This window comes from Bacteroidota bacterium, assembly GCA_016721765.1.
Lineage (GTDB): Bacteria > Bacteroidota > Bacteroidia > UBA4408 > UBA4408 > UBA4408.
The window spans coordinates 346029-403699 of the sequence record JADKHO010000001.1 but is presented as its reverse complement, the minus strand read 5'-3'; the positions used below and the strand labels follow the sequence as shown (position 1 = coordinate 403699).

Here is a 57671-nt window from a genome sequence, read left to right as displayed (position 1 = left end):
TTAAATGATTTTTCAAATGCTTTGGAGTATATGCAAAAATGTCTTCAATTAAGTATTAAATATTCTTACAATTCACATATCCCAACTCAGATAGCTAATATTGGATTGGTATATGATAAATTAGGGAAACATTCTATTGCATTAAAATATCATAGAAGGGCACTGAAGCAACAAATTGAATTGGAAAATAAAGAAGGGATTTCAGTAGCTTGTGCTAATATTGGAAATTCATTTTCTTATCTACAGGAATATGATTCTGCTGCTGTTTTTTTGAAAAAGGGACTTTATTTTGACTCTCTGCTGGAAAATAATATTAACGTTATAGACGATTACATTGCACTTGGTAGCATTAATATTAAGAGGGCCGATTTTGCCACTGCTAGTAAATATAGTGAAAAGGCGCAAAGATATTTAATTGAAAATCCATCTTTAAACCAATCCCGGGACCTCGCCGAACTCCAAAGCCAACTCTTCGAAAAGCAAGGCAATTACAAAGCTTCTCTTACAGCATATAAGCAATTTATAAGCCTTCGTGATTCCGCCATAAATCAAAATAAAAAAGTAGCCGTCGCACTCAAAGAAGCGAAGTATGAATTTGATAAAAAAGCTTTGGCGGATAGCTTAAAAAACAATGAGGCTCAAAAGGCAAAAGACCTGCAAATAAAATTTAAAGACTCCGAATTGCAAAAGCACAAACTCAAGCAAAATGCTATGCTGGCTGGAATTGTAGTGCTGTTTGTATTGGGATGGCTGTTATACAGTCGCTACAAAGCTGTATCGCTGCAACAAGTATCGGAGCGCAAATTAATGCTGCTTGAAAAGGAGCAAGCGCTGGTGGAAGAGCGCACGCGTATTGCCGACGAAATGCACGATGATGTGGGTGCTGATCTGAGTAATTTACTACTCAAAATTAGGATGAACGAACACCTGCAAACACAAAGTGCAAGCCCAGCCGTTGATTTGGGTGGTTTAAAAAACTCCACCAATGGCATCATTCATAAAATTGATGAAATTATTTGGTCTTTAAATTCGCATCGAGATACCTTACAAGAGCTAGTGAATTTTATTGTAAAATATTACGACTCCATTTTGAAAGAAAACAATTTAAGTGGAAAAGCTGATGTGCAAGAAACACTACCGGCAATACAAATGGCAGCCAAACAAAGACGGAATATTTATTTAACGGTAAAAGAAATCCTGAACAATGTTTTAAAGCATGCTCAAGCCAACAGCATACAACTCAAAGTTGGCTTTGAAAACAATATTCTTGCAATAAAAGTATGTGATGATGGAAATGGTTTTGATACAGAGAAAACGTATCAAGGCAATGGCTTAAGGAATATTAGTAAGCGTTTGGAGATGATGGGTGGGAAGTTGGAAATTGAATCAATGCAGAATGTCGGCAGTACTTTTTTGTTGCATATTCCTGTGGTTTAAAAAATCACCCTTTTTGATGATAGTGCTTAAGCAATTAACAGACTAAATTTGAAGAAAAAAATTATGGAAGAAAATAAGATTTCAATCGCCTTAGTGGAGGATCATTATGAATTTAGAGAGAGTATGGCGTCCTTAATTAACTTGAGTAAGCAATACAGCTGCATGAAATTTTCAAATTCAATTGATTTTTTAAACTTCATCAAGAAAAAAAAGAAGTGCCACGAAATAATTTTGATGGATATTAATTTGCCCGATATTGATGGGATTGAATGCACCAGACAAGTAAAAGAAATTTTCCCTGAAAGTCTGATTATGATGTGTACAGTATATGAAGACGACGAAAAAATTTTTAATGCACTAAAAGCCGGTGCAAGCGGTTATATGTTAAAGCGTGCAGCAATCGAAGAAATATTTGCATCTTTAGAAGACTTACTTGCCGGCGGATCGCCCATGAGCAGCGTAATTGCGCGCAAGGTGGTAGCATCCTTCGCAAAGCGCGATATGATGTACAGAAATGATTACAACCTTTCTGTCCGCGAAAGCGAAATATTGGGCTTACTTGCAAAAGGTTTGCGTTTAAAGGAAATAGCCGATGAGCTGTTTATCACCATCAACACCGTACGCACCCATATCCGCCATATTTACGAAAAACTTCAAGTGCAATCGCGCATTGAGGCATTAAATAAAACACGTCACAATTTTTTGTAAAAACCTTGTAATGGAGTACTTGCGGTGAGTAAAAAAAAGAATAGGCAAATTATCAAAAAACTATTGATACGCCGGGCAAATTTCGCGGGGTTTATCTCTTCCCTCGGCCGATTTGCAAAACTTAAAGTGAATCATCACTTCGTGAGTATTTTTGCTGGCTATTTTTATTTTTGAAGTGGTGTAATCGTAACCATAACTGATGTAAATAAATTTACCGGTTTTAATTTTAAACATCGCAGCAACTCCATCCACAAAACGATACGAAATACCAAGGTCAAATTTATTTAAGTAATCGTACATCAAATTCACATCAATTCCCGGTGTTCCGTAAGGAGCAAACTTTAGCATTACCGAGGGGATTATTGAAAAGGATTTGTCTTGAGCCAACCAGCGGTAACCGGCATTTAAATAATAGTGGCGGGCGAGGCGGCTGTTAATACCATACACTTTTTTCAAGGAATTGCCCACCGCATTCTTAATAGAAAGTCCGACATAAAAATTTTCGTTGTGCAACCAAATTGCAGGGTTTATGTCAGGATAAATAAATTTTACTTTGGTTTCACCAATCGCATTATCAAATGCATTTGCAGTGATAGCAGCGTTACGGTCGAAAACATATTGCAAAGCACCAGCAAATAGACCAACCGATAAAAAAGTTTCCTTAACCATAGTGCGGTGGTAGGCATAATTTAAATAATATCCGGTGTATCTTGTAACTCCTGTTTGGTCATTTTCGATGTATAAACCGGTACTTGAATACCCTTTATAAAAATTTCGGTTTCGATGAGGAATTGGTACTTGAAGACTGAGAAATTGGGTAATAGGATTACCGTCAAAACCTACCCATTGATTTCGGTAACCAATTTTTGCAGCTACACATTTTTGTTCTCCCGGGGCAGCCGGATTAATACCAAAGTGATTAAAGGAATACATAGTATATTGTGCCAATTGTTGCCCCTTTAGAGTTACAATGGGTAAAATAAAAAACAAACTAAGTATGAATTTCTTTAGCACGGTATTATTTTACAATATTTATAGCGCCCGCATATCTTTTGGGTTTGCTTTCGGTATCCTTTTTCTTAATGTCAATCACATAATAATAGGTTGCAGCCGGAAGGGGTAATCCATGATTGGTCCCATTCCATTCTTCACCTTTCTCATATCCATTTTGGTGAAAAACACGTTCGCCCCAACGGGTGTAAATCCAAATTTCACAATCGTCGAACCTTTCTAAATTTCCTATTTCCCAAACATCGTTTGTATTGTCGCCATTGGGAGTAAAGGTATTTGGAATTTGAAGTTCGGGTATTACAGTAATCACAACCTCATCGGTGCATTTTGTGCAGGTAGCCGGATTGTAGGATGTCATCTGAAATGTATTTATCCCAATGGGTGGGGTAACAAAAGTACTTGCAGCAAAGGGATCGCTCATAAAATCGTCGGGCGTCCATGAAATATTTCCTTCGCCTACCCCCGAAATAAAAGCACTTTCACCTTCAAAAATAGTTGCGTCATCACCTGCATTGCAACCACCGCCGCTGCTAACAATGTTGCTTACATACACGTTGTTTATTTCGAGTTTACAAGACTTGCTGGGGCCATAAAAAATGGTAACTAAATAACTACCTGACGCTAAACCTGTAAACAAATTGCTAGTTTGCTGCGGGCCATTATTTAAGCTAAAGGCAAAGGGTCCGGCACTCGCTGGATTGGGGTTTGCCGCAATTATGCTTCCATTGGTTGAGTTACAAATGATTGGAGCCGGTGATACGGTTTGGTTGATGAAAGTTATGTTTGATGCATCCATAACGGATACATTCATGCTGTCGATACAACCGTTTGCATCGACTGCTTTCAAAACATAAACGCCGGGTGCTAAATTGGCTAAGCTATCGCTACTTAATATTTGACCATTTACTAAAAAAGTATAAGGGGGATTTCCTGTTAATTTATTGGTTCTAATCTTAAAGCTTCCATCTGTAGCATTACAAACAGTCGCATTTTTAACTGTAACATCTGTAGTAGGTGCAGAAAAAATAACGGTGCAATTCACTTGTGAAAAAACAGCTGTCCGTACTGAAAAAATAAGAAGTAATAAAGCAACCCTCATAAGCACTTTTTCGGTTTTAAATTGCTTGGTTTAACACAATAATACTAATAATGGTCTAAAGATAAGTTATTTTTTTTCGAATGTTTTGGAAGCATTAAAATTTCCGTTGCTTAAAGTAACAGTGTAGCTTCCTTTTCTGAATTTGGAAAGGTTAATGTATCCCTTCTCACCTATGTGCTTTTGGGCATACAATCGACCCGATTCATTTTTCACTACAACTAAAGACCGACCGGTTAAACCATTGGTTTTAATATTTAAGGTGGACTTGTTATCGCTTAACTCCATATCAAAATCTTGTGTTAAATCGCTTTTTGAGGGTAATACTACAATTCCATTTTTCGCCTCCTCGAAGAGCCAGGAATAGCATGCTGCAAATTCGCGCTTCCAAAACCATTCGCTATGCGTGCCATCATTTTTTATTTCGCAACGCACTTCCGAAGGGCTGAATCCGTATTTCAGTAATGTGTCTCTCATGTTATACGTTTCTTGTGCTTGCGTTGAACTTTCTAAAATTCCGCTCATCAAGTAAATTTTTGAAGCATATTTATGACAGGTAATTTTGGGCATCCTATAAATTGAATCCGAAAGCCAAAGGGATGGAGAGAAAACACCAAATTTTGAAAAAATTGCTTCGTATTTAAAAGCAGCATATAGCGCAACTAAAGCGCCCAGACTACTTCCCATAATGCCGGTATGCAAGCGATCCGGCTTTGTGCGGTAGAGCAGATCGATGCTAGGTTTTAGGGTATACGAAATAAAATCCAAGTATTCATTTCCTTTACCTCCCCCATATTCAGCGTTTTTCCAGGGTGAATATTCTTCAATGCGTTCGGAACCACCATTGTCAATTGCTACCACAATTACCCCAAAATCACCTTTTTTTTCGAGCTCCGAAAGTGTTTCATCTACTTCCCATTCACCATTAGCTGCGGTTGATGCAGAAAATATATTTTGACCATCCTGCATATATAAAACGGGATATCTTTTATTGGGAGAAGCAGCATAGTCACTTGGTAAATAAACCCAAACCCTTCGCGTTTTATTTTGCTTATTCATTGGAAAATTATCACTGAATACAAACGCTTGGGGTACATTAAAGAGACCTGCATCCGAACCCAACGATTTCCAATTCTCAATGGTGAAACTTACCGCAGTATCTTTACCCCCGAATAGCTTTCGGTTGGAAATATCGCCTCCACCTGCAGTCATTTCTGTACTGTTCCAGGAACCAAGCGTAAACTTAAACTCATAGTTTTCGGGCTTTGTAGGAAGGTCAATAAAATACTGTCCTTTGTAGTTTTGGGTCAATCGAAATGCAGAATCATTTGGGGACCAGTTATTAAAATTTCCGGCAACAAAAATTACCGCATTCTCGGGAGTGTTTTTAGGTACCGAAACAATTTTAAGTGTAACCTGTGCAAATGAGGCTGTAGAAAGCAACAATATTAAAAGTAAAACTTTCTTGGGCATATACGAATGTAAATTAGTGAATTCGGGTAGATGAAAAAGTTTTACCAACTTACCTTAGTTTTTCCATTTTTATTTTTGAATACGATTGTCTTACCATCTGTTGCATCTTTTCTTCCGGCACTACCAATGGGGTCGAATTTAGAAATGGGATTTAAAAAACTAAATGATTCATTTTTTAAGGAGTTTGCAACACCATCCACATTTACAGCCGAACCCAGCGCTGTGAATCCATGAAAAATTAGTTTTACATTTTTAAATTTGGTAGCATGGCTTCCTTGCACATCGTCTAACAGAAATTCTTTTTTTGTTGCATCATAATTCAGTGCCCGTTTATAAAACTGCCCTTTTTCAAAAGCATACGAATCCCCGTCATCTTCATAATACACTATTGAATTATTGTTTGCGCCATAATACAAATGAATGTACAAGGTGTCGAATGGTACATCTTTAAAACTTTGTACCGGACTTTGCATCGTAATAATGCTACCACCCTTAACAAAAACAGGCAAACGGTTTACAGGTGTTTCTACCACCATTTCTTGGTTTCCATTAAATGTTTTATCGTTGTAAAAGTCATACCAATTTCCTTGCGGGAGATATACTTTTCCTAGAGATACGGTGCTTGAAAACGGAGCAACAAGAATTCCGTTTCCGAAAAAATACTGGTTGTAATAAGTGCTTTCGTAAATTTTTGCATCGCCCGGATATTCAATCGCGAGTGAACGCGCCACCGGCATACCGGTTTGTGTGGATTCATAAAAGGAACTGTACAAATGAGGCATCAAATTATAGCGCAACTGAATGTAGTTTTTTGCAATTTCTTCCACTTCCTCTCCATAACTCCAAGGTTGAGATTCTTTGGCATTAATCATTTTGTGGCTGCGGAAAAATGGACTGAAAGCACCCAGTGAAATCCATCGTGCAAAAAGTGCAGGGCTGGCATCACCTGCAAATCCACCTACATCGTATCCTGCATTTGCAACTCCACTCAACCCTAAACTATTTACCAAGCGCACGCCAAGCAACATGTGGTCGTCGTAAGGAGAATTATCGCCTGTCCAAACTGCTGAGTAACGTTGTATGCCCGAGTAGCCTGCTCGCGTTAAAATGAAGGGACGCTTTCCATTCATCAATTTTTTTGTGCCTTCGTAAGTGGAACGAGCCATTTGCATTCCAAAAACATTGCGGCTTTGCATGGTTGTGCTTTTGTGTCCGTCGTAATCAAATTCAACAAGAGCCGGAAATTTTTGTCCCCAAGTGGCAGGCTCATTCATATCGTTCCAAAAACCTTCAATTCCATCTCCTACATAACCTGCAAAAGATTTACCCCACCATTCGCGTCCTTTGGGATTTGTGAAATCCGGAAAATGACACCAGCCGGGCCATACTTCACCGGTGTAATTGGTGTTATCCGGATACTTAATAAAAATATCTTGTTTCAAACCGTCCTCATAACTTTTGTATCCTTTTTCAACTTTAATTCCGGGGTCAACTATTACGGTTGTTTTGATGCCTAAGCTTTTTAATTCATCCAACATTTTCTTTGGTTCCGGAAAGCGTGTAGGATGCCAAGTAAAAATTTTATAAGCATCCATATAATGGATATCCAAGTAAATTACATCCAATGGAATTTTCTTTTCACGAAATGTATGGGCAATATTCAAAACTTCCTTATCGGGATAATAACTGTAGCGGCATTGTTGAAACCCAATACTCCATTGCGAAGGCATAGGGGTGCGACCTGTGAGCCAGGTATAATCTTCAATAATTCCGGCAACTTTGCTGCGGTAAATAAAATAATAATTCATATCGCCATATTCGGCAGTAAAACTCGAAAAGCGATTATTACTTGCCCCAAAATTGAAATGACTTTTGGCGGAATTGTCCATGAATATTCCATAATTTAATCCACTGTGAATTCCAATGTAAAAGGGAATGGAAACATAAATGGGATCCGCATCGGTTCCATAGCCAAAAAAATCGGTATTCCAATTGGTATAGCCACTTCCGCGTCTATCCAAACCTCCGGTTTTTTCTCCCAAGCCAATAAAGCGCTCCCCATTTTGCATTTTTTTATAGGTGGTGATTTCATCGCTAATCCAAGAAGTTCCAAATGCAGCCTCATCTTCGTTAATTATTTTTCCATCCAAGGTTGAAAAAATAAAGCGCATTGGTTTTTTGGTGATGGTTAGTTTTAATGAGTCGGTGGTTAGCACCAAAGCATTGTCGCTTGAGGTACTTGTAAATTTGCAGGTGTTGGGCTGAGCAACTAATGCATAAGAAAAATCAGCATTAAATTTATTTTTATTAATGCGAATGCGGAACACGCTTGGGGAGTATACCGTGAGTTGAACATTGGCATTGGTACTTGTAATATCTAACTGCTGTCCGTTTGTTTTTACTTCTTTAAAATCACCCAAGCTAGTATTTAAAGCATTTTGAGCAAAGCCAAGAAAGGAAGCACAGGATAAAATTAAAAGTATTCCAAGGGTAGCAAGTTGATTTTTATAGTTGCGTTGCATAGCTATTTTTAGTTTTTGGTAAAAATATCGAAAAAAATGATTGTACATCATGACCTTTGAATGCTTAGTATCTAATTGTTTTTACATTAATCAGAAAAGTGCTTCATTATTCGCTTTTAGGGATATTTGGCATAGCTGATTATTAGCGTACTAAAGAAGGTAGAGCAGAGAAGTATAGTCAGTAGGTGAATTAAAATCACCCTTTTTGACTATTGACTTGAGGTATTGGTTATGTGTAGGTTTGTCATCGAAAATTGTTAGACCCAATTGTTAGATTGAAAAAGTGATGGATTAACACAGTTTAATATCATAATACAAGACAAATTTAAACTGCAAACAATGCAGCTTAACTAAATAAAGAAATTTTAAAAAAATTCAAACATGAAAAATTTCATTCTCTTATTAATTCTTCCGCTTTCTATAGGACTTGGCGGATGCAAAAAATCGCCACGAAAAATTAATGTGAGTGGACATGCCATAGATGCTACCACCTCGCAACCCATCGAAAACGCACATTTAGTACTTGCAAATTATACGGCAACCGGCACTGGTTATACAGTGGATGTGCTAGATGAGGTGTACACCGATGCGGATGGAAATTATAAATTTGAATTTAAGAATGCAGCTGGAAGCGAGTACCATATTGTAGGTAATGCGGATAAGTATTATGAAACTGATAAATATCAAAACATAGTTCCAGAAATAAAGGAGACTAACGATTTCAATATCAATTTTACACCTAAAGCCTGGCTAAAACTGAAATTTGTGAAGGAAACTAACAGCTTCACAGGAATTCAAATATTAATTTCAGAAAAAATTAGCCCGGATCAATATGTATTTGTGGGAGATATTAAGCCGGATAGTGCTTCGGTAGTGGTGGAGACCTTGGGGAATCAAAATAACAGTGTCGACTATTATGTTTCCAACTATGTTAACGCAACCGTTGTGTCCTCGTTTTGGGAGAATCGCTCAATTTATTGTGTAGCAAACGATACAACCTTTTATACGATTAAGTATTAGTAACGTGTTTTTTACTTTACGAATATAGATTAACAATATTTTAAAAGAATATTGGATTGAATAATACCATTACATATTTTCTGATTGGATAGTAGGATATAGTTCGGACGCAGCGTACACAGGTACATCAGAAAAATATTGCCCTCCTTTTAATGTGTTTCGCTCGAAACTTTAAGGATGTGCGCAACAAATAAACCAAGACATATAGGGGTGTTGTAAAACCGGTTATAGCACCAGTTTCCCAAATTATCGCAATCCGGTTAATTGCGGTAATTGGGTAAGCAAAAAACATTGCGCGAAAGGCGTTAAGTGATTTGGCATGCCACATTTAACCCTCCGTGAAAGACAAATATTTTTTAATCACACTTAAAAACCAAAAACAATGAAAAAATTACTTTTAATAGCAGGGCTACTGCTTTTGACGATAGTCAGAGCGCAAGCCCAATGCATGATCTCCAATTTAAGAAATGCAAATGGGGCATACGTACCCTTAAATTATGAATGCCCTGCTTCAGGGTTTAATGTTACTGGAGTTTACAATGGCACAGTTTATTCGGGCGATGCCTGGTTAAAACCGGCCCCTGGAAATTCAATTTCGCAATTGCGCAAGCCGCTTATTTTTGTAGAAGGCTTGGATTTAGATACGCAGAACCATGATGTGCACCGACATGGATCACGCGGATGGCCTAATTTTATTAGCGGTGTAGCTAGTGAAATTGATGCTGGTGAAACCATTTTTGATCAATTGCCCATTTTATTATCGGAGTTGAACGCAAGAGGATATGATGTTTTTTACCTCGATTTTTATGACGGTACCTCTTACATGCAAGGAAATTCAATGGTTTTAGTAGATTTAATTCAAAAAATCCAAGCAAATTTTGCCGGCCAAGGCAGCCATTCAATTGTTGTAGCAGGTGCAAGCATGGGTGGACAAATTGCCAAGTATGCCTTAGCCTACATGGAAAACCACAACATGAAGCATTGTGTTAGTGATTACATTTCCATTGACTCCCCGCATCAAGGTGCGAATATGCCCATGGGCGTTTTGCAAATGGTAGAACAAATTTCTCCCTTAAGTGCCACCATCGGAAAGTTTAAAGATTATTTGTATACACCCGCACCAATGCAGTTGCTGCTTAGTCATTCTTATCCGGGTGCTGCAGCTTACCGTCAAGCTTGGTTAAGCGATTTAGCAGCGGTTGGTAATTATCCTCAATTTTGCCGAAAGGTAGCCATATCAAACGGTAGCAAAACCGCCGATGCGCTTTTTCCGGCCGGAAATATACTTGCTGATTTTAAACTTTCATCCATTAGCCCGTGCAATAGCCACGAATTTATTCATTGTGGTATTAAATCAAACAGTGGTAATTCAAGTCCATCTCTAGTTTATCTTGGAAAATTTTTAAAAGGGCCGGATTTGGTTCAAATGCTCGCAAATGTTTATGGCTGCGAAAGCAATTGCCTTCCTTGTCAAACAGCCCCATCACTTTTTTATGATTTCAAAAGCTATGTTACGCCACCCAATACGCCGCCGTATGATAATGCACCGGGAGGTAAACGAAATACGGTGTTTCAAATTGGACAGCAGTTTGACAAGGCAATAGGCGCGATGATACAAAATAACATTGGCTTAAACTGGAGTTCAAATATGTATACGAGTTCTGTAATGGAAACCTACCACAGTTTTATTCCTACTGTTAGTGCATTGGATATTAATACTGCAGATTTGTTTTATAATGTGAATGCAAATTTGCCGAATCCCAATATTCCTAATCCATCCATTTATCCTTTTGATGGATTTTATGCTCCATCCGGAAATAATGAATTTCATGTGGAGATAACCGGCGATCTTACACACGGAAATATTAAATGGACACTTGATGAATTATCCAAAGTTGAAACGCGACTTGGTAACACCTTAGATGCAACATCATTAAACAACGGCACCTATAATTTTAAACGCACTGAAAACAGATACTTTAGTAATTTACTTGTTGGAAGTGGTGGAAATTTGTACGTAAACGGAAATGTTCCCAGCGATTTTGGAGCTGCTACAAGCCCCGCACTTCCTGCCAGTGCAACCATTTTGCCTTCGGGCTCTTCATTAACTGTTGAATCCTGTTATTGTCCAAACTCACAAATTGAGGTAGCTGCTAATGGTAGTATTACTTTGGGCGATAACTCAGCGGGAAATAAAGGAAACCTAATCTTTCATCCCGGTACAAAGTTAATTCTACGAACCGGCAGTACTGTAACCATTAATGAAGGCTCAAAATTGACTATTGAAGCAGGCGCAGATTTTGTTTTGGAACCAAATGTTACTATTCTATTGCAAGGCCCCAATGCGTTATTTGATGTACAAGGTGGGATGAATCAATTGATTTTAAATGCAAGTAACAGTATTAATGTATTACGCGGCACTTCAGCTGTTGGAGGTACATTAAATCTTAAAACCGGTGGAATAAGCATGCAATCAAGCAGTTCTTTTAATGTGGACAATTGCAAAGTGTTTTTGAATGGTGTGGTGCTTGTTTATAATCAAGATGCAAATTTTATTTTAAATGGAAGCAACGCATTAATTGATGTGCAACAAACTTGCGATATCAGCATTGGCAGCGGACATGCATTGAACGTAAAAAAGGGAACTGCTGCCAGCGGTGGTACCTTAAGTTTAAATACAGGACTCTTTGATTTATATACCAATGGGAACATCAATAGTGATCAGTGTAAAATACTACTCAACGCCTATACTTTTAATTATTTTCAGAATGCAAAGATTGCATTGCAAGGTGCTGAATCAGCCTTCCAATTTGGAGGAATTCTTAACTTACAAAATCAAGCAGTATTGCAACACAGTGGGGATGGATATTTTGGTTTCAAGTTGAGCTGGATGCCAAATGGAGGAATAAATTTACATGGCGACGCAAGTAATATTATCCGCCTGCAAGGAAATGGGAAAACCGATAAAATTGTGGAAGTTGTAGAATCGAGCTATGTGAAAGCAGATGAAACTATTGCGATGCAAAGTTTGACAGATGGATTAGTGGAGTTTGGAACCGGCGCCTCCTGGCACATGGCAAGCAGCTACAGAATAAACAATGTGATGGCATCAAGTAAACCGTATCAAAGCGGTGATGGATTTTGGGTGAGTGCTGTTCCCAATCATCAAATCGAAAACGTTAGCTTCAAAAAACTAAACAAAGGAGTGAGCGCTTATTTGATGTGGGGAGCCGCCAATACGCTTCGCATCAGCAATTGTAATTTCGAACAATGTTATACAGGTATTAAGTTTGTGGATAAGGGAGTGTCGTTGGAGCACCTTGATTTTTGGGATTGCCATGCACCAATTGAAGGGGTGAATGCGAGTACCACAAGTTACCTGAGCTACATAACCATGCATGATTTAGGAAGCCAATATGACTGCGGCATTAAACTAAGCTCGGCCGGAACGGCAGCATTTTATATTCAAAACTGTAGTATAAACAATGGTCAGCACGGTGTTTATGAAACGGGGATTTATGTAGAAGGAACAAGCTTAACGAACATAAAATGCAGTAACATTTATGCAGGAATGAGTTCAATTGTTTTGGAGAATTATGCCAGTTTAAACTTAAGTCCACTTGCAAGCGACCCAACTAATTCAACTACTTTAAGAAGGTTTGGTGGCAATAATAATTTTAGATCGGGTGGTGGAATAAAGGCTAATTTTTCGAATTTGCTGGTGTTGCAGGATGGTTACAATGATTTTTCAGTTGACTATGCTTATAATCCGGCAGCCTTAGCACTTTCAGGTTCAACCTTTTCGTGGATAAATCCTGCTGGCAGTTCCACCCGCATTTTACCTGCACATAATAATAAATGGTATGATGAACCCGCACCTTATATAACTTCCCCTAACCATAACAATACCGGTATTCCATTGTCAGTATTACATAAAGGTGGTGGAGGTTCAGGATTCATTGATGTTATTGATGATTCTCCGAACTACAAGGCATGCACCACCGGGCCAATAATCTCTATTCCGAATAGTATCAATGAGCGAAGTTTGCCATTAGGGTATTGTCCAAAATGTCCTAAAATTTCTGGAGAAATCTTTACAGACAAGAGCATGCCGGAAGCACTTAAGTTATCGCTTGAAGAATTTTCGGATACCTTAAATCCGGATAACCTGGCAAATTCATTTAAGATGTTTTATGAAATAGCAAACACTTCCACTACTTACGAGGAAGAGCGTATTAATTGGAATTCGGAATTTGCTTATCTGAAAATAAAAGAGCTGTTTGGTTCCTTGGTGCGAGAAAATAAAATAAGTCCATTGGATGCAAACAACGATTTTTGCGCCAACTTGATTGCATTGGAACAACGCATGATTGAATTGAGTAAAGAGAAGGATGATGATTTGCGCGAGTTTTATTATTCAATCGATTTAGCTACTACCTATCGCTTAGTGGGCGATTTGAATAAAGCGATGGAAGTATTAGAAAAATTAGCACCATGTCTACGCTTGGAAAAGGAACAAGTTGAATTTTTAAACAATTGGATAAGTGAAATTCAAGCGGAGCAACTGTTATTTAATGGAGCCATCGGTATATTTGATTTCGATTCCTATGCCGGCATGCAATCTTCCAATAGAGTATTCAAAAAAATAGGAAACACGCAGGCAAATATTGATACTGTGGTGCTTTTAACTGCTTCTCCTGCCTCGCCTGCTATGCTTCAAGTTGTGAACGATCACATCGGCAACCGTTACAGCATCTCCACCCAAAGTGATAGTGGGAATGTGAATTATCATCTGCGCAAAGCGGATGCAAATAACCATACCATTTGGGAGCAAGATTTTGACGGCCGCAACAAAGGTGTTGATTCGGTAAAAGCAATACTCATTGACGATAACGAGCGGGTTTACCTTACCGGGAAGAGCTGGAATGGGGTTGATTTTGATGTGGTAACTTTAAAGTACGATTCAGCCGGTAATCATTACTGGACCGCTAAATACAATGATATGCTGATTGGAAATGATGAGCCTATTGGTTTTGAAATTGATTCAACTTTCCACATGAAAGTATATGTTCGTTCTTACAATGATACCCTAGAGCAATTCAAAACAATTTATTACACCCAATGTGATTCTAATTGTGCTCAAAATTATCGTTTGCTCCAGGCTTCAACTGCTAATAGCATAGAAAGTGAAACAGAGAATGCTGAACTAAGCGTGTTCCCCAATCCTGCCAGCGATAAATTGCAAGTGCTTGTGAATTCAAGTGATTTAACTCAGGTTTATACGTTAAACATGTATGATGTAACCGGTAAACTTGTATTTACAAAAAGCATCAATTATAAGTATGTGATGGACATCAGCAAATTTACAAAGGGTCTTTATCAACTCACCGTTGTAGGTGGGCCGAAACTGCTCAAAAAGAGAGTACTGATTAACTAATAAAAAAAGTCCCGGCAAATTGTCGGGACTTTTTTTGTGCTTTACTTTTCGAATTTAACTCGCAAGCAATTTAAAACCTTTACCATGAATGTTAATGATTTCGATAGTGGAATCCTCCTTTAAATATTTGCGCAATTTGGCAATGTAAACATCCATGCTACGTGAATTAAAATAGGAGTCGTCTAACCAAATTGTTTTTAATGCAAAAGAACGATCCAAAATGTCATTTTTATGCATGCACAATAATTGGAGCAGGTTGGCTTCTTTGGAAGTCAATTTTTGTGCTTTCCCTTTGCGCTCCAGCATAAAATTCGAAGTGTTGAAAGTGTATTCACCCACTTTAAACTCGGCCGGAATTTCGGTTTTGTTATTTGCATTAGCGGTGCGGCGCAAGATGGCGTTGATGCGTACCATCAATTCTTCCATACTAAACGGTTTTGTGATATAATCATCTGCACCTGCCATAAAGCCCTCAATGGTGTCTTCCTTCATCGATTTGGCGGTGAGGAACACGATTGGAACGGTTGGATTAATTTCTCTTATTTCTTTTGCGAGGGTAATGCCATCTTTTAGAGGCATCATGATATCGAGCAAGCAAATATCATATTTTGCAGAAATAAATTTATTGTAGCCCTCCTGCCCATTCACGGCTAAATGTGTTTGATAGCCTTTGGCGGTGAGGTATTCGCAAAGTAGGGTGCCTAAATTGGGGTCGTCTTCGGCGAGAAGAATGTTTGCAATTGTTTTTGCCATAGTATATTAGATTTGAATATTTTTTGGAATAAAAACGTTGAATTTACTGCCTTTTCCGAGCGCACTTTCCACACTAATTGTGCCACCGTGCTTCTCAATTACGGCTTTAACATAATTTAACCCCAGCCCAAAACCTTTCACGTTGTGCACATTTCCTGTACTTACGCGAAAAAGCGGTTCAAAGATTTTTTGCTGGTTTTCTTTACTGATTCCAATTCCGTTATCGGTAATTGAAATATAAATCCCTCGGTCATCGTCTTGGGTGCTTATTATAATGTGTGGCTTTGCAGTTGTATATTTCAATGCATTGTCAATCATGTTAAACAAAATATTGGTGAGGTGTACCTTGTCGGCATTCAATTCCGGACTTACCGCCATTAGTTCGGTAACAATTTCACCTTCTCTTTTTTCTAACTGTAATTTGGTGTTGTTTATTGTTTGATGTATGATTTGATGAATATCTACTTCCTGTATTTTTAATTTGAATTCTCCCTTTTCTAAAATGGAAGTCTGCAATACATTCTCAACAAGTAAACTCAAGCGCTTGTTCTCTTCACTAATTACGCGGATGTAATTTTGCGTTTGTTCTTTTGATTTCTCAAAACCGGTATCGTTTAAAACTTCACATGCTAAAGATATGGTGGAGATGGGTGTTTTAAACTCATGCGTCATGTTGCTGATAAAATCGTTTTTTATGACCGATAGTTTTTTCTGTTTAAAGATGGTCGAGATGGTATAGTAATATGCAAAAATCAGTGTAAGCACAAGCAATCCGGAACCCACAAATAAAAACCACAGGTTGCTGATGATGTAATTTTTTTGGTTGGGAAAATAAATCGATAAATATTGTGCCGGAATAAACATGTTATCAGGAGCCAGATTTACCTGAAATTTAGACTGCAAGATATTGGGTTTGTCGTGCTCCCGGGTGTCAGCAGGATAATAGTTTCCTTTGTTTTTCAGCACCCCATAAGTGTAAGAAGCACTAATGTTTTTTTCTTTTAATTCGGCTGCTAAAATGGAATCTAAAATAAGTGTATCAATTTTATCGTCGTAGTTGTTGTAAATATTTACGCTCACAAATTCATCAAACACATTGTTCACCACTTCTGATTTGTGGCTCATCCAATCGTGCAATAATTCGGTGGTGTCTTTTTTATCGATGTTTAAACCCGATTTTATTTTTCCGTTTAAGTCGGAAGTAAGTTGATCGGATAAAAGTGAGTCAGAAGTAAAGGAATTTTGTTTTGTTTTTTTTAGGGTAGCATCGCCCGAGTCGAGCTGTAATTCTTCGTACACATGGGTATCATACTTTTTAAAATCTCCGGCTTTACCGGCTTTCCCATCTTTATTAAAGGGAGCCAACCAACTTACACCTTGCTTGCGCAATGCAAATTTCCGGGTAATTTTATCGGCGGTCGATTTTTTTTCCATACGCGCTACCACACCTTTTAATGCTTCGTTCACAGCAAAATCGAAATGCTGTTCCTTAATCACTAATGCATTTTTAATCCAGTACACCTGAATGGAAATTAATCCGGTTAGGGCAATACACACAAAAATGCTCAACCAAAGTAAATAGCGCTTATTCATCTCAAGCAAATGTAGGCGAAAGCCTTTTTAATAAAGGATGCTTAACAGATTTTAACAGAAATGCTTAGCTTTGTGTAAGTTAAATTTCGGCTATGGAAAATACTGCTGTGCAATCAAAAAGTGCAAAGACTGACTCAAGCACTTTGGTGCTTTTAAAAAATTACATTAACGGCGAATTGCTTGACCCCATTGGGAAGGGCTATATCGATAATTATAATCCTGCCACCGGAAAAGTGTATTCGCTTATTCCCGATTCGGATGAACGCGATGTGGAACTGGCGGTGGAGGCAGCGCACAATGCATTTCCGAAATGGAGTACCACACCTGCAGAAGAACGCTCAGCCATACTTTTGCGCATAGCGGATTTGATTACAAAAAATTTAGAAAAATTAGCGCGTGCAGAGTCCACTGATAATGGCAAGCCTGTGTCTTTGGCGCGTGTAATGGACATTCCAAGGGCCGCCAGCAATTTTCATTTTTATGGGACGGCTATTTTACATTTCGCTTCCGAATCGCATAGCATGGAAGATACTGCTTTGAATTATACTTTGCGCAGTCCGGTTGGTGTTGCCGGTTGTATTTCGCCATGGAATTTACCTCTCTATCTTTTTAGTTGGAAAATATCACCTGCCTTGGCTGCAGGAAACTGTGTGGTGGCAAAGCCTTCAGAGATTACTCCTATGACCGCTTTTTTGCTTTCGGAGATATGCATAGAAGCCGGTTTGCCAAAAGGTGTGTTGAATATTGTGCATGGTTATGGACATAAAGTAGGAGCCGCCATTACCGCACATCCTAAAATTCCTTTGATTTCGTTTACCGGTGGAACCAAAACAGGAGCGGAGATTGCGCGCACTGCGGCGCCTATGTTTAAGAAAATATCGTTAGAGCTGGGAGGTAAAAACCCGGTATTAATTTTTGCCGATTGCAATTATGAAGAAATGCTCCGAACTACCATTCGCAGCTCTTTTGCCAATCAAGGACAAATTTGCTTATGCGGTTCGCGGATTTATGTGGAGCGAAGTATTTATGAAAAGTTTAAGATTGATTTTGTTGCTAAAGCAAAATCACTTAAGGTGGAAAATCCGGCCAATGATAGTAGTAAAATGGGAGCAGTAGTGAGCAAGCAACATTTAGAAAAAGTGCTTTCCTATGTAGAGTTGGCAAAAACCGAAGGTGGAACCGTTTTGTGCGGCGGAAAAAAAATACAACTCGAAGGCGATTGTGCGGATGGTTGGTTTATGGAACCTACCGTAATTGAAGGATTAGCCTATGATTGCCGCACCAACCAAGAAGAAATATTTGGACCTGTGGTTACCATTGCGCCATTTGATACCGAAGAAGAAGTATTGAAATACGCCAACAGCACCACGTACGGATTAGCTTCGGTTGTTTGGACTGAAAACCTCACCCGTACACACCGCATTGCAAATGGGTTACATACGGGCATTGTGTGGGTGAATTGCTGGTTGCTGCGTGATTTGCGTACTCCTTTCGGAGGAGTAAAAAGCTCCGGAGTAGGCCGTGAAGGCGGCTTTGAAGCCTTGCATTTTTTTACGGAGCCTAAGAATGTTTGTGTGAAGTTGAAATAGTTCTATTAATTTCGAATGACTTTGTATTTATTAAGTCTACTACCACACCCTCGCTCGCATTCTGCGAGTGTGAGCTATTAATTAGCCTCTGGCTTTTTTCAGGCATTCGTTCCAATCTAGTGAGCATGCTTTTTCCTAAACAAATAAGATTTCCAAGTTTAATACGAAACGTGAAACCCACACTCGCATCCTGCGCCTGTGAGCTATTATTCAGCCTCCGGCTTTTTTCACGCGCACATTCTAATCTAGCGAGCCCACACCCTCGCTCGCATTCTGCGAGTGTGAGCTATTAATTAGCCTCTGGCTTTTTTCAGGCATTCGTTCAAATCTAGTGAGCATGTTTTTTCCTAAACAAAAATGATGTCCAAATTTTATATGACACGTGAAACCCACACTCGCATCCTGCGCCTGTGAGCTATTATTCAGCCTCCGGCTTTTTTCACGCGCACATTCTAATCTAGCGAGCCCACACCCTCGCTCGCATTCTGCGAGTGTGAGCTATTAATTAGCCTCTGGCTTTTTTCAGGCATTCGTTCAAATCTAGTGAGCATGCTTTTTCCTAAACAAATAAGATTTCCAAGTTTAATACGAAACGTGAAACCCACGCTCGCATCCTGCGCCTGTGAGCTATTATTCAGCCTCCATCTTTTTCACGCGCACATTCCAATCTTGCGAGCTTGCGTTTTCTCAAACATAAAAGATGTACAAATTCTATAATGAGGCGTGAATTACATAATAAAATGTAGCTCGCATTAAGGATGGAGCGGCCTGTCTGAGCTCTTTTGCCCTTCCGCAAAAAGCGAGTAGCGAGAGCCTGACCCGACGCAGGCGGGGGATGCCCTGAGTATACTTTATTTTAATAGTAAGAAGGCTTAAGGAGTGAAACAATTCTAAAGTATTGTTTGAGAGATTAGCCGGAGGCTTTGGAATAGCTGACACTCGCAGGATGCGAGCGAATGATTTGAGGCTTTGGAATAGCTTACACTCGCAAGATGCGAGCGAATGATTTGAGCTTTGTAAGAATTGACACTCGCAAGATGCGAGCGAAGGTGGTTCATAAAAAAGGCTGCACAAAAATTTTGCGCAGCCTTTTTTTTAGGATAGAATTACTAGTTCTTAGTAACGATACATTTCTTGTTTGTATGGTCCATCTACTGTAACACCAATGTATTTAGCTTGGTCAGCAGAAAGTACATCTAACTCCACACCAATTTTAGATAAGTGCAAACGCGCTACTTTTTCATCTAAGTGTTTTGGTAAAGTGTATACTTTATTCTCGTAATTTTTGCTGTTTTGCCACAACTCTAATTGAGCTAAAGTTTGGTTGGTAAATGAATTACTCATTACAAACGATGGGTGACCGGTTGCACAACCTAAGTTTACCAAACGACCTTCGGCCAATACAAGGATGTGTTTACCATCTACAGTATACAAATCCACTTGCGGTTTGATTTCGTTTTTGGATTCACCGTAGTTTTTGTTTAACCAAGCCATGTCAATTTCATTGTCGAAGTGACCAATGTTACAAACAATAGCTTTGTCTTTCATTGCTTTGAAGTGACGGTCTACAATGATGTTTTTGTTTCCGGTTGCAGTAACGATAATGTCTGCTTCTTTCACTGCAGTATCCATTTTCTTTACTTCGTAACCTTCCATTGCAGCTTGTAATGCACAGATAGGGTCGATTTCGGTAACGATAACGCGTACACCTGCGTTTTTCAATGAATCGGCAGAACCTTTTCCAACATCACCAAAACCAGCCACAACAGCCACTTTACCGGCCATCATAATATCGGTAGCTCTGCGGATAGCATCTACTAATGATTCGCGGCAACCGTATTTGTTATCGAATTTTGATTTAGTAACTGAATCGTTAATGTTGATGGCAGGAACCAATAACGTTCCATTTGCCATACGCTCGTGCAAGCGGTGCACACCTGTAGTCGTTTCTTCAGAAAGACCACGGATATCTTTTACTAATTCAGGAAAACGATCAAAAACCATATTGGTTAAATCGCCGCCGTCATCTAAAATCATATTTAATGCTTTACCACCTTCAAAGGCATGTAAAGTTTGTTCGATACACCAGTCAAATTCTGTTTCATTCATTCCTTTCCAGGCGAAAACCGGAGTTCCTGCAGCAGCAATGGCAGCAGCGGCTTGATCTTGTGTTGAAAATATATTGCAAGATGACCAGCTCACTTCAGCACCTAAAGCTTGAAGGGTTTCGATTAACACAGCAGTTTGAATTGTCATGTGCAAACAACCTGCGATACGTGCACCTTTAAGTGGTTTGCTTGCTCCAAATTCAGCGCGTAAGCTCATCAATCCGGGCATTTCGGCTTCGGCGAGCATAATCTCTTTGCGTCCCCAAGCAGCAAGAGAAATATCTTTTACTTTAAATTTCTCTGTTTTACTCATTGTTAAATTTTCCATTTTTAATTTATATAGTTTTTACTTTTCTCCTTCCTAAACACACTAAAATCGAAATGGTTTTAGCTTTTATTTAAAAAGGCTTGCAAATTTAAGCAATAGCTTTGAGAGAAGCAAAGTTTTGCGCACTAAAACTACCTGACAGTGAAATGTTTGCTCTAGAATGGATGCAAGTAAGATTTATGAAGCTGTTGAACCCTTTGTAATAGAAATGAGAAATTAGGAAGCAAAATTACAATTACTGTTCATCCTGAGTTTTTTCTTGCTCACATACCAATAATTCTATTTCGTGCATATTATCCAATCATTAACATTTAAATTCTCGTATTGTTGAATAAATTGTTGATACAAAATCTTTCGTTCTTGGTTTACTAGATAAAGAATTCGCATTTTTAGCAAGCCTTAAATATAGTTTGATTAGGAGGTAAAATAACCTAAATTTGAAAAGCCATTTTTGACAATAGAAAAAATATGAAAGCACGTTTACACATATTATTTCTCACACTTTTTCTAAGTCTACCCTTCTTAGCCTTCAGCACCCATATTGTAGGGGGATCAATAACCTACATTCATAACGGAGGTTCCAGTTATACGGTCACTTTAAAACTTTACCGCGATTGTGGTGCCGGTACCGCACAATTTCCTGATCCGGTTACGATTTCGGTTGTTGGAAATAATGGAGCTCCTTTTTCGCCGAGTAGAGACATTAGCATTCCGCTTGGAACGGTAACTCAAGTGCCCTCTAATTTGGATACTTGTGCTACTCCACCCAATCCCATGCCTTGTACACAAGAGGGAATTTATACAACAACTGTAAATAACTTACCCCCCAATCCGGGAGGCTATCACTTGTATTTTCAGGTTGTGGCGCGTAACTTAAGTTTAACCAATGTGAATGCATCGGGTAACAATGTGGGAGAAAGTTTTTATGCTTACATACCCGGTACACCTGTAATTTGGGGAGAGGATTTTGCTTTGCCCAATGGTACAACTGTAGATAACGGTGCTACCGCTTGGACAACTTCTGCAGGTGCCACGCCGCCTGCAACTGCGAGTGTAAATAATAATCTCTTTCAAACCACCGGAGCCAATAATGGGGAGCAAACATGGACTTCGCAGGTAATTAATATTGCTGCATTTACAGCCGGTGTGAATTTGAGGGCTGATTTGGCAGAGAATGGAACACTTGATGCCAATGATTCGATATTTGTTTATTATAGATTGAATGGCGGACCACTCACTTTGTTTTCTACCAATGGCTTTATTGCAGATGATTTTGCGAATGCGGTTGCGAGCCAAGCAGGATTAATTGGAGGGACTATTCAGATTGTGATTCGGGTGCATTTTGATGCCAATTCTCCGAATTCTGAAATATACCGATTCGACAATGTGCTGGTGAGTGGAACTGCTTTTACGGATAATAGCAATCCTGCTTTTACCTTGTTTCCACCGTTGTTTTTATGTGTAGGCTCGCCTTTTACTTTTGATCACTCTGCAACCGATGCCAATGGTGATTCGCTTGCTTATTCTTTTTACACTCCCTTTAATGGGGATAATGGTGCCGGTGCTTTGGATCCCACCTTTCCGAATAACGTGGCAACCTTTCAACCGGTAAATTTTTTAGGCGGATTTTCAGCTACCAATCCACTCGGTGGAACGCCTTTGAATTTGAATGTAAATACAGGATTGCTTTCAGGAACACCTGCAGCACTTGGTCAATATGTTGTTGGAATCTTGGTAAAAGAATATAGGAATGGAGTTTATATTAGTTCCACTTACCGTGATTTTCAGTTCAATGTAATTACCTGTCCTACTTTTGCTCCGGCTGTTTTAACGCCGGTTGCATCTTGCAATAGCAATACTATTTCTTTTTCAAACCTGGGTGGAAGTTCAGGTGCCAATTGGTTATGGAATTTTGGTGATCCCTCCACCAATACGGATGTTTCGACTTTAAATAATCCAACGTATACCTATCCTGTTGCCGGAAATTATACTATTACTTTAACTACCGGTGTGGGTACGAGTTGCGCCAATACCGCCACCACAACTTTGGTGATTTCGCGGGTGACCCCAAATTTTAGCAGCACCGCACCACAGTGTGTTGGAAATACGGTAACTTTTACTGATTTAACCACCCATTCGGCAAATGCCTCGCTTACTTCGTGGAATTGGAAATTTGGGGATGGTGGAACATCCACAGCGCAAAATCCAACGCATGTATATTTAACCGGAGGTACATTTAATGTGACTTTAATTGTAGGCAGTAATACAAACTGTATTGATACCATTGTGTTGCCGGTAGTAATAAGTGCTCAGCCTACCGCAAATGCCGGAGGAAATACTACTGTGTGTGGAAATAATCCAAGTGTTTCATTGAATGGGCTAGTTACCAATGCTACAGGTGGAATTTGGACTAGTAGCGGAAGTGGTACCTTTTCGCCCAATGCCACCACACTAAATTCATTTTACTTGCCAAGTATTGCAGATACAGCTATCGGTAGCGTTACTTTAACTTTAACTACTACCGGAAATGGCAGTTGTCCGGCAGCAGTAAGTACAAAAGTGGTAACCATAGCCAATGCGCCTACTGTTGCCAATGCAGGACCCGATCAGATAGTTTGCGGAACAACCACAGCAAGCCTTGTCGGTAATGTTCCAATTGTGGGAACTGGTTTATGGACAATTGTTTCCGGAACGGCAACCATAGCTAATCCTACTTCTCCCACTACCACCATTTCGGGATTATCGCCCGGCAATTCAGTTAGTTTGCAATGGACCATCTCAAGCCCTTTGTGTATCTCCACAAATGATGTGGTAACCATTAATGCTGATTTACTGCCCACTACAGCCAATGCCGGAAACGACTTGAATCTGTGTATGGCTACTACTGCAACCTTAGCTGCTAATGCACCTTTAGTTGGAACAGGTCAGTGGTCAATTGTTTCGGGTCCGGGAAGTATTACCACACCTTCTTCGCCTACTTCAGCAATAACAGGATTAATACCCAATAGCACGGTGGTGTTGCGCTGGACAATTACGCGCGGAGTGTGTATTAGCACAGATGATGTGACGCTAATTAACAGCGAAATTGCAGTAGTGAATGCGGGAAATAATCAAGCCTTGTGTGCACCTGCAAATATTCAATTAAATGGAAGTATTACAGGTGGAACAACTACCGGAATTTGGACGAGTTTAGGTACCGGTAGTTTTTCGCCCAGTGCAACAAGTTTAAATGCAACTTATGTATTAAGCAACAGCGATATTTTAAATGGTAATGTAACCTTGGTATTGACTTCAACCAATAACAAACCCGGATGTTCTGCAGTTACCGATACCATTACAATTAATTATGCAGGATTTAATGGTGCTGTATCCATTACGCCCACCGATGTAAGTTGTTTTGGTGGTTCAAATGGAACAGCTACGGTTTCGGTTATTGGTGGGATTAGTCCTTTTACCTTTTTCTGGAATACAGTGCCTGCGCAGTCTACACCCAATGCGGTGAATTTAACTCAGGGAACCTATTCAGTTACTATAACTGATGGAAATGGGTGTACAAAACTTCAAACTGTTGTGATTTCACAGCCTGCACAGCTATCGATGAGTGGTGCAGTAACAAATGTGTCTTGCTTTGGAGGAACAAATGGCTCGGTAGTAATAACTCCTTCCGGTGGAACTTCGCCTTACAATTTCTTGTGGCAGCCGGGCAATCAAACAACCTCATCCATCATTAATCAATCCTTTGGAAATTATGTGGTAACGGTTACCGATTCAAAAAACTGTCAGCAAACCTTACCATTTACAATCACACAACCCACTGCACTGGCATTGGGCTTAACACAAACCAATGTAGATTGTTTTGGAGGTAGTAATGGTTCTGTGACCAGTACGCTAAGTGGAGGTACATTACCTTATGTTTATAATTGGAATCCATCCGGTGCCAGTTCACCTTCTATAAGTGGAGTATCGGCTGGTACTTATACCTTAACAGTAACTGACAACAATGGATGTATTGCCAGCAGTTCGGCTACTATTACCGAAGCAGCTGCATTAGCTATACCGATAACGGTTGTAAACGAAACCTGTAATAATTTAAATAACGGAACAGCTGCAGTTTTGGCTTCGGGCGGTACTCCAGGATATACTTTTTTGTGGACACCCGGTAATTTTAATACTTCCAGCATTTCGAATTTAGCAAGTGGAACTTATACTTTAACTGTAACCGACACCAAGGGATGTACAGCAATTGGTTTTGCAACAATAACAGAACCTGCAACTTTAACTGCCAATTTTATTAATCAACAAAATGTAAATTGTTTTAATGCTGCAACCGGTGCAGTTACTGTGAATGCGGTGGGCGGTACACCAAATTACAGTTACTTTTGGGTTCCGGGTGGATTTACAACTGCATCCCTCTCGAATTTGCAAGCCGGCTCGTATACCGTTACCTTGAGTGATAACAATAATTGTCAAACCCAAAATACGGTAGTAATAACTCAGCCAACGCAGGCATTGTCTGTTACGGCAACATCCACACCTGTTTCGTGTAATGGTGGGAATAACGGCACAACATCGGCTAATCCAACAGGTGGAACAGCCCCCTATACCTATTTATGGACACCCGGAAACTCCACTGCTCAAAACCCAATAGGCTTATTGAAAGGAACTTATTCAGTAACTGTAACAGATTTTAATGGTTGCTCTGCAGTAAGCACTACCACCGTTTCAGAGCCCACTGCACTAACACTGCTGGGATCATCGAGCAATTCGAATTGTGGCTTGGCGAATGGCATTGCATCGGTTTCGGTTTCAGGCGGAAGTGGACCGTTCTCCTTTCAGTGGTCGCCAACTGGTGGAACAAATGATACTGCTACCGGATTAATATCAGGCTCATATACTGTGCTGGTTATAGATGGCAATGGTTGCAGCACCTCAAAAATTGTAAATGTGAACGATAATAATGGCCCTTCCGTATCTATTATTGGAATTACAAATGTTACTTGTTTTGGTGGCACCAATGGGTCGGCATCTGCAAGTGTAGCAAGTGGAACCGGACCTTTTACATTTAACTGGCTTCCATTTGGAGGAAATGCCGCAATTGCAACAGGTTTGAGTGCAGGAATTTACACAGTAGTAGTTACAGATGCCAATGGATGTAATTCATTAGCAACAACGAGTCCGTCTATTTCTCAACCTGCACAACTTGCTTTAAATGTTACTACCACCGATGTGAATTGTTTTGGGGGCACAAATGGTAGTGCATCCGTTATTGCCAGTGGTGGAACGCCCGGTTATTCGTTTGTATGGTCGCCTGTTGGAGGAACAAATTCATCTATCAGTAATTTAGCAGCAGCAAACTATTCTATTCAAGTTACGGATTCTAATAACTGTGTTTTTTCAACTAATTTTTCAATTGATGAGCCAACACAACTTTCGGCTTCTGTTAATTCATCTTCTAATGTAAGTTGCTTTGGCGGAAATAATGGTTCAGCTACTGTTTCTGTAAATGGCGGAACACCTTTTTACAATTACAATTGGTTACCAAGTGGCGGAAATGGTCCAACAGGAATAAATTTAGCGGCTGGAAATTATACAGTTGAAATTAGCGATTTACACGGATGTACAAATACAGCTACGGTTTTTATCAGCCAACCTTCACAACCTTTGACTGCAACAGCAACCGGAGTATCAACCAGTTGTTTTGGAGGTTCGAATGGAACTGCAACTGCAAATCCGGTTGGGGGTACTCCCGGTTATACCTATCAATGGTTGCCACTAGGAGGAGCGGGTCAAACAGCAAGCGGATTAAGCCAAGGGAATTATTTTGTAAGCATAACCGATGCAAATAATTGCGCAACCAATGTGGCTTTATCAGTTTCGCAACCTTTACCAGTTTTAGTAAATTTATCACCTACCAATCCTTCTTGCGGCTTTCCGAATGGAATTGTAACCTCGCAAGTATCGGGAGGAACTGCACCTTATGCTTTCTTATGGACACCAACCGGATCGAGTAATCCTACTTTGAACGCAGCTGCACCGGGACCGTATACATTGCAAATTACCGATTCGAAAGGATGCAATGCCAGTGCTCAAACTACCTTAACAAACATTCCTGGACCAACAGCTAATCTGCTTTTTTCAACAAATGTTTCCTGCGCAGGTGGCAGTAATGGTGTGGCTTCTATGCAAGTTTCGCAAGGAACTTTGCCATATACCATCAATTGGTCGCCTTTTGGAGGAAGTAATCTAGTAGCGCAAAATTTAAGTGCAGGTTCTTACACCGCTCTTGTTACCGATGGATTAGGTTGCCAAGCAACTGTAAATGCAACAATTAGTGAACCATCGCCGGTAACGCTAAGCTTGCAATCGTCTGCTTTAGTTTCTTGTAATGGTGGAAGCGATGGAGCGGCAACCGTGGCCGCAAGTGGTGGAACTCCTAGCTATACCTATTCTTGGTCACCCATCTTATCCAATTCAGCAAGTGTGAGTAATCTTTCGTTTGGGACGTATGTGGTAACTGCTTTTGATCAGAATTTTTGTACTACTTCCATCTCTGTCAACATTGGACAGCCAACGGTATTGGGCTCATCTATTGGAGCTGTTATTAATCCAAGTTGTTTTGGCGGAACAGGAGTGGCCAGTGCCATTGGTGTAGGTGGAACCTTTCCATACACCTATTTATGGGCAACAAATCCCCCACAAGTTACTAGTACAGCCACTGGTTTGCTGGCAGGTTCCACGAGTGTAACGGTTACTGACTCCAAGGGGTGCTCTACCGTTAATACAGCTGTCTTAACGCAGCCTACACAAGTTATTACTGCTGGAGCACCGGATATTTCTACTTGTCCGGGAAATGCAATTACCTTATCGGCAACAGCCAGTGGTGGGGGAGGAAATTATTTTTACTCTTGGCAACCCAACAATGTGATAAACAATGGAAGTTTTGTAATTGCATTAAATACTTCTACACAATTTATTGTAACTGCAATTGATCAGGGCGGATGTGTGGGCAAAGCGGACACTATTAATGCAAATATATTTTTACTCCCGCCAGGTAATGTACAAGTATTGGGCAAGACACCAATTTGTCCCGGACAAAGTACTTTGCTACATGTGCAAACTTCCGGCACCACCGGTCCATTGACTTATTCCTGGATTGGAAGTACTGGAGGGAGCATCAGTACGAATGATAGCGTTTTAGTTACGCCTACACAAGCCGGAATGTATTATGTTACCGTTAATAATCCTTGTAGTTCGCCTGTTTTTGACTCGATATTTATTGATTTTAACCCGCCTCCAACGGTACTTTTTGCAAGCAACAATCAAAGTGGATGTGTTCCTTTGAGTATCCAGTTTATTGATAATTCATTAACCGGAAACAGCACCGATCCGATTAGTAGCTGGAATTGGAATTTTGGAGACGGAACTTTTTCTTCTCAGCAAAATCCAGGGCCTCATAACTATTCTTCAGCAGGATCTTATCCGGTAAGCTTAACAGTAACCACAGCGAATGGTTGCACAAATAACAATGCAAGTAATCCAACGGTTATTACTGCACATCCATTGCCGGTTGCAGCTTTTTCGATGAATTCGAATAATTTGGATTTGCCTAGTGATGTGCTAATTTGTAACAATCAATCGGTAGGAGCTGCATCTTATGTGTGGGAGTTTGGTGATGGTGGAAGTTCAACGCTCGAAAATCCAAATTATAAATATGTGTTGGTGGGTAATTTTACGGTACAACTTACCGCAATTACAGAGTTTGGTTGTGTGGATGTTACCACTGCCGAAGTTACCACCAATGCACAGATTTTATTTCCCAATGCCTTTACTCCTGATGGTAGTTCTTCTTCAGGCGGATATTATGATGCGAATAGTTTGGATAACAATATTTTCTTCCCTTACACCGCCGGTGTTGTTGGATTTAGGCTCCAGATTTTTGATCGTTGGGGAGAATTAATTTTCGAAAGTAAAGATTTAAGTCAGGGTTGGGATGGTTATTATCGTGGCAAACTATGCCCCAGCGATGTATATATTTGGAAAGCAAGAATGGAATTAAATAATGGACAAATATTAAATAAAACAGGTGATGTTACATTACTCCGCTAAAAGTTGTTTTTTCATTGCCCTATTTTTAGTCTTTTCGTTTGCAGCGAAGAGTCAAAATAGTACACGCGAATGCAGAAAGTTGTTGTGGGATGCAAATAAGGATTTTGAATTGGGAGACTATTTAAGTGCAATTGCCACATACGAAAAAGCATTCCTGCTTGACAGCATGAATAATGAATTGAATTATAAGCTGGGCATTTGCAAATTTGAGCTCAAGAAATACAGAGCTGATTCCAAGAGAAATTTTGAGAAAGTTAATGTTTTGGAATATCCTGAAGTGAATTATTACCTTGGAGTCTTGAATCATTTGCATAGAGATTTTGAAAAGGCGGTTGTGTATTATAACAGCTATCAAAGTGCAAAGGGCGAGAAGGAGCATACTGCAAAAGAAATTAACGACCTCATCATCAAATGTTATACCGCACCCTTATTGGAATCAAAAAGAAACCCATCCATCGAAATTGAAAATATCGGGAATGTAATAAATACAGAATACCCCGAATATGTTCCGTTGATTCCGGCGGATGAAAAATTTATGGTGTTTACCTCCAGAAGGAATAATGAAGTGCATTCCAAACTAAATGCGTATGGGGAGTATTATGAGGATATTTACATTACACAAAAAACAGCAAGCGGCTGGAGCGTTCCTCAAATGATGGATACTTTTATCAATACCCCAACCCATGATGCCTGCACAGGCCTTTCGGCGGATGGGGAAAAATTATTACTCTACCGCACGAGCAAGGATACAAGAAGCGGAGACATTTTAGAAAGCAATTTTATTAATAAAAAATGGAGCAAACCGGTTCCTTTAAAACTCAATGTAAATTCATCAGATTATATTGAGTCGAGTGCGTGTTACTCGGTTGACAATGACATTGTGTTTTTTTCGAGCAACCGCATGGGCGGATATGGGGGTAAGGATTTGTACTATGTGAAAAAACTTCCTGATGGAAATTGGGGAATTCCTAAAAACCTTGGTGAATCAGTGAATACTGAATACAACGAAGATGCACCATTTGTGGATGCGCTTGGTAAAACACTTTACTTCAGTTCCGAAGGGCATAGAAACATGGGAGGATACGATGTATTTAAATCAAATTTTGATGAACGCGGAACGTTTACCACGCCTCAAAATTTGGGTAGTCCAATTAATACGGTAAATGATGATGTGTTTTTTGTGTTGAATCCCGACAGTTCAGTTGCCTATATGTCGTCGGAGCGAGAAGGAGGATATGGTTCACAAGATATTTACAAGGTTTATTTTAACGATAATAAAGCCATACTTACTGTATACAATGTGCATGTTCAAGATGAATCGAATACAGTGCTTAAGAATGTGGAAATTGTGCTTACGGATGTGGCAACAAATGAAATTGCAGGCCGCTACAAATCCAACCAAAATACAGGCAAAATAATAATTATATCGCGACCCAATCGCCTATACAAAGTGAACATTCAATCCTATGGATATGAATCAAAAACAATTGATACATACAGTTTGAATAATGCAACGGATATAACATTTAACTTAACGAAATCAAACAAATGAGAAAAATAGCCTTCTTATCCTTTCTTGTTTTTGTGCTTTTCGTGGAAAATGTGCAGGCACAGGATATGCATTTCACACAATTTTATTCTTCGCCGGTGTATTTAAATCCGGCTATGACCGGCTTAAACGTTTGCGACCGAGTAACCATGGTGTACCGTAACCAATGGCCCGGAATTTCTAGAGCTTATAGTTCTTATTTGGTATCTAGCGACCATTATATTCCGGATGCAAAATTAGGTGTGGGTATGCTGATGGCGCACGATCAGGCGGGTAGCGGAAACTTAATGACAACTATAATGAGCCCTTCAGTTGCGTATGAATTAAGAGTGAGTCAGGAATTTGGAATTCGTTTTGGAATTCAGCCCGGCTTGACACAAAGGCGCATCAATTATAAAAAGCTCGTATTTGGTGATCAAATTGCGCGAGGTGGTGATGTTCCAACGATTGAAGAATCGAAACCATCTAAAACATACTTTGATGCCGGTACAGGAATATTATTTTACACCAAGCAGTTCTGGGGAGGTTTTGCTTTGAATCACATGAATCAACCCAATGAATCATTAACCGGAACAAAATCAAGAGTACCGGTAAAATACACCTTACATGGGGGTTATTCCCACTTGTTGAATCCGGATGAGCGTGACGAAGCAAAAAGACGTTCCATTACCAGTGTTTTCCACTATCGTCACCAAAAGAAATTCGATCAATTTGATTTTGGTTTGTATTATCGTGAAAATGTATTTACTGCAGGAGTCTGGTATCGCGGGCTTAATGTTGTAAAACAGTATAAGCGCGGATATCAAAACAATGATGCAATTTGTTTGATTGTTGGCTTACAAAATAAACGCACCAGTTTTGGATACAGTTATGATGTAACAATATCAAAATTATCTAGTGTATCGCAAGGAGCGCATGAGATTACTTTATCTTATCAGCTATGCACACGTAAGAAGAAAAAAGTGCGTTTAACGGTTGATTGCCCGAAGTTTTAATTGTGCTAATCTATTAACTCGAATAACTTCGTTAACGAATAGTTGCTCCAAGCTTCTCTTTGTATTGGAGAATCAATTTCTCCATAATCTTCTCAATCTGTTTGTCGTTTAGGGTTCCACTGTCATCTTGCAACAAAAAGCTGAGTGCATAGGATTTTTTTCCGGCTTCAAGTTTATCGCCTTCATACACATCAAAAAGTCGCACTTCTTTCAATAATTTTTTTTCGCTTTGAAAAGCCAATTCTTCCAGTTGTGTATACGTTACCGAATTGTCGATTAACAAGGCAAGATCTCTTTTTACTTCCGGAAATTTAGGAAGTTCTGTAAAAGTAATTTTATTGTTTCCTGCTAATTTAACTAAAGCATCCCAATCAAAATCGGCATAAAACACATCCGCTTTAATGTCATTCTTTTTAAGGATTACTTTTGAAATACCCCCAAATTCCACCAGTTTTTTTTGTTTCACTTCATACGACAAGCCGGTTGAGAAAAGCTCATTGGTTAATGCTGTTTCTTTGAAATGAGTTATCCCGATTCTATTTAACACAGCATTTACTGCTGATTTTAAATCATAAAAACTCAGTGAGTTTGATTTTTCTATCCATGATTCGGCTTTGTCTTTACCGCTAATAAATAGGCATAAGTGATTTTTTTCGGAATAAAATTTTTCGCCGCTTTCGTTCTTTGTTGTCATGCGATAGGATTTTCCAAATTCATAAAATTTCACATCCGCTCGCTTGCGATTTTGATTGTATGCAATTGCTTCCAACCCACTGTATAAAAGAGTTTGACGCAACACGTCTAAATCAGAACTTAGCGGGTTTAGCATGGCTACGTTATTTTCGGGAAGGAAAATTTTAGAGTCAACTGTTTTCACCGAAGGGCTTAATGACAAGGACATGATTTCGGCAAATCCGTTTGCCGAAAGGGTATCTGCAACGGTATTCTGAATTTTTTCACGGTCGGGTTTTGCCGCAAATGAGAGAGAGCTGTTTACTTGTGTTGGGATTTCGATATCATTGTATCCATAGATTCGCAACACTTCTTCAATCACATCTATTTCGCGCTGCACATCCACTTTATAGGGAGGAACTGAGAGTAGTAATTCCAATTCGTTTTCTTGCTCAATGCGCATTCCAAGCAGTGTGAGAATATTTTTCAGAATGGTTTTTTCAATGGTTTTTCCGATTACTCGAGCGCAGTTTTTATAGCTGAAATTAATTTTGAAATCTGCTATTTTTTCCGGATAAATGTCCACTATTTCAGAACTAATTTCACCTCCGGCAATTTCCTGTATTAATAAGGCAACACGCTTCAAGGCATACACCGTAATGTTGGGATCAGTGCCTCTTTCAAAGCGAAAGGATGCATCGGTTTTTAAGCCGTGGCGTTTTGCTGATTTTCTAACCGAAACTGAATTGAAATACGCGCTTTCTAAAAATAAATTTTTAGTGCTTTCTGTTACACCCGAAGTCATTCCTCCAAATACGCCTGCAATACAAAGTGCTTGATCTGCATCGCAAATCATTAAATCATCTTTCGACAATTCGTGCTCCATTCCATCCAGGGTGACAAACTTGGTTTTATCGGCCACTTTTTTTACTCGAATTTGCTTCCCCGAAATTTTATCCGCATCAAAAGCATGCAACGGTTGACCGGTTTCGTGCAACACATAATTGGTGGCATCCACAATGTTATTGATGGGACGCAGACCAATGGCTTTTAATTTATTTTTAAGCCATTCAGGCGATTCTTTTACTTGAATTCCACTAATGGAAACACCTGAGTAGCGTGGACAGGCGCTGTGATCTTCTACAGAAACACTAATGCCAAATTTAGGAGCTCCAACTTTAAATTGCTCCACGCTTGGAAGCATTAATTCATTTTGAGCTGTAAGTCCAATCTGTTTATTCATTACCGCATTTAAGTCTCGCGCAACACCAATGTGGGAAGCTGCATCTGCCCTGTTAGGAGTAAGCCCAATTTCAAATACAAAATCGTTTTCAATTTTAAAATAATCGGCAGCAGAAGTTCCAACGATAGCTGAATTATCGAGCACCATAATACCTGCATGAGATTGTCCTATACCAATTTCATCTTCAGCACAAATCATTCCTTCGGAAACCGCACCGCGAATTTTTGATTTCTTAATTTCGAATGATTCACCTTCCGTAGGATATAATTTAGCTCCCACTAATGCAACAATCACTTTTTGACCAGCGGCTACATTTGGCGCTCCGCAAACAATATTTAGCAATTCAGCATTGCCAACATTTACAGTTGTTATACTCAGCTTATCAGCATCAGGATGTTTTTCTTTGGTAATAACTTCACCAATCACCAGACCTTGAAGTCCCCCTTTCAGGCTTTGAAACTGCTCCACACTTTCCACTTCTAATCCGCAATCGGTAAGCAGTACAGCAACTTCATCTGCACTTTTATCACAATTAATATACGCTTTCAGCCAGTTATAAGAAATCTTCATTCGAGTTACGATATTTATTTAGGGACTGTAAAAATAGAAAATTCGGAGAGACCTGTAACACCTGTGAATGTGTTAGGAAATACGGCTCCAGTTTACATTGCTTTTATTGAGACTATTGAGGTGTTGCACCATGGCATGGTATTCGGACGATTGCAAATTTGGATCTTGTTCTAGGATTTTTAGTGCTGCCTCTCTTGCCAATTGCACAATTTGGGCATCTTTACTTAAATCAGCCAATTTTAAATCTACAATACCGCTTTGTTGAGTTCCTTGCAAATCGCCAGGTCCACGGAGTTTTAAATCCACATCTGCAATTTCAAATCCATCGGTTGTGCGCACCATCGTTTCGAGACGAATTTTTGTATCCTCTCCCAATTTATAGGAAGTCATTAAAATGCAATACGATTGATCTGCACCACGACCTACTCTTCCGCGTAATTGATGCAATTGCGATAAGCCAAAACGCTCTGCACTTTCAATTACCATGATACTGGCATTGGGTACATTTACACCCACTTCAATTACGGTAGTAGCCACCATAATTTGAGTTTCATTGCGCACAAAACGTTGCATTTCATAGTCCTTGTCGGCCGACTTCATTTTACCATGAACAATACTAATTTGAAATTCAGGCTTTGGAAATGCTCGCGAAATACTTTCAAAGCCATCCATCAAATCTTTGTAATCCATTTTTTCGGATTCCTTTATTAATGGATACACCACATACACTTGTTTTCCCAATTTTATTTGTTCGCGCATGAAATTAAATACAGCTATGCGCGCAGAATCATATCGGTGAGATGTTATAATCGGTTTCCTTCCCGGCGGCATTTCATCAATTACCGAAATGTCTAAATCTCCATAAAGTGTCATTGCAAGAGTACGCGGAATGGGCGTTGCAGTCATCACCAATACATGTGGCAACTGGGTGTTTTTATTCCATAATTTTGAACGTTGCTCCACTCCGAAGCGGTGTTGTTCATCAATCACCACCAAACCTAAATTTTGAAATTGAACCACATCTTCCAGTACAGCATGCGTTCCGATTAGTATGTGCAAGTTTCCGTTTTGCAAATTTTCATGTAAGGCCCTACGCTGTTTAGTTTTACTTGAACCGGTAAGTAAATCAATGTTGACAGAAGTACCAACAAGCAATTTTTTAAGTGAATCAAAATGTTGATTGGCTAAAATTTCGGTAGGAGCCATCAAGCATGATTGAAACCCATTGTCTAGCGCTATCAGCATACACATAAGTGCCACCATTGTTTTTCCACTGCCCACATCGCCTTGTAACAGGCGGTTCATTTGCTTGCCGGAACCCATATCAGCGCGAATTTCTTTCATCACTTTTTTTTGTGCACCGGTCAATTCAAAAGGTAAATTATTTTTATAAAAGTCATTAAAATAATCGCCCACTTTTAAAAAGCTAAAGCCTCGAACATTCGCATTTCTATTGATTTTTAATTTCAGCAAACGCAATTGAATGAAAAATAGCTCTTCAAATTTAATGCGGTTTTGTGCCCTTTTTAATAGTTCAGGATTTGCCGGAGTGTGTATGTTTTTTATTGCTTCCTCGCGATTTAACATGCGTAAGGAGACTAACAAAGATTCCGGAAGAATTTCAGAAATGGAATTGGATATTAAGGCTACAAGTGTTTGTTGCATTTTGCGAATGGCCCTGCTGTCCAGGCCTCTGGCCTTCATTTTTTCGCTGGTATTGTACATGGCTTGCATGTTGCTGTTGAGGGTAATCGCCAACTCGCTCACCAAATCCAATTCGGGGTGAACCATGTTGAATTTACCATTAAACTCAGATGGTTTTCCGAATACAACATATTCTTCGTTTAGCTTCAAATTATTGGACCACCACTGATAGCTTTGAAACCAAACCAACTCCAAAATACCGGTAGCATCGCGAAATTTTGCAACAAGTCGTTTTCCGCGTTTTTCTCCAATTACTTCATAGTGAACAATTCTTCCGCGCAATTGCACATATTGAAGCGACTCTGAAATTTCGGAAACCGTATAAAATTTTGTGCGGTCGATGTAGCGAAACGGATAATGCGAAAGCAAATCGCCATAAGTGAAAATATGCAATTCCTTTTTAAGGATGTCGGCTCTTTGAGTACCCACACCCTTTAAATATTCAATTGGAGTTTCGAGAATGCTGTTTGCCATCATGCAAAATTTGCGCAGCTAAGATAGCGCATGAATGCGTAAAATTGGAAAGTGTATGTATGAATAGTTGGTGATATTCATTTCAAGCCTTAGTGCAAAGGTTCACTTGCTTGAGTTAAATCAGAGACTTCTATTACTTCTCCCGCTTTTAAATTGTTCAGCTCAAAATTTCCAACCCTCACCCGCACCAATCGGAGAGTGGGAAAGCCAACAGCAGCAGTCATTTTTCTCACTTGCCTTACTTTACCTTCATTCAACACAATCGAAATCCAGGAGGTAGGACCATGTCTACTGTCCCTGATTTTGCGGCTTCGTGGAGCAAAGTCAGGTTCTTTTTCAAGCAGGAATGCTTTGCAAGGTAGAGTTTGGTATTTCACATTACGCACACCAATTTCCACACTTTGTTGCAAGGTTTGAAGCGCTTCTGCTGTAATTAATCCATCCACTTGAGCATAGTATTCTTTTTCTACTTTTTTGCTTCGAATATGTTCGCTCATCCACCCATCTGTGGTAAGCAACAAGAGGCCTTCGCTTTCCTCATCCAATCGTCCAATAGCCATTGTTCCTTCCGGAAAATCGAATAATTCACCCAGTAGTTTTTTCTTTTTTAACTCGCACACAAATTGACTTAAATAGCCATAGGGTTTATGAATTAAAAAATGTCGATGCATACTAATAAGTGCAGAGGTTTATGCTTTCTTTAAGAAGCACGTTTTTAGCACCATCATCACTTTATCAATGCGGCCTTCAATTTCTTCTTCGTTGTCGGTAAAGCGGATGTTTTTTACCACTTGTCCTCTTTTTAAAGTTCCGCGAATTCCTTTTGCGTCAAGGCTTTTGATAAGGGTTACTGAATCGCCTTCTTTTAATACATTTCCATTGCTGTCTTTCACTTCCATTGCTGTTGTTTTATACGTTAAAAATTAAATCTAATTCCACCCGAAAAGTCTAACCTTGATATGTTGCTATAACTATTGCTCTTTAAGGTTACCACTTGTTTTTTACTTCCGCTTTCAATGGTGTATTTAGAAATCAATGCAGAGGTATAAGAAATGTCTATTCCCATCTAGAACATATCTTCGATGAGGTATTCCAAAATAATTCCGGTTTTACGACCTACCGTATTGGCAGTAATTTTAACCGGATAAACAGCCATGCCTTTATCACGATAAGCTATATAACCAATAGATACATAAGGGTAAAAAGTGACCATACCGGATGCACTTGGTAAACGTGTAAAAAAAGAAGGGCCAAAGTATTGAACAGTGATATCATCGCTCAGCTCGCCCGCCTTTTGACGCTTGGTAATCGTATCGATTATATAAACCGGACTATAGGAATTTTTTGTTTTGAACATTACATAATCAACTCCAACTCCAACGTACTTTCCAAAGAAATACTGGGCATCTACTGCAATATTATATCCAGATCTTAATTCTTGATAATATTGAGAGAAATCAGCAGGAATATCAGGACCCGGTTTAGCGGTTAAATAACTCCAACCACCACTTATAGCAATTCGCTTTTTCTTATATTTTTGTTTATTACGATTAACCACATAATCGTCTCTTATATCCTCTTTTTTTGTAACATTTCTTTCAGCAGGAGGCTTTAGATAATAATTGTATTCAAAATACTTCACCAAAGTATGAGATAATAATATTTTTTTGTCTTCATTACCTTGTGTAAGGGTTGCATGAATAAATTGTTCATCCACACTCGTAATCTTACAATTTAAGGAATCGCCCTTGTGCATAAGCACTAAATCTTGTGCACCACATCTGCTAAATACAAGAAATGAAATCGCCAGCAGGGTAGTAAATAACTTCATGTGATGCAGGAATTAATAAAACAAACTTACTAGAATTATCTTACTTAACTAATTCCAAAATTTCATCCAATATTTTAGGATCGGACGGGCGGGTGGCGTTGATGTTGACTATTTTTCCGTTTTTATCAATCAGCATATAGCGCGGGATGCTGTTAATTTGAAAATACTTGCAGGCTTCTGAGCTCCATCCGCCAGGTGAGTGCAGCTGTATTCCGTAATCCAATTGATTGTCTTCAATTCCTTTTTTCCAACGTGTTTCATCATCATCAATACTGATGTAAACGAATTCAATTTGCTTCTTTTGTTTATCTGATAATTTTTTGTGTAACTCTTTCGAATACGGGAACTGCCCTCTGCAAGGTCCGCACCAGCTGGCCCAAAAATCTACATAAACAACTTTTCCTTTTAAATCAGAAAGCGAAATGCTTTTGCCTTTAAGGTCTTTAAAGTGCGGTTCCGAATTGCTTGAAGATGCAATTTCTTTGGCCGGTTTTTCGGTGGTAGTTTTTTCTTTTTTGGGATCTTTACTGTTTATCCAATCGCCACATTTTTCTTTGGCGATGCTGCTGTAAATGCCTTTTTTGTCAAGTGTTTCAAAATTTTTAAAAATTTCTCGGGCAAAGGAAGGTGTCATTTTTTCGCAATATTCCAGCAACAATTTGCATACAAAAAAGGAGTAAGGAACGCCACTTAATTTGTTTTTTGCAAAGGTGCATTTGCGGTCTACAGATGTATTAATGTCGTGAAACGTATTAAATCCATTGGCTTCGGAATTAAAATAAATCACAAACGAATTAATATATCCCCGATACGAATCACAAATCATTGCCGATTCATCCACCACATTGTTTTTGTCCAAGCTTTCCAACATAATTGGAGGAATTGCTTTTACGGTTTTTGCTTTCGCAGAATTCGCATTTACAGCGGGAAAATCCAATAACCAATTCCAGTAATTGTATGAAATTCGTTTTTGCAAATAGAGTTTAAAATCAGAAGATAAGGCACTTTTGGCAGCATACTCTTTACAGTATTTTAACTGCTTTTGTCGCGCATCAAACAAATCCATTTCAAATGCATCAATATTTTGTTCCAGCATCTTTTTCTCTTGCGTTGTTTTATCAAAATTGGATTTAAATGCTGTTTCAAATGCTTGCAAAAACTGATTGTTTTCAGCTCCCTTTCCCTCAAAAGAAATTTTTCCGGAGCTGCTAAATGTTAGTTGAAGTGAATTGCCGGGTTCTGCAAATAGCGCAATTTCTTTTCCCTTATATTTCAATTGCAAAATGCTGTTGTGCTCAAGTGATAGCGAGAATTTGAATTTAGAGTCTTTTGTAACGCTTGAAAATACACTCGATTTCTTACCTAAATAATAGGTGTCGTTTATAAGGGACACAGTATCACCCGCTGAATTTTCGATTGTTCCTTCAATTGAAAATGTAGATTGAGCCAGCGTAAAAAGAGGAAATAATAAAATAAAAAGCGCGGTAGTTTTTTTCATTTTATGATGAATTCCTGAATGGGTTTTTAGTGTCGAAATATGATTAATCAATCGCTTCAGGCAAAGTATATTTCCTACCTGCATTCTCTTTTTTCAAATAATCCATCAAAGGCATAAAATAATTTAGCATTGCCTTTGCGCTTAAATCTTCGCCGGTATTGGCTTTAAACACTTCTCTCCAATCTTTACTCGCACCTGGACTCATTATGTTTTTTAAGAAAGTTCCCACTTCTTTATTGCCATAGTAATTGGTGGCATGTGGGTCTTGATGTAAAATTTCTTTTGCGATGTGTTCATGCACTTGGAATATAAAAAGATACGAAAGTGCATAATCATAATACTGTGCCGCATCGTTATTGATGTGTGTTTTAGAAGCAGCATCGCAATACTCTTCACCCCGTGGATTGGGAGGGACAATTCCTTGATATTTTTTTACCAAGTTCCACCAGGTTGCATTGTATTTATCAGTTGCCAAATTATTGCTGTATAATTCGTGCTCGAAATTGGTCATTACACCTGCGCTCCAAGGAATAAATACAATATAGTTTAATGCCTCTTTTAAAAGTGTTTGCGTTTCATCTGTTTTAGCATCCGCAGGAATTAAATTCAAGCCGGCTAAAAATGGTTTTTGCATTGCAGCCATTCCAATCATGCTTCCAAAACCCTCATGATACGCACGATTCGCTCCGGAACGCAATACAATTGGAACATCGGGATTGGAATAGCAGAGGTAATAATAAATGTGTCCTAACTCATGGTGCAATGTTTCATACCATTCGGAATTGGGGGTAATGCTCATTAAAGAACGCACATCTTGATCCAAATCCATGTGCCAAGCGGAGGCATGGTTGTTTTTTTTGTATTTGGCATCTGCCGGAGCAGGATACAAATCGGATTTTTCGTAAAATGATTTTGGTAAACTAGGAAGGCCTAAACTTACGTAAAAACGTTCAGCTTGCTCTACCATCCACTCTTTGCTTTTTGATTTTAAAACACTGTCTAAATTCAATCCTTTTACTTCTACAAGTCCACTCCAATCTTGCCCCCAGCGATTGCTTAACCAATGTGCCGGCAAATATTCAGGCACCTCTTTCACGTTATATTTTTTCGCCAATTCATATCTGGCCCAGGTATGTAATTCGCGATACAAAGGCCAGATGTCTTTAATCATTTGTTGATTCATTTTCATCATTTCCTCGGTGCTCATTCCATAATCTGATACTTGATAATTGAAGTAATCCGGGAAGCCAAGTGGTTTAACAGTATTGTTGCGCAATTTTTGCAGATTGGCTAAACCGTCTTTTAAAACCAGCCCAACTTGCTTACTCGATTCCCACGCTTTTTCGCGCTTCTCCACATTTGTTTCTTTGTTCAAAATAGCATCAATATCATTTGTTGATACCTTTTTACCATCCAGCATAAAGTTATAGCCAAAGAGTTTATCGTTCTGCTCGGTTTCAGCTGCAATGCGCTCTTTCACCATGTCTTTCAAACTTTCGGGATTGTTGGCGGCATTGTATAGTATAAACTGAAATTGCTTTACTTGCAATTCGGTTAATTGCTCTTTAATCGCCAAATATTTTTTTGCACTATCAATGTTGGCATTGCTACCGGTGTAAGTTGCAATGGCTTCGTTGCTGCGGTTGGTGGCATTTTTAGTTGCAGTATCACCTTCAACAATATAGGTATTCGACTTCCAGGAAGCTTCATTTGCAGCGATGGTGAGCCGCTGATATTCGCTGTTGTAGATTTCAAGATACTTTTGCGCATCGGCCTGAACTTTTTCGTTGCCGTTCGATTCAGAGGATGAGTTGTTGCAGGCAGTAAATATGCCAATTGTTGCTACTAGGATGAGAATTTTTTTCATAATTTTTTTAAATGTTGAATGAATCCAGCAAAATTAAATTAGGAATACCTTTAAAATCACTGAGGTTATGTGTAATCAATTTCAAATTATTTGTTAATGCGGTTGCAGCTATTATCGAATCAGGTAATCTAATTTTGTGTTTTTGCCTTAATGGAATTGTCGCAGAAATTACAGCATCATCAAGTTTGGTATATCTTAGCTTCATCACAGAATTCATAAAGTAGGGCGATTTCTTTTTTGGATGCATTTGGAAAACCCAATAACTCTATTTTGGAAATAACAGAAATTTTTATCTTGTTGTTAATTAAATTAGCCAGCACTAATTGCGAACTTTCAGGTAAATTTCCTTTAAAGAAATCAATTATTACATTGGTATCAACTAAATAATTCAACTCCATTCTTTTCTGCTTTTTGCAACATAAGTGTGCAGTTCATTTGCTGTTTTTACAGATAATTTTCCTGAAAATTTAGACGCAATATCTTTTTTCTTTTTTAACTCGGTTTTTACTACCCTCAGAATTTTAAGGTCTTCCAAATCCTTAATTAATTTTCTAGCTGAATCATGATAGAGTTCAATTGTTAGGGTTTTCATTGCAAGTCTATTAAATGATGTGTAAAATTTGTGGAGTTTTCTTTAGGATATTTTTCACTATTTCACTACATACATCACTTGTTTCACTGCCTTAACTGTGCGCGCCACATTGGGCAACGCTGCTTCAATTAAAGTGGGTGCATAGGGCAATGGAACATCTGCCGAAGTTACTCTCAAAATAGGAGCATCCAAATAATCGAATGCATCTCTTTGTACCTTAAAAGTAATTTCAGAAGAGATGGAAGCCAATGGCCATGCTTCTTCTACAATTACTAAGCGATTGGTTTTTTTTACGCTTTTTATAACGGTTGCATAATCAATTGGTCGTACCGTGCGTAAATCAATTACTTCAGCTTGTATGCCTTCTTTTGCCAATTCATCAGCCGCAGCTAAAGCCACTTTCATAATTTTTCCGAAAGAAACAATTGTAACATCTTTTCCCTCTCGTTTAATATCGGCCACTCCAATAGGAATAATATATTCTCCTTCCGGAACTTCACCTTTATCACCATACATTTGCTCGCTTTCCATAAAAATAACCGGGTCATTATCACGAATGGATGCTTTTAGCAAACCTTTGGCATCAGCCGGATTGGAAGGTACAACTACTTTTAATCCAGGGCAGTTCGCATACCAGTTTTCGAAAGCTTGAGAATGCTGTGAACTCAACATCCCGGCAGAACCGGTTGGGCCACGAAAAACAATTGGAACGGTAAATTGACCGCCACTCATGCTCATCATTTTAGCAGCAGAGTTAATTACCTGATCAATGGCAACCAAGGAAAAATTAAAGGTCATAAACTCCACAATCGGACGCAAGCCATTCATGGCAGCTCCAACTGCAATTCCTGCAAATCCAAGTTCTGCAATGGGGGTATCAATAACGCGTTTGGCGCCAAATTCGGCCAACATCCCTTGGCTAACCTTGTAAGCACCGTTGTATTCGGCAACTTCTTCGCCCATCAAGAATATCTTTTCATCTCTGCGCATTTCCTCATTCATCGCCTCGCGCAATGCTTCACGGAATTGTAATGTTTTCATAGTTTAGTAAAAAATTAGGATAACAAAAGTAGCTTATTTTTTGATTTTATAAAGTCTTAATAAGTAAAGCGCTTAAGCCTCCCTTTGGGGCTATTCTCTTGGGCTTTGCTGATAAATTCCTTTTGTTGAAAAATAATTAGGCTGTAATTAGAATATCTTTCTTAATCCCTCTTTTTTATTTAAGTTTGCAATCAGTATAACAAACGATAGACAACGGTATGAAAATCCTAGTATGCATTAGCAAAGCTCCCGACACCACCACTAAAATTTCCTTCAAAGAAAACGATACTAAATTTAATGAAGACAATGTGCAATACATTGTGAATCCTTATGACGAGTGGTATGCCTTAGTGCGCGCATTGGAACTAAAGGAAACGATTGGTGGGAATGTTACCATTATTAATGTTGGAGCTGCTGATAATGACGCAGTAATTAGAAAAGCGCTTGCAATTGGTGCCGATGATGCAGTAAGGATTGATGCTGAACCAACCGACGCTTTTGTAGTGGCCGAACAAATTGCAAATTATGCCAAAACCGGCAATTTCGATTTGATTATGGCGGGTAAAGAAACCATTAATTACAACGGCGCCTCCATTGGTGCTATGATTGCAGAATTATTGAACCTGCCTTATATTTCATTGGCAACTAAATTAGATATGAATGGCGCAGTAGCAACCATAGAGCACGATATTGACGGTGGAACTGAAGTGTTGGAATGCAGCACTCCATTTGTGCTCAGCGCAAACAAAGGGATGGCCGAAGCAAGAATTCCTAATATGCGCGGTATTATGGCAGCACGCACTAAACCTTTAACCGTTGTTCCGGCTTCGGGTACTCAAGCACTTACTTCCATTAAGGGTTATACGCTTGCAGCCGGTAAAGTGGATTGCAAATACGTGAGCGCAGATACTCCTGAACAATTGGTTGAATTGCTCCACAGTGATGCAAAAGTTATTTAAGTCAAAAGACGCTAAGAAAAAAGTATAAAAATAGCGCTCCGAAAACAGCGCAGTTAATTTCAAAAAATATGTCAGTACTCGTAATCGCTGAGATTTCAAAAGGAAAGGTAAAAAAGGCTTCATTGGAAGCAAGTAATTATGCAGCCAAGATTGCAGCTCAGTTGAATACCGGTGTGACTGCTGTTTTTGTTGGTAATGCAGAAGATTCACTATTGGCTGAATTAGGTAAGGCAGGAGCCACCAAAGTGCTCCAAATTAAAAACGACAAGTTGGCCAATTACGATTCGCAATTGATGACGATGGCATTGGAGCAAGCCGCCGCCGCCGAACAAGCGGATGTTATTGTGTTTTCTCACGACTTTACTTCGAAAGCAATTGCACCCCGATTGGCTGCTCGCTTGAAAGGCGGATTTGTTCCCGCTGCAGTGGATTATCCGCAAATTGATGGGGCAAATTTTTCGGTTAAAAAAAATGTATTTTCAGGAAAGGCTGTTGCCGAATATGTGATACATGCTACTAAAAAAGTAATTGCCTTACTACCCAATTCTTTCCCGGTTGTTTTGGGTGAGGGAACAGCTGAGGTTGTTGATTTTGCAGTTAACCTGGATGGTGTTGAGTCGAGAATAAAGGTGAAAGAAGTTAAGAAAGAAAGCAATGAACTCTCTCTTCCTGAAGCAGAGTTAGTAGTTTCGGCAGGCCGTGGAATGAAAGGACCGGAGAATTGGGGAATTGTAGAAGACCTTGCAAAAGCATTAGGTGCTGCAACTGCCTGTTCGCGTCCGGTAAGTGATATCGGTTGGCGCCCACACCACGAACACGTAGGACAAACCGGAATTGCCATTCGACCTAATTTGTACATTGCTATAGGTATTTCAGGAGCCATACAGCATTTGGCAGGGGTGAATGGAAGCAAAACAATTGTAGTAATTAACAAGGATCCTGAAGCGCCCTTCTTTAAAGCTGCAGATTATGGCATTATTGGCGATGCATTTGAGGTTGTGCCAAAGTTAACAGCAGCAATTAAGCAATTCAAAGCAAATCAACATTAATACTAAAATTTCAGTGAAGCGGGTAACCGCTTTTTCTGTTTTTGCAAAAGAAAAATATGCGAAAAATTAAACTCGAAATTTTAAGTTTATCCTATAGCCAAACTCACTCGAGTTCCTTTACTTTAGTGTTGATTGAACCCAAAAAAAATAAAAAACTACCTATAATTATTGGCAGCGCCGAAGCACAATCCATTGCCATGCAGTTGGAAAAAATGGTTTCACCTCGCCCATTAAGCCACGATATCATTAAGTCGTTTGCTGATAAATTTGCAATTAGCGTTACCGAGATAATTATTTATAATTTAATTGAAGGGGTTTTCTTTTCAAAAATTATTTGCAATAATGGTGGACAAGAAGAGGAAATTGACTCTCGCACCTCAGATGCAGTTGCAATTGCATTGCGCTTTAATTGCCCCATATATACCTACGATTTTATTTTAAGCACTGCCGGCATTCTGTTGGAAGACGATGTGTTGGAAGATTTACAAAAGGATGAATCTGCAGAAGAAAGCATCGAGTCAAAAGATCCTCAAACAGAATATGCATCCTATACTTCAGATGAGCTAAAGCATCAATTAAGTAAAGCCATTGAAGAAGAAGATTACGAACGCGCTACCCATTTGCGCGATGAAATAGCAAAACGTAAAAACACCTAACCAATCAAACATATATGGAAAGATTTACAGGCTTACTAGGAGTAGTATTGATTTTCGGAATCGCTTTTTTGTTTTCAAATAATCGAAAAGCAATAAATTATCGTTTGGTAATTAGTGGTATCTCACTTCAAATCGTGATTGCTATCTTAATTTTGAAAATACCCCCGGTAACGCGCTTTTTCCAAACCTTAGGAAAGGGAATGCAAAAAATTGAACAGTTTGCTAAGGAAGGCGCCAATTTTGTGTATGGCGGAATTGGCACCATTGGCTTTGATGGAAGTGTAAATAATTATGCCACTCCACACACCTTTGTTTTTGCCTTTAACATTACCGCTACCATTATTTTAGTGTGTGTATTGGTTGCCATTTTTTATTATGCCGGTATTATGCAGCGCATTGTTTCGGTAATCGCAAAAGCCATGAATTTTATTATGCGTGTGAGTGGCGCCGAAGCGCTAAGCAATGTAGCAAGTGCATTTGTGGGGCAGGTAGAAGCACAAGTTATGATTCGACCATATTTATCTAGCATGACTAAGAGCGAATTATTGGCCAGCATGAGTGGAAGCTTAGCTTGTATTGCAGGCGGAATTTTAATTGTGTATGCGGCCATGGGAGCTAAAGCGGAGTATTTAATTGCTGCAAGTTTAATGGCTGCTCCCGGCGCATTGGTTATCTCCAAAATTGTGTATCCCGAAACCGAAGAGTCCCAAACCATGGGCAATGTGAAACTGGAAGTGAAAAGCGAATACAGCAATTTAATTGATGCCATCAGTCACGGTGCTGCCGAAGGATTTAAAATTTCAATGAATGTTATTGCCATGCTGATTGGATTTATTGCTTTAATTGCGATGGTAAACTGGATGCTCGGACACATTTATACTGGATTAACATTGGATTTTATTTTCGGAAAACTGTTTTATCCCTTAGCCTGGTGCATGGGAATTCCTGCAAGCGATGTGAGCAATGCCGCTACCTTATTAGGACAAAAAATCACGGTTAACGAATTTGTTGCTTTTAAAAATTTAACCAGTCAGGCTGTACCAATATTAACCGAGAAGGGAACACTCATTATCAGTATTGCAATTTGTGGTTTTGCAAACTTCAGTAGTGTGGGAATGCAAATTGGCGGAATTGGAGCTTTGGCACCGGAACGTAGAGCTGATTTGGCAAAGCTTGGTATGAGAGCGCTGCTTTGTGGTACCCTTGCATCTTATTTATCGGCTACTATTGCCGGTATTTTGATGGGATAATTTTTCATTACCTTTCACAATGTATCGTTTAGACAGAAACAGTTTTAAAATACAATCCTTTAGGGAAGCTGACAACACTAAGGAATATTGGCTAAAAAAAACACCGGCGCAGCGTTGGGCAGCTGGCTGGTATTTATCGGCATCTGCTTTTAATATAGATTACAAAAATCCTCCTCCGCTCGATAAAACGCTATTTTCAATGCGAAAGAATGGCTGAAATATAGCATAAGTAAAGGATAATTTACAGGAAATAGCTTGAATAAGGTTTTTCTGCAAATCAAGTTTTTAATCCAAAGTTTTTTTGTGAATAAAATCCCCACAAATAAATCCCATTATTTAGGGTTTAAACACCTCGCATAACTATTTTTGTACAACAATATTTCTCAATGAAACAATACCACGATTTAATGCGCTATGTGCTCGATAATGGAGCAAGCAAAACCGATCGAACCGGAACCGGAACCATCAGTGTATTTGGCTATCAGATGCGTTATGATTTACAACAAGGCTTTCCTTTACTTACTACCAAAAAGCTCCATTTAAAATCAATTCTTCATGAGTTACTTTGGTTTTTGAAAGGGGATACCAATATCAACTACCTGAAAGAGAATGGCGTTAAAATTTGGGACGAATGGGCTGATGCCAATGGGAATTTAGGTCCTGTTTATGGCTCTCAATGGCGCAGCTGGCCTACTGCTGATGGCAAGCACATCGATCAAATTAGTCAAGTCATTCAGCAATTAAAAAATACACCCGATAGCCGCCGCATGATTGTGAGTGCATGGAATGTAGGCGAAATCGAACACATGAAATTGCCCCCCTGCCATGCCTTTTTTCAGTTTTATGTAGCCGATGGAAAACTCAGTTGCCAACTGTATCAGCGCAGTGCTGATATTTTTTTAGGCGTACCTTTTAACATTGCTTCTTATGCTATTTTATCACAAATGATTGCGCAAGTGTGCAACTTACAACTGGGCGATTTTATTCATACTTTGGGTGATGCGCACCTTTATTCCAATCATATTGAGCAAGCTAAACTACAGTTGAGCCGTGAATTTCGTGCATTGCCCACACTCAAAATAAATCCGGAGGTAAAAGATATTTTTGATTTTAAGTTCGAAGATTTTTCACTCGAAAATTACGATCCGCATCCTCATATTAAGGCAGCTGTTGCCGTATAATAATCTGATTTTGAGTGTATGAATCAAACACGTATTTCCATAATTGTTGCAGCATCCGAAAACAATGTAATTGGAAAGAACAACGATTTAATTTGGCATTTACCGGCCGATATGAAGTATTTTAAAGATACAACAATCGGGCATTGCGTTATTATGGGTCGAAAAAATTACGATTCTATTCCCTTAAAATTTCGCCCGCTTAAAAACCGAACAAATATTATTATCACCCGTCAAAGCGATTTTAAAGCCGAAGGATGTGTGGTCGTAAATTCAATTGAAGCAGCCATTCAGAAGGGAAGAGCGTTAAACGATACGGAGCTATTTATTATTGGTGGTGCGCAAATTTATGCCCAAAGTTTACATTTAGCTGATCGTATTTACCTTACCCGTGTGCACCACAAATTTGAAGGGGATGCTTATTTCCCTGCATTAGATTTAGCGCAATATAAATTGATAAGCAGCCGCGATACCCCGCCGGATGTGAAGAATGAATATGCACTCAGCTATTTAGTGTACGATAAAATTTAAATCCGAGCAGGTTTTTTAGCGCCCTTTTTTCATCAGGTCCTGAAAAACCTGTTCGATATTATCACTTGGTTTTTTGGCCGGTGAAAACAGCAAATCACCATCCCTATCAATCAAATAATAGCTTGGAATTGCCTTTAGATTGTAAAGTTCACGAATAGTTTCGTCGGCACCTGCAAACAAAAATACAGTAGTTAAGTTTTTGTTTTTATCGAGATAGGACTTCATGCTGTTAATATTTTTATCGATAGAGATGCTTACAAAAACAATGTCATTGCCGTATTTTTCTTTTAATGATTTGCTTTAATTTCATTTCCTGCAAGCAAGGTAAGCACCAAGTAGCCCAAAAATCAAGATAAACGTATTTTCCTTTAAAATCAGCAAGTTTCACAAGTTTTTTTGAAACATCAGGCAATTCAAATGCGGGAGCCTTGCTTCCTACCACCATTTTTGTGAGGATGGAAATTGTGTTGTGCGCAATTTTTTTGTTGTCGATCCCTTTTCCATTTCGCTCAATAAAAGATAAGAGCGATAACACATTTTGTTTATTGATTTTGGGTTGGTAATAAAACTCATTCAAGCCTTTCAGTAAAAGCAATTCGCGCAGCGTGTCGTTTTTAAAGAGGGTATCAGCCCTCAAAATATCCGCCATTACAGCGCTGTAATTTCGCTTGGTGGAAATATTATTTTCTATACCAGTTCCTTTACTCGTGCCAGCCAATTGTTCCAGGTGTTTCGTAAAGGTTTGATTAAAAAACTGCATAAATTCTAAACTGCGATATTCAATCGTACTAGAAAAATAGGAGTTAAAAATATACCGTTCATTGTATCCACCGGCTGCTTCCAGTGTGGCTAATTTGTATTTGATGTAATTTTTAAAATAGGTGTTGGTGGAAAATGCAAATCGTTTTTGCATGGTCAACTTAAATTTCTCTGCTTCTTTTTTAATGGCTTTTCGTGCCAGTAGTGCCAAGTTTTTTTGATAAAAATTGTCTAAGTAATTTTCAAATTTGTAAATCAGTGTATTTAATTCAAGCGAGTCGGCACTGTTTATTTTTATGGGGACATAGGCTTCTACGCCAACGGTAGCCACTTCTTGAGCAGCTGCCTTAGGAATGGAAACAAAATAATTTTTACCCGGTTCCACATAAAAGCTACTGCGCGAAGTTTCGGTTTTTAAAAACACAAACTGGGTAAAACTAAGGGGTAAGAATAACTTGAAATTTCCGGCAGAATCAATTTCTGTTTTAGCAACGAGGGTTTCTTTTAAGCTAAGAAAATCATCATATACAAACACCCGCAATGTTTGATTTGCATAGCTTTTAGCCTTTCCGGTAAGGAGCGATTTTTGGGCAAATACGAAGTATGGAACTAAGAATGCAATAAAAAATAAAAGCCTTCTGTAATTCGAAATCATTTTTTGAGTTTCACATTTTTAGGCAAAAACTGTGCAGCATTTCCTTTGTAACGCAATACATCTCGCACTACAGTGGAGCTAATGGCTGATAATTCAGGTGCTGTTAAAATGAAAACAGTTTCGATGTCAGGATCTAACGATGAATTCATTTGCGCAATGTTCGTTTCATATTCAAAGTCTGCATTGCTGCGCAAGCCCCTGAGTATAAAATTTGCGTTCATCTTTTTGCAAAATTCGATGGTAAGTCCTTCGTAACTTTCGATGCGTATGTTTTTATGCGCTTTAAAGGTATCTGATACCATTTTTTTGCGTTGCTCCAAGTCAAAAAAGCTTTGCTTATTGGTATTTGTTCCAATGGCCACAATAATCTCATCAAAGAGCTTTAAACCTCTTTTTACAATTGCTTCATGCCCTTTGGTAATGGGGTCGAAGGAACCAGGAAATAAGGCTATTTTTTTCATGCCGCTGGAGATTCTTTTAATTCAAAAATACTAAAATTCACATTCCCATAGCTGCGCTTTTCTACAAAATACGGAAGCTTGCTCAAGTTTGTTTTCACACCGTGCTCAATGATTAATATACCGCCGGTTTGAAGCAATTGTTTTTCAAAAACCATTTTATGAATCTTGTCGATTTGTGGCAACTCATAAGGGGGATCAGCAAATATCAAATCGAATTTAATTTTACAAATTTTTAAAAATAAAAACACATCGTTGCGCACCACCTTGCAATTGCTAAAATTAAAAGCAGCTATGGTTTTTTTTATAAATTCATAGCACTTAAAATCCACTTCTACGCAAGTTAGCGACTTTGCTCCGCGCGATGCAAATTCATAGCTGATGTTGCCGGTTCCACAAAATAAATCAAGAATATCCAATTCATCGTAATCTTTATCCAGCCGCGACTGCAAAATATTAAACAAACCTTCTTTGGCAAAATCGGTGGTAGGTCGAGTGGGTAAATTGTTGGGAGCAATAATGCTCCGGCCTTTATGGGTTCCGCTAATTATACGCAAAGTGCTTGGCTAAAAAGATTAAAATAAAAATGGGAGGGTGTGTTATCAAAAACGTAACTGTAACTAAAAGCATCGGGGCGTTTACCAAATTTAATATGACGCACATATTTTGTGAGAATGCTGAATATGGCCGAATGTTTTTCAACTTCACCTAGTAATTGTAATTCAATCACTTCGGGATTAATTTTTAATTGTTCGCACACAAACAGCAAGTAATATAAAAAATCTTCAGAGGTTTGATAGCTGAATATGTTGGCAAAAATTAATTTTTTTTCTTCAATAACAATCAACTCAAAGTGCCCTTGTTGCAAATGAATTATTACATTCTTACCGCTCACATTTTTAAATGATGAACTGAGTATCTCCAGCAATGGACTAAGCACATGAAAAAGTTTAGCTCCAGGAAATAATTCAAGTAAAGCAATCACCAAGTTTTTGTCGAGCGCATACACACATTGGGTATCGAAACTCTTTATATTATCAGTTAAAATGCTTTCTGTCTCCAGCAAAGGAGTATTAAACGCTAAGTATTTATCGGTTAAATCCGCTTCATACAAGGCAATTGGAATAAGGGTAAATTTTGGCGTAAAGAAGCTAATCGATATGGATTTAAAGTGCTTGGTTTGATAACTGCTTTGATAGATTATGCTTTTAATTTCTGCAAGTAAGTGTTCTCCTGCCAGGCTTTTTTGGAAACTGTAATTTTCAAAAAGCAGGTATTTGTTCCGCTCCCAATCGAGCACTGCAAAGCACAGCCCTGTTGGCGAAATCTCCAAGGCCAAGTGATACTGCGAAACCGCTTGTGCATCAAAAGATTCGTCTTTTAAAGCGCTTATTGGTTTATAGTTTTGTGCTGAAGTTTCCATATTCGATTCTTTGCAAAACTACAATTTTATAATTGTTACCTGAATCCTCATTTAGGCATTTTACATGCAAGCGAATTTAGTAGCTTTGTACGCATGCAGCCATTCTTGAGAGAAAATATACTAATTTCCTTGAATTCTATCCGCAGTCAACTGCTGCGAACAGTGCTCACTGTGTTAATTATTGCCATTGGTATTACTGCTTTGGTAGGAATTCTTACCGCTATCGATGCTATCAAGCAAAGCATAAATGAAGATTTTACGGTGATGGGTGCGAACACATTTTCAATTCGTAACCGTGAGTCCTCGCTGCATATAGGCATGGGTGGTAAAAAACCAAAGCGCTATCGCATTATTACTTATGCTGAGGCTATGCGTTTCAAATCCTTGTTTCGCTTTCCTTCCATCACATCTGTATCTTGTTTTGCATCACCTACAGCAACTTTAAAATATGAATCTCAAAAAACCAATCCCAATATTGCTGTGTTTGGTTCGGATGAGAATTACCTCACTACTTCAGGTTTTGAAATTGAAAAGGGGCGTAATTTTTCGGAAGACGAGGTAAAATCGAGCGCGCATGTGGTTATCTTGGGAAGTAACAATGCCTCTAAATTATTTAAATCAAAAACCGACCCCATCAATAAAATTATTTCGGTGGGCAGCAACAAGTATAAGGTGGTGGGGGTGATGAAAGAGAAAGGTTCGAGCATGCGTTTTTCGAACGATAAGATTGCGATAATTCCTATTGGAAGTGCGCGTCAATACTACATCAGGCCGGATATGTCGTTTGTGATAAATGTGCTCTCCACCAATCCGCAAGCCATGGAAGTGGCAGTAGGGGAGGCAACTGGTTTATTTCGCAACATACGTAAGGTGCATTTGGGCGATGAATCGAATTTTGAAATTCAAAAAAGCGATGGTTTAGCCACCAAATTAATTGAGAACATCAGCTATGTTACAGTAGCCGCAACAGTAATTGGCTTTATTACTTTGTTAGGTGCTGCCATTGGTTTAATGAACATTATGTTGGTTTCAGTAACAGAAAGAACACGCGAAATTGGGATTCGGAAATCCATGGGTGCCACAAAATCGATTATTAAAAACCAATTTTTAATTGAAGCAATTGTGATTTGTCAGATGGGCGGACTCTTAGGAATAATCTTAGGAATTGGCATCGGCAATTTGATGTCCTTGGTGATAGGCTCCGGATTTATTGTGCCTTGGCTGTGGATATTGACCGGTATTGTGATTTGCTTTATTGTAGGTTTAATAGCAGGACTTTATCCGGCCATAAAAGCCTCCAACCTCGACCCGATAGAAGCTTTGCGCTTTGAATAAAAAAGGGGAAATTCATTTCTTTTATACAAAGTCAAGTCTATGTTAACTATGTTCCTATGTGTTTCAAAAAAAAATCTCATAAAAAACACATAGTCACATAGTCACATAGTGCAATCCTATCTGAATCTATGTTAACTATGTTCCTATGTGTTTAAAATTAGACACGCTATTTGCGTAGAGCTTAATCTTTAAAAAGGTAAATCGTCTTCTTCAGTAGGTGCCGGAACAGGTTCAGGCATTTGTGTGGAGGAATGCGAAGGAGCAGCTTGTTGTGGAGCAGCTGCAGGAGCAGCACCAACTGCTTCAATTTTCCAAGCTTCTAGGGAATTAAAATACTTGGTTTCGTTTTGCGGACTCACCCATTCGCGGCCACGCAAATTAAAAAATACTTTTATCTCAGACCCTTCTTTAAATGGCTCCAGCAAAGCACAACGATCTTGCGTAAGTTGAAAACTAATGTACTGTGGATATTGAGTACTGTTCTCCGTAAGAACGAAATCGCGTTTTTTAAATTTGTCGGAAACCTGCTGGTCGTTTCCTTTCATTTTGAGTGTTCCTGTGATGTTAAACATGCTACTTGTTTTTAAATTAATAGTGAATAAAAGTTAAGTTCTTTACCTGTTTTCTAAGTCAATCCAAATCAAAAAAATCAAAAAATCATCCCATCCAAAACATCAACTTATCGGCTAATCTGCTAATCAACGAATCAATAAATCAAATAAGCAATATTTTCCAAGCCTCCGCCACATTTCCTTCATCCAGTAAATGCTTAGCGATGATGTGCTGGTTGGCTGCAAAATAATCCATTTGAATGTTTAAGTGACTCAACAAATGCGCAAATTGTTCGGAATTTTTATATGCATCCACTTCCTCCGCAGAAGGCATTTTTTCGCAATTGCCCAATTGGCCTAGGTTGTTACCCGTAAGCACTTTGCTGTGGCGAATTGTTGCCGGTATTTGATCTACGCCAATGCCAATGGTAGTGAGCGGTTTTGCCACTTCAAACAAGGCATCGCCCGAAGCGCGGCAATACAAATCCCCGCCAAGGCGTGCTACCAAATCAATTTTATTTTGGTCGATGGTACCCTTTTCGTTGAGCACCGATTCATCGATATGCATCAACACAATACGGCATATCACCAAGTTTCCGGCACCTCCTTGATCACCCAATTCCACTACTTCCTCCACCACACATTCCATTTGCACCGGTGATTCTTTTACCCGAAACGGTTTAACAATTTGAGAAGCTATAGGAGTAAATCCGGCCTTTGTAAATTCATTAATTCCTTTTGGATATTCCGTGCTGGCAAGGGAAGCTTGTTGCACCATATCGTAGTTTACAACATTAATAACTACTTCCTTTACTTCCTTCACATTTTCGTAAGTATGTTTGGTAGTATTATCACGTCCTCTTCGTGCCGGCGAAAAAATGGCGATGGGTGGATTCGCACTGAACACATTAAAAAAACTAAAGGGACTTAAATTCGGATTTCCGGCTGCATCAATTGTACTTGCAAAGCAGATGGGACGCGGCGCAACGGCTGATAAAAGAAAGTTGTGAATGCGAGGAACCGAGACTTCCAGCGGGTTGATTGTAAGCATAAGATATTTTGTGTAAAAGTAGCAATAATTTTTGGAGGAGGAGGGTGAATTATGGATGAATTGTGAGCAATTTTGCGGTGTTTTATTTTGATTAAAGGCCGAATAAATTTCTAAGGACAAGCCGAAAAATAGGACTATTATGAAAATTAAATTACATTTGCACCTCCAATTTACAAAAGCTGCGGATGTGGCGTAATTGGCAGCCGCGCCAGACTTAGGATCTGGTGCCGTGAGGCGTGGGGGTTCGAGTCCCTTCATCCGCACAAAAAAAATCCCCAAACAGTTGATTTTACTGGATTGGGGATTTTTTATTTTGCCAATTTCCCCACATTGTAAGAAATTATTATCCCGTAACTCGTCCGCGTTTGCAACGCGGATGCATTGAAGTATGCGTTTGTAACGCATAACTACTTAATATCTTACAATTTCCGTCTACCCATTAACAATCAAGTAATCTCGTGTAAAACTAATAATATAAACCTCAGCATACTGCACAATCATTGCCTCTGTATTGTTTTCATGAACATAATTAGTTAAATTCTAAATCAGCGTGCAAAAAACCTATTTAGCGATTATGCTTTTTTTTGATAAGAAATATATCTTTACAACATTAACCCTTAAACACCAATTAATTATGAAACAAAAATTACTCTTAGCATTTTTTATTGTCTTAGTACGTAGCAACTTATTTGCCTGTAGCACCGGAACATTATATTCTGCAACTATATATTCCGGGCCAGGAATCGGAGGTCCCTTAATTGTTACAAATGGAACTTCAACGTGTATCCATTCCGATCAGCTTTTTAAGATGTACTCAAGTGGGGGCGTTTTTTATCAGGTGAATTCTACCATAGCAACTGATTATATTACAGTAACCGATGACAATGGTTTTTCAATCGCAGATGGAACACAGCCACTAATTTTTCAAACTAATACACTTACAACGGTTAGAATTTATATCCACTCAAGCAATCAGTGTCTTTACGACAATATTTGTAGAGGCATATCTGTTTCAAGACCGGCCGTTGTGCCGAGTTTAAATACCTACCCAAGTGTAACTCAAATTACTGCTACTACTGCCACCAGTGGCGGATTAATCACCAACAATGGTTCTGCCACACCATCGCAATTTGGGGTATGCTATTCCATTACCCCTAATCCTACACTTAGCAATTTTGCTACTTTGGGTACCAGCACCGGTTCAGGGTATTTTACTTCTAATATGACTGGACTTAGTCCCAATACAACCTATTACCTAAAAGCATTTGCAACTAGTACTGCAGGCACAGGTTATGGTTCTCAGGTTGTATTTACAACGCCACCTGTGGGTTGTTATGGTAGTACTCAAAGCCCTGCATCTACGGTGTATAGTTCAAGTACTGCGGGGCAAACCACTATTATTGGAGCTTGTCAATATGCTGGAACCTACGCAAAAGTTGATTTTTATCCCGGGAATTATACCCTTACTTCCAGTATTGCTGCCGACTTTTTTACACTAACCGATTTGAACAATGTGGTCATTACAAAAGGAGTGCAACCCTTGAATTTCTCTATCACAAATGGCGCTGTGCTGCGCGTGCACCTGTTAAAAGATTCAGTTTGTGGAACCCAGAATACATGCAGGTATGTTTCCTTTACCCGAAATACAGCTACATCATCACCGGGATTAATAACAACTTCGGTTTCAGCCATTACTTTTTCATCAGCAACAGCAGGCGGCTACATTAGCAATGCCGGTGCATCAGCTGTTAGTGCAAGAGGGCTGTGTTATTCCACCAGTCCTAATCCAACTACTGCCGGTTCTACCATTGCTTCTGGTTCAGGTGTTGGTGCCTTTTCAGTTAGTTTAGCAGGACTCAATGGTGCAACAAAGTATTACATCCGAGCTTATGCAACTAATTCGGTTGGCACCAATTATGGGCAAGAAGTGTCTTTTACCACAGCAACAGCAGTTTTGGCTACTGTATCAACGGCAGCGGTTACAGCGATAACGGATACTACCGCTCATTCCGGTGGCAGTGCTATGGCTGCCGGTTCTTCACCCGTTACAGCAAAGGGGGTATGTTATGCCACCACTAGTAATCCAACAATCGCCAATTCGGTTATTACCTCTGGTACAGGATTAGGAGCGTTTACGAGCACATTAACAGGCTTATTACCCGGAACTACCTATCATGTGCGCGCTTTCGCAACTTCTGCAGTCGGCACAGCTTATGGCATTGATCGTGTTTTTACAACTACTGCACCTATTTTGGCATCCATAACAACAGCAACTGTAACTTCTATTACCGATGTAACGGCGACTAGTGGAGGAGAAGTAACCAGTATAGGAGGTTCAGCGGTGAGTTCTCGGGGCATTTGTTTTGCATTAACGCCCAATCCAACCCTAGCCAATAGCATTGTTTCAGGCGGAAGTGGTGCTGGAACTTTTACCAGTAATTTAATTGGTTTATTGCCGAGCACTACTTATTACGTTAGAGCCTATGCAACAAACAACACCGGAACCGCTTATGGCAATGAAGTAGTGTTTACCACCAATGCTCCAAATGCGATAACAGAATTAAATGAGCAACTGATTTATTCCTGCTTTCCCAATCCA

At 39.1% G+C, this 57671-nt stretch carries 42 protein-coding genes and 1 tRNA gene (2 of these 43 cut by a window edge); 18 read left to right on the top strand and 25 right to left on the bottom strand.

The window, feature by feature from the left end:
- Nucleotides 1-1437, top strand: partial view of a tetratricopeptide repeat protein gene (locus tag IPP32_01675; GenBank protein MBL0046796.1) — the 3' portion only. It extends 750 nt beyond the left edge of the window; only the last 1437 of its 2187 coding nucleotides appear in the window; its start codon lies beyond the left edge, outside the window; the stop codon is at nt 1435-1437.
- Between the two features lie 63 nt (nt 1438-1500).
- On the top strand, nt 1501-2145 hold the full coding sequence (locus IPP32_01670) for a response regulator transcription factor (protein MBL0046795.1): 645 nt from the start codon (nt 1501-1503) through the stop codon (nt 2143-2145).
- A gap of 60 nt (nt 2146-2205) precedes the next feature.
- On the opposite strand, the gene IPP32_01665 is transcribed toward IPP32_01670, so the two are convergent.
- The 4 genes from IPP32_01665 to IPP32_01650 all read right to left on the bottom strand — a co-directional run bounded on the left by IPP32_01665 (nt 2206) and on the right by IPP32_01650 (nt 8247).
- Nucleotides 2206-3159 carry a type IX secretion system membrane protein PorP/SprF gene (locus IPP32_01665; GenBank protein MBL0046794.1) on the bottom strand — a complete coding sequence of 318 codons (954 nt, stop codon included), beginning with the start codon at nt 3157-3159 and terminating at the stop codon, nt 2206-2208.
- 4 nt (nt 3160-3163) lie between these two features.
- On the bottom strand, nt 3164-4255 hold the full coding sequence (locus IPP32_01660; protein ID MBL0046793.1) for a gliding motility-associated C-terminal domain-containing protein: 1092 nt from the start codon (nt 4253-4255) through the stop codon (nt 3164-3166).
- Nucleotides 4256-4321: 66 nt separating this feature from the next.
- Nucleotides 4322-5725, bottom strand: coding sequence for a hypothetical protein (locus IPP32_01655; protein ID MBL0046792.1), 1404 nt, complete (start codon nt 5723-5725; stop codon nt 4322-4324).
- A 41-nt stretch (nt 5726-5766) separates the two neighbouring features.
- Nucleotides 5767-8247 carry a glycoside hydrolase family 31 protein gene (locus tag IPP32_01650; protein ID MBL0046791.1) on the bottom strand — a complete coding sequence of 827 codons (2481 nt, stop codon included), beginning with the start codon at nt 8245-8247 and terminating at the stop codon, nt 5767-5769.
- A 381-nt stretch (nt 8248-8628) separates the two neighbouring features.
- On the opposite strand from IPP32_01650, the gene IPP32_01645 reads away from it, so the two are divergent.
- Both IPP32_01645 and IPP32_01640 read left to right on the top strand, forming a co-directional pair.
- On the top strand, nt 8629-9267 hold the full coding sequence (locus IPP32_01645; protein MBL0046790.1) for a hypothetical protein: 639 nt from the start codon (nt 8629-8631) through the stop codon (nt 9265-9267).
- Between the two features lie 382 nt (nt 9268-9649).
- Nucleotides 9650-14704, top strand: coding sequence for a T9SS type A sorting domain-containing protein (locus tag IPP32_01640; protein ID MBL0046789.1), 5055 nt, complete (start codon nt 9650-9652; stop codon nt 14702-14704).
- 54 nt (nt 14705-14758) lie between these two features.
- On the opposite strand, the gene IPP32_01635 is transcribed toward IPP32_01640, so the two are convergent.
- Nucleotides 14759-15457 (bottom strand): response regulator transcription factor, encoded by a 699-nt coding sequence (locus IPP32_01635; GenBank protein ID MBL0046788.1) that lies wholly within the window; start codon nt 15455-15457, stop codon nt 14759-14761.
- Between the two features lie 6 nt (nt 15458-15463).
- Entirely contained in the window at nt 15464-17050 is a 1587-nt protein-coding gene (locus IPP32_01630; GenBank protein ID MBL0046787.1) for a HAMP domain-containing histidine kinase, read from the bottom strand.
- A 143-nt stretch (nt 17051-17193) separates the two neighbouring features.
- Between IPP32_01630 and IPP32_01625 the strand changes: the two genes are divergently transcribed.
- Complete coding sequence (locus tag IPP32_01625; GenBank protein ID MBL0046786.1) at nt 17194-18639, top strand: aldehyde dehydrogenase; 1446 nt, start codon at nt 17194-17196, stop codon at nt 18637-18639.
- Between the two features lie 1116 nt (nt 18640-19755).
- Here IPP32_01625 and IPP32_01620 read toward each other — a convergent pair.
- Complete coding sequence (locus IPP32_01620; protein MBL0046785.1) at nt 19756-21075, bottom strand: adenosylhomocysteinase; 1320 nt, start codon at nt 21073-21075, stop codon at nt 19756-19758.
- A gap of 468 nt (nt 21076-21543) precedes the next feature.
- Between IPP32_01620 and IPP32_01615 the strand changes: the two genes are divergently transcribed.
- From IPP32_01615 to IPP32_01605, 3 genes are read left to right on the top strand one after another with little or no spacing between them, the layout of a single operon-like run.
- A complete protein-coding gene (locus tag IPP32_01615; protein MBL0046784.1) occupies nt 21544-29181 on the top strand; it encodes a PKD domain-containing protein in 7638 nt (2545 codons plus the stop codon).
- Complete coding sequence (locus tag IPP32_01610; protein MBL0046783.1) at nt 29162-30733, top strand: PD40 domain-containing protein; 1572 nt, start codon at nt 29162-29164, stop codon at nt 30731-30733. Before IPP32_01615 ends, IPP32_01610 begins: the two co-directional genes overlap by 20 nt.
- On the top strand, nt 30730-31725 hold the full coding sequence (locus IPP32_01605; GenBank protein ID MBL0046782.1) for a type IX secretion system membrane protein PorP/SprF: 996 nt from the start codon (nt 30730-30732) through the stop codon (nt 31723-31725). Before IPP32_01610 ends, IPP32_01605 begins: the two co-directional genes overlap by 4 nt.
- Nucleotides 31726-31756: 31 nt before the next feature.
- Here IPP32_01605 and IPP32_01600 read toward each other — a convergent pair whose 3' ends face one another.
- The 11 genes from IPP32_01600 to IPP32_01550 all read right to left on the bottom strand — a co-directional run bounded on the left by IPP32_01600 (nt 31757) and on the right by IPP32_01550 (nt 43217).
- On the bottom strand, nt 31757-34210 hold the full coding sequence (locus tag IPP32_01600) for a phenylalanine--tRNA ligase subunit beta (GenBank protein MBL0046781.1): 2454 nt from the start codon (nt 34208-34210) through the stop codon (nt 31757-31759).
- Between the two features lie 72 nt (nt 34211-34282).
- Nucleotides 34283-36388: an ATP-dependent DNA helicase RecG gene (recG, locus tag IPP32_01595; GenBank protein ID MBL0046780.1), complete on the bottom strand. Its 2106-nt coding sequence runs from the start codon at nt 36386-36388 to the stop codon at nt 34283-34285.
- A gap of 89 nt (nt 36389-36477) precedes the next feature.
- Nucleotides 36478-37059: a pseudouridine synthase gene (locus IPP32_01590; GenBank protein MBL0046779.1), complete on the bottom strand. Its 582-nt coding sequence runs from the start codon at nt 37057-37059 to the stop codon at nt 36478-36480.
- 18 nt (nt 37060-37077) lie between these two features.
- Nucleotides 37078-37287: an alkylphosphonate utilization protein gene (locus IPP32_01585; protein ID MBL0046778.1), complete on the bottom strand. Its 210-nt coding sequence runs from the start codon at nt 37285-37287 to the stop codon at nt 37078-37080.
- A gap of 17 nt (nt 37288-37304) precedes the next feature.
- Nucleotides 37305-37454, bottom strand: a complete 150-nt coding sequence (locus IPP32_01580) for a hypothetical protein (protein MBL0046777.1) — start codon at nt 37452-37454, stop codon at nt 37305-37307.
- Entirely contained in the window at nt 37455-38219 is a 765-nt protein-coding gene (locus tag IPP32_01575; GenBank protein ID MBL0046776.1) for a hypothetical protein, read from the bottom strand.
- A gap of 40 nt (nt 38220-38259) precedes the next feature.
- Nucleotides 38260-39717, bottom strand: coding sequence for an AhpC/TSA family protein (locus IPP32_01570; GenBank protein ID MBL0046775.1), 1458 nt, complete (start codon nt 39715-39717; stop codon nt 38260-38262).
- A 43-nt stretch (nt 39718-39760) separates the two neighbouring features.
- Nucleotides 39761-41584, bottom strand: a complete 1824-nt coding sequence (locus IPP32_01565) for a M2 family metallopeptidase (GenBank protein MBL0046774.1) — start codon at nt 41582-41584, stop codon at nt 39761-39763.
- A gap of 179 nt (nt 41585-41763) precedes the next feature.
- Complete coding sequence (locus IPP32_01560) at nt 41764-41982, bottom strand: hypothetical protein (GenBank protein ID MBL0046773.1); 219 nt, start codon at nt 41980-41982, stop codon at nt 41764-41766.
- A complete protein-coding gene (locus IPP32_01555) occupies nt 41973-42176 on the bottom strand; it encodes a hypothetical protein (protein MBL0046772.1) in 204 nt (67 codons plus the stop codon). Before IPP32_01555 ends, IPP32_01560 begins: the two co-directional genes overlap by 10 nt.
- Before the next feature lie 57 nt (nt 42177-42233).
- A complete protein-coding gene (locus IPP32_01550) occupies nt 42234-43217 on the bottom strand; it encodes a pyruvate dehydrogenase complex E1 component subunit beta (protein ID MBL0046771.1) in 984 nt (327 codons plus the stop codon).
- A 218-nt stretch (nt 43218-43435) separates the two neighbouring features.
- Here IPP32_01550 and IPP32_01545 point away from each other — a divergent pair, with 218 nt between their 5' ends.
- From IPP32_01545 to IPP32_01515, 7 genes are all read left to right on the top strand, one after another.
- Nucleotides 43436-44176: an electron transfer flavoprotein subunit beta/FixA family protein gene (locus tag IPP32_01545; protein MBL0046770.1), complete on the top strand. Its 741-nt coding sequence runs from the start codon at nt 43436-43438 to the stop codon at nt 44174-44176.
- A gap of 68 nt (nt 44177-44244) precedes the next feature.
- Nucleotides 44245-45225, top strand: a complete 981-nt coding sequence (locus IPP32_01540; GenBank protein MBL0046769.1) for an electron transfer flavoprotein subunit alpha/FixB family protein — start codon at nt 44245-44247, stop codon at nt 45223-45225.
- Nucleotides 45226-45281: 56 nt separating this feature from the next.
- A complete protein-coding gene (locus tag IPP32_01535; GenBank protein MBL0046768.1) occupies nt 45282-45881 on the top strand; it encodes a bifunctional nuclease family protein in 600 nt (199 codons plus the stop codon).
- A gap of 14 nt (nt 45882-45895) precedes the next feature.
- The gene (locus IPP32_01530) at nt 45896-47131 is read left to right on the top strand and encodes a NupC/NupG family nucleoside CNT transporter (GenBank protein MBL0046767.1); all 1236 of its coding nucleotides are present in this window, start codon (nt 45896-45898) and stop codon (nt 47129-47131) included.
- Nucleotides 47132-47150: 19 nt separating this feature from the next.
- Nucleotides 47151-47348 carry a hypothetical protein gene (locus IPP32_01525; GenBank protein ID MBL0046766.1) on the top strand — a complete coding sequence of 66 codons (198 nt, stop codon included), beginning with the start codon at nt 47151-47153 and terminating at the stop codon, nt 47346-47348.
- 169 nt (nt 47349-47517) lie between these two features.
- Nucleotides 47518-48312 (top strand): thymidylate synthase, encoded by a 795-nt coding sequence (locus IPP32_01520; GenBank protein MBL0046765.1) that lies wholly within the window; start codon nt 47518-47520, stop codon nt 48310-48312.
- A gap of 18 nt (nt 48313-48330) precedes the next feature.
- A complete protein-coding gene (locus IPP32_01515) occupies nt 48331-48840 on the top strand; it encodes a dihydrofolate reductase (GenBank protein MBL0046764.1) in 510 nt (169 codons plus the stop codon).
- A gap of 15 nt (nt 48841-48855) precedes the next feature.
- On the opposite strand, the gene IPP32_01510 is transcribed toward IPP32_01515, so the two are convergent.
- The 5 genes from IPP32_01510 to IPP32_01490 are packed head-to-tail and all read right to left on the bottom strand — an operon-like array spanning nt 48856 to nt 52135.
- Nucleotides 48856-49107, bottom strand: a complete 252-nt coding sequence (locus IPP32_01510) for a hypothetical protein (protein ID MBL0046763.1) — start codon at nt 49105-49107, stop codon at nt 48856-48858.
- Nucleotide 49108: 1 nt separating this feature from the next.
- On the bottom strand, nt 49109-50254 hold the full coding sequence (locus tag IPP32_01505; GenBank protein ID MBL0046762.1) for a redoxin domain-containing protein: 1146 nt from the start codon (nt 50252-50254) through the stop codon (nt 49109-49111).
- A complete protein-coding gene (gene coaD, locus IPP32_01500) occupies nt 50251-50715 on the bottom strand; it encodes a pantetheine-phosphate adenylyltransferase (protein ID MBL0046761.1) in 465 nt (154 codons plus the stop codon). Before coaD ends, IPP32_01505 begins: the two co-directional genes overlap by 4 nt.
- Entirely contained in the window at nt 50712-51269 is a 558-nt protein-coding gene (locus IPP32_01495; protein ID MBL0046760.1) for an RsmD family RNA methyltransferase, read from the bottom strand. The genes coaD and IPP32_01495 overlap by 4 nt, the downstream gene beginning before the upstream one ends.
- Complete coding sequence (locus IPP32_01490) at nt 51260-52135, bottom strand: DUF3822 family protein (protein MBL0046759.1); 876 nt, start codon at nt 52133-52135, stop codon at nt 51260-51262. The genes IPP32_01495 and IPP32_01490 overlap by 10 nt, the downstream gene beginning before the upstream one ends.
- A gap of 93 nt (nt 52136-52228) precedes the next feature.
- Here IPP32_01490 and IPP32_01485 point away from each other — a divergent pair, with 93 nt between their 5' ends.
- Complete coding sequence (locus IPP32_01485) at nt 52229-53470, top strand: ABC transporter permease (GenBank protein ID MBL0046758.1); 1242 nt, start codon at nt 52229-52231, stop codon at nt 53468-53470.
- 188 nt (nt 53471-53658) lie between these two features.
- Here the strand turns inward: IPP32_01485 and IPP32_01480 are convergent, their stop codons facing one another.
- Together IPP32_01480 and IPP32_01475 are read right to left on the bottom strand one after the other, a co-directional pair.
- The gene (locus tag IPP32_01480; protein ID MBL0046757.1) at nt 53659-54042 is read right to left on the bottom strand and encodes a DUF3127 domain-containing protein; all 384 of its coding nucleotides are present in this window, start codon (nt 54040-54042) and stop codon (nt 53659-53661) included.
- Between the two features lie 142 nt (nt 54043-54184).
- Entirely contained in the window at nt 54185-55072 is an 888-nt protein-coding gene (locus tag IPP32_01475) for a flavin reductase family protein (GenBank protein MBL0046756.1), read from the bottom strand.
- A gap of 181 nt (nt 55073-55253) precedes the next feature.
- Between IPP32_01475 and IPP32_01470 the strand changes: the two genes are divergently transcribed.
- Both IPP32_01470 and IPP32_01465 read left to right on the top strand, forming a co-directional pair.
- Nucleotides 55254-55335 (top strand) — tRNA-Leu (locus tag IPP32_01470).
- A 371-nt stretch (nt 55336-55706) separates the two neighbouring features.
- Nucleotides 55707-57671: the 5' portion of a T9SS type A sorting domain-containing protein gene (locus IPP32_01465; GenBank protein MBL0046755.1), read on the top strand. The gene runs 198 nt beyond the window's last position; only the first 1965 of its 2163 coding nucleotides appear in the window; its start codon is at nt 55707-55709; the stop codon falls past the right edge of the window.

Excerpts from the sequence above, each read along its gene's own strand:
- IPP32_01580 (MBL0046777.1), bottom strand. The coding sequence starts at position 37,454 with ATGGGAATAGACATTTCTTATACCTCTGCATTGATTTCTAAATACACC.
- IPP32_01520 (MBL0046765.1), top strand. The coding sequence starts at position 47,518 with ATGAAACAATACCACGATTTAATGCGCTATGTGCTCGATAATGGAGCA.
- IPP32_01620 (MBL0046785.1), bottom strand. The coding sequence starts at position 21,075 with ATGGAAAATTTAACAATGAGTAAAACAGAGAAATTTAAAGTAAAAGAT.
- IPP32_01545 (MBL0046770.1), top strand. The coding sequence starts at position 43,436 with ATGAAAATCCTAGTATGCATTAGCAAAGCTCCCGACACCACCACTAAA.
- IPP32_01635 (MBL0046788.1), bottom strand. The coding sequence starts at position 15,457 with ATGGCAAAAACAATTGCAAACATTCTTCTCGCCGAAGACGACCCCAAT.
- IPP32_01600 (MBL0046781.1), bottom strand. The coding sequence starts at position 34,210 with ATGAAGATTTCTTATAACTGGCTGAAAGCGTATATTAATTGTGATAAA.
- IPP32_01640 (MBL0046789.1), top strand. The coding sequence starts at position 9,650 with ATGAAAAAATTACTTTTAATAGCAGGGCTACTGCTTTTGACGATAGTC.
- IPP32_01525 (MBL0046766.1), top strand. The coding sequence starts at position 47,151 with ATGTATCGTTTAGACAGAAACAGTTTTAAAATACAATCCTTTAGGGAA.
- recG (MBL0046780.1), bottom strand. The coding sequence starts at position 36,388 with ATGGCAAACAGCATTCTCGAAACTCCAATTGAATATTTAAAGGGTGTG.
- IPP32_01515 (MBL0046764.1), top strand. The coding sequence starts at position 48,331 with ATGAATCAAACACGTATTTCCATAATTGTTGCAGCATCCGAAAACAAT.
- IPP32_01475 (MBL0046756.1), bottom strand. The coding sequence starts at position 55,072 with ATGCTTACAATCAACCCGCTGGAAGTCTCGGTTCCTCGCATTCACAAC.
- IPP32_01565 (MBL0046774.1), bottom strand. The coding sequence starts at position 41,584 with ATGAAAAAAATTCTCATCCTAGTAGCAACAATTGGCATATTTACTGCC.
- IPP32_01645 (MBL0046790.1), top strand. The coding sequence starts at position 8,629 with ATGAAAAATTTCATTCTCTTATTAATTCTTCCGCTTTCTATAGGACTT.
- IPP32_01480 (MBL0046757.1), bottom strand. The coding sequence starts at position 54,042 with ATGTTTAACATCACAGGAACACTCAAAATGAAAGGAAACGACCAGCAG.
- IPP32_01535 (MBL0046768.1), top strand. The coding sequence starts at position 45,282 with ATGCGAAAAATTAAACTCGAAATTTTAAGTTTATCCTATAGCCAAACT.
- IPP32_01630 (MBL0046787.1), bottom strand. The coding sequence starts at position 17,050 with ATGAATAAGCGCTATTTACTTTGGTTGAGCATTTTTGTGTGTATTGCC.
- IPP32_01550 (MBL0046771.1), bottom strand. The coding sequence starts at position 43,217 with ATGAAAACATTACAATTCCGTGAAGCATTGCGCGAGGCGATGAATGAG.
- IPP32_01575 (MBL0046776.1), bottom strand. The coding sequence starts at position 38,219 with ATGAAGTTATTTACTACCCTGCTGGCGATTTCATTTCTTGTATTTAGC.
- coaD (MBL0046761.1), bottom strand. The coding sequence starts at position 50,715 with ATGAAAAAAATAGCCTTATTTCCTGGTTCCTTCGACCCCATTACCAAA.
- IPP32_01570 (MBL0046775.1), bottom strand. The coding sequence starts at position 39,717 with ATGAAAAAAACTACCGCGCTTTTTATTTTATTATTTCCTCTTTTTACG.
- IPP32_01560 (MBL0046773.1), bottom strand. The coding sequence starts at position 41,982 with ATGGAGTTGAATTATTTAGTTGATACCAATGTAATAATTGATTTCTTT.
- IPP32_01505 (MBL0046762.1), bottom strand. The coding sequence starts at position 50,254 with ATGATTTCGAATTACAGAAGGCTTTTATTTTTTATTGCATTCTTAGTT.
- IPP32_01655 (MBL0046792.1), bottom strand. The coding sequence starts at position 5,725 with ATGCCCAAGAAAGTTTTACTTTTAATATTGTTGCTTTCTACAGCCTCA.
- IPP32_01615 (MBL0046784.1), top strand. The coding sequence starts at position 21,544 with ATGAAAGCACGTTTACACATATTATTTCTCACACTTTTTCTAAGTCTA.
- IPP32_01585 (MBL0046778.1), bottom strand. The coding sequence starts at position 37,287 with ATGGAAGTGAAAGACAGCAATGGAAATGTATTAAAAGAAGGCGATTCA.
- IPP32_01650 (MBL0046791.1), bottom strand. The coding sequence starts at position 8,247 with ATGCAACGCAACTATAAAAATCAACTTGCTACCCTTGGAATACTTTTA.
- IPP32_01670 (MBL0046795.1), top strand. The coding sequence starts at position 1,501 with ATGGAAGAAAATAAGATTTCAATCGCCTTAGTGGAGGATCATTATGAA.
- IPP32_01485 (MBL0046758.1), top strand. The coding sequence starts at position 52,229 with ATGCAGCCATTCTTGAGAGAAAATATACTAATTTCCTTGAATTCTATC.
- IPP32_01490 (MBL0046759.1), bottom strand. The coding sequence starts at position 52,135 with ATGGAAACTTCAGCACAAAACTATAAACCAATAAGCGCTTTAAAAGAC.
- IPP32_01605 (MBL0046782.1), top strand. The coding sequence starts at position 30,730 with ATGAGAAAAATAGCCTTCTTATCCTTTCTTGTTTTTGTGCTTTTCGTG.
- IPP32_01555 (MBL0046772.1), bottom strand. The coding sequence starts at position 42,176 with ATGAAAACCCTAACAATTGAACTCTATCATGATTCAGCTAGAAAATTA.
- IPP32_01590 (MBL0046779.1), bottom strand. The coding sequence starts at position 37,059 with ATGCATCGACATTTTTTAATTCATAAACCCTATGGCTATTTAAGTCAA.
- IPP32_01610 (MBL0046783.1), top strand. The coding sequence starts at position 29,162 with ATGTTACATTACTCCGCTAAAAGTTGTTTTTTCATTGCCCTATTTTTA.
- IPP32_01660 (MBL0046793.1), bottom strand. The coding sequence starts at position 4,255 with ATGAGGGTTGCTTTATTACTTCTTATTTTTTCAGTACGGACAGCTGTT.
- IPP32_01540 (MBL0046769.1), top strand. The coding sequence starts at position 44,245 with ATGTCAGTACTCGTAATCGCTGAGATTTCAAAAGGAAAGGTAAAAAAG.
- IPP32_01530 (MBL0046767.1), top strand. The coding sequence starts at position 45,896 with ATGGAAAGATTTACAGGCTTACTAGGAGTAGTATTGATTTTCGGAATC.